Raw genomic sequence first — 54,941 nt, forward strand, 5'->3', positions numbered from 1 at the left:
CCGTGGTGCGGGTCACGCCGGTGATGGTGCCCTCGGGGTAGGTGACGCTGGTGTTGTGCTGGCTGATCGTGCCGCAGTGGTAGCCCGTCGTCGAGCCGGAACGGCAGATGGACGAGCCGACGGCGCGCTGGGTGGAGCCGCGGACCGGCAGGATGCCGGAGTTGTAGGCGTTGACGACGCCGGTGGGCGTCCACTGGCTGTTGACCTCGACCCAGGCGTAGTCGTTGCCGGGGAAGGACGATCCGCGGAAGGTGCCCTGGGCCACCCGGTTGTAGCCCTGCGTGGCGGTGCCGACCCGGCCGCAGTGCCCGGCGGTGACGAAGCCGCCCTGGCTGCCGGCCTTGGTCACCGAGAAGCCGACCGAGCAGCGCCCGCCCATGTAGTAGGCGTCGCCGCCGCGCACGTCGTAGAACGGCTTGGGGTCCTCGGTGGAGGCCTCGACCCGCAGGAGCGAGGCGTCGAGGCCGCTGCCGTTCACGAACTCCTGGGCCTCGGCGGTGTCGCGGGCCAGCACGACGACGCTGTTGTTCTGCACGTCCACGTACCAGGACGGGATGGATTTCGGCGCGCTGCCGGCGAGTTCGTCGAGCCTGGCCTTGGCGGCGTCGAGCGCGGCCAGCGAGTGCTTGACGAGCTTGGCCTGCGCGCCGGCCTTGAGGATGTCGGCGACCCGGGTGGAGTCGCTGGTGGCGACGATCAGGTCGGCGGTGGGACCGGCCAGCCAGAGCCCGGCGAAGTCGTCGGCGAGCTGCCGGGTGAACACCGACTCGACCTTGGCCGCGGCGGCCTCGTTGACCAGGCGGGCCTTGGCCTGCTCGCCGGTGATGCCGAGGTCGCGGCTGAGGGCGTCGATCATTCCGGGGTCGGTCTGGGTGGTGGCCGCGGCCTGAGCCTTGGCCTGGGCGTACAGGGACTCGGGGGCGGATGAGCCTCCGGGGCCCGTGTGGGCGATGGCGGGGGTGGCCACCAGCGTGAGGGTGAGCGCGAAGCCCGCCGTCACGGCACTTCTGCGGAGCATGTGATCTCTCCTCTGTTGGGGGGTGCGCCGTCAACGTAGCCGCGCCAACGAGGAAAGCGGGTCTACCACTTCGCTCCTATCGCCGCGTTATGGTCCCTTCTGTCGTGGTCACTTCCGCAGTCTCTACGCGGACCCGGGCTGGGAGAGCCGCGGCCCTCCCAGCCCGGAGCGCGGAGCCGGGTCAGCGGATGCCGTGCCGGAGTCCCCGGGGGATCAGACGCGCTGCCACAGGGCGGGCACGTTCGGCGGCTCCCAGCCCGGCAGGGAGGTGTGCGCCTGCAGGCACCGGTAGGTCGCGCCGCCGTAGGTGACCTGGGCGCCCGCCGCGTAGGCGGTGTTCGGGGCCCAGGTGCCGCCCGGCTGCGTCACGGTCGGCGTCGGGCTGGGCTGGCCGCCGGCCACCGCCAGCGTCAGGCCGTACGCCGAGAGGATCTCGTTGACCGGCTGGTGGTAGGTGGTCCCGCCGGAGGAGCAGGTGCCCGAGCCGCCGGAGGTGACGCCCTGGGCCTGGTCGCCGGAGATGTAGGAGCCGCCGGAGTCGCCGGGCTCGGCGCAGACCGTGGTCCTGGTGACCCCGGTGATGGTGCCCTCGGGGTAGGTGACGCTGGTGTTGTGCTGGCTGATCGTGCCGCAGTGGTACTGGGTGGTGGAGCCGGAGCGGCAGATGGAGGCGCCGACGGCGCGCTGGGTGGAGCCGCGGACCGGCAGGATGCCGGCGTTGTATCCGTTCACCACGCCCGTCGGCGTCCACTGGCTGTTGACCTCGACCCAGGCGTAGTCGTTGCCGGGGAAGGACGAGCCGCGGAACGTTCCCTGGGCCACCCGGTTGTAGCCGCTGGTCGCGGTGCCGGCCCGGCCGCAGTGCCCGGCGGTGACGAAGCCGCCCTGGCTGCCCGCCTTGGTCACCGAGAAGCCGACCGAGCAGCGCCCGCCGGAGCCCATGTAGTAGGCGTCGCCGCCGCGCACGTCGTAGAGCGCCCGGGGCTGCTCGTCCGACTGCTGCACGCGCACGAGCGAGGCGGCCAGGCCGCTGCCGCCCACGGCGTCCCGGGCCTCGGCGGTGTCGCGGGCCAGCACGACGACGCTGTTGCTCTGCACGTCGACGTACCAGAGCGAGGCCGCCCGGGAGATCTCCTCCGCGCGCCGGTCGAGCTCGGCCTTGGCCGTCTCCAGCGCGGTCAGCGAGTGCTTGACGACCTTGGCCTGCGCGCCGGTCTTGAGGATGGCGGCGACCTGGCTGGAGTCGCTGGTGGCGACCACCAGGTCGGCGGTGGGACCGGCCAGCCAGAGCCCGGCGAAGCCGCCGCCGAGCTGCCGGCGCAGGACGGGCTCGACCTTGGCCGCGGCGGCCTCGTTGACCAGGCGGGCCTTGGCCTGCTCGCCGGTGATGCCGAGGTCGCGGCTGAGGGCGTCGATCATTCCGGGCTCGGGCCGGACGGCCGCCGCGGCCTCCGACCGGGCCTGGACGTATATCGGCTCGGGGGCGGACGAGCCGCCGGAGACGGCGTGGGCGATGGCGGGGACGCCCACCAGCGTGAGGGCGAGCGCGAGGCCCGCCGTCACGGTGTTGCTGCGGAGCATGTGATCTCTCCTCGTGTTCAGGGGGTGCGCCGTCACGGTAATGGCGCCGACACGAGGAGCGGCTCTCCCAATTTATCCCTATCTTTGAGTTATAGCCCTCTTATAGAGCAATGGGACTCCTTGTTGGCCTTTCGGGGATAATGCGAAGTTATACCGTTTCCATCGGGCGGCGTTATGGAACGGTGCCGAATTGCGGGTTGTCCGAGAGCCAGGCGGCATAGCGGACGCTCCGCCGTACGGCATCGGCGTGCGCGGCCTTGGCGTGCTCGGCGATCGCCGGGACCAGCCGCGCGGTGGGCGCCTCCGGATGCCAGCCGAGCAGCTGCCGCCAGCGCAGCGGGGCCCCCGCGATCGGGACGAGCCGCAGGCCCGCGGAGGGCTGGAAGGTGGCCTGGCACAGCACCGCGGCCCGGCCGACTTTGGCCAGGTGCATGCACGTGGCCACGTCGGTCTCGTAGATGGTCCGGGGGGTGAAGCCCTCCCGGGCGCAGGCCGCGGCGAAGCAGTCCCCGAAGCAGCCGTCGCCCGGGGTCACCGCCCACTGCTCCCCGGCCAGCTCGCCCAGGGCCACCTCCTGTCTGCCGACCAGCGGATGGTCATCGTTGAGCAGGACGAAGACGGGGTCCGTGCCCACGGTCAGCCACGCCACCGGTCCTTCCACCGGCGGCGGACTCTCCCCGCAGGCGCCGATGAGCGCGAAGTCGAGCCGGCCCATCATGACCATCGTGGTGAGTTCCTTGGCCGACCAGGAGGTGCAGGTGGTCACCGGCGTCGACGGCCAGGCCGTCGCGAGCCGGTCCACCAGCCCTCCCAGGATCGGGCCGTTGGTGGCGCCCAGCCGGTAGCGGGGGATCTCCCCGCCGGCGTTGGCGAGCCGTACCGCCTCCTCCTGGAGCTCCTGGGCGGCGGGCAGCAGCACCCGTGCCCTGGACAGCACCAGTTCCCCGAGGGGGGTGGGCCTCGCGCCGTTGTGGTCGCGGTCGAAAAGAGTTCCCCCGAGCACCCGCTCGATCCGCTTGAGCTGCGCGGTCAGCGCAGGCTGGGCCAGCCCGAGATGGGTGGCCGCCTTGGTGACGCTCCCGGCCTCGGCGACCGCGCGCACGATCCTGAGGTGTCGGAGCTCGAGATCCATACCGGGAAGGTAAGGCCCTGACGGTATGCCCGCAATCTAAATCAGTCATGAAATCTGACTCAATTTCGTGGAACGATGCCAAATGCCGGATGCAATGGAGAGGTGAGCACGTCGCGGGACGGGGTAGGCGGATCCCATGACGACGATGGGAATCGATCCGAAGGACCTGACGGAGGACGACCTCCTCCGTGAACTGCGGCACCTGCACGCCACCCGGACCGACGCCTTCCTGCACGGTTCCAGCGACGCCCTCGCCCGCCACACGTCGCGGACCGAGGAGCTGGAAGAGGAGTACCTGCGCCGCCATCCCGAGCGCCAGGTCGATCCCGAGCGGCTGCGCGAGGGAGCCAGGCAGCGCTGACCGGTGGCGGACGCAAGACCACCGGGCCCGATCCGAGGAGGTACGGCCATGCACACCCAGCACGACGTTCAGGCCATGTCCACTGACGACACCACCGTCTACGAGGCGGTGGCCGCGCTCGCCACGGACGGCCACGCCGCCCACACGGCGGACGTGGTCCACATGACGGGCCTGCCGGAGGAGACGGTACGGCGCAGCCTCGCCTTCCTGACCGAGAACGGCTGGCTCAAGTCCCGCGGCGGCATCTACGTGCTCGGCCCCCACGACTGGGAGGTCGACTACCGCTGACCGCCCGGCGGCCCGCTGACGACCCGCAGCGGGGCGGTCACGACCAGGTTTTGGCCACGGTCTCGGCGACCGCCGGGGCCTGGGCGAGACCGGCGTCGAAGGCCGGGCGCCAGAGCGCGGGGTCGAGGACGTTCGCGCCGAAGACGGCGATGGACGCCTCGTCGGGGACGATGTGGGCGACCACGGCGTCGCCGAGCTCGGCGATCTCGGCCTGGAAGCGCGTCCGCGGCGAGAGGTGGGCCATCGGCTCCAGCAGCACCACGGCGGACGAGCCCGCCGCCAGGTCGGCGTTCGTCGCCGAGCGCACGCCCCCGTCCATGTAGCGGCGGCCGCCGATCTCCACCGGGGGGAAGACGCACGGCACGGCGCAGCTGGAGGCGACCGCCGAGACCAGGGACGCTCCGGCCTCGCGGTCCCAGACGACGAACTCGCCGGTCGCCGTGTCGACCGCGGTGATCAGCAGCCGGCGCTCCGGCCACTCCTTTATCGGCAGTCGTTCCCCGATCGTCTCGATCCTGGCCCCGGTGTCCGGTACGGCCAGCGCCATCTCGCCCACCCGCCGGCGGGCCTCCCGCGGCTCCAGGGAGGGGTCGAACAGGATCCCGAAGGTCGCCATGACCGCCTCCATGTCGACGGCGGGGACGGTGGCCTCGGTCTCCGACTCGGCCTGCGCCGCGACCGCGCTCTCCAGGTCCGCCCCGGTGGCGACGAGGGTCCCCACCACCGATCCCGCCGAGGTGCCGACGATCAGATCGGCCACCCCCAGATCCAGGCCCGCGCGGCGCAGGCCGGTGAGGACCCCCGCCTCCCACGCGATTCCCGCCACGCCTCCGCCGCCCAGCACCAGTGCTCTCGTCATGCGCCCCATTCTCACCTGATCCGCCCGGAAGACGCACGGGCGGATCCCGGGATCAGACGTCGCGCCCCCGCATGCCGTCCTGCGCCGGATCGACGCCCCACGAGATGATCCGCTCCGGGCGGATGCGGATCACCTCCCTGCTGAGGTACGGCGAGGGCGGCTCGTGATCCTCGACGGCCTCGGCCCTGCCCCGGATCTCCACGCCCCGCACCCGCCAGGGGTCGGTCGAGGCCAGGTCGTCCACGACGAACGCCGCCCGCCCGGTCGCCCGGACGTTGCGGAACTTCTTCGTCGCGCCCATGGCGCGGCCGTAGATGTCGATCGTGCCGGTCTCGGGGTTGTAGGAGAAGCCGGTGGGGCTGTTCTGGACGGCGCCGTCGGCGCTCACCGTGGCCAGGCGGCCGAGCCGCTGGGAGGCGAGATAGTCGAGCTCCGCCTGCGTGAAGACCTGGACGGGCCGTTGTGTCGTCGTCATGGCTCCACGGTGCAACCTCAATCCTGGTTGAGGTCAACTAGGGTGGAACGTGTCCCAGAACTCTGAGCTCACGGTCGGGCAGGTCGCCGCCCGCAGCGGGGTCGCCGTCTCGGCCCTGCACTTCTACGAGGCCAAGGGCCTGATCCGCAGCCGCCGCACGGCGGGCAACCAGCGCCGCTACACCCGTGACACGCTGCGCAGGATCGCCTTCATCCGGGTCTCCCAGCGGGTCGGCATCCCGCTGAAGACGATCCAGCGCGCGCTGTCCGCACTGCCGGACGAGCGCACCCCGAACCGGGAGGACTGGACCCGGCTCTCGGAGATGTGGCGCTCGGAGCTGGACGACCGGATCCGGCAGCTCCAGCGGCTGCGGGACGGCCTCACCGACTGCATCGGCTGCGGCTGCCTGTCGCTGGACCGGTGCGCCCTGGCCAACCCCGAGGACGTGCTGGCCGCCCGGGGGCCGGGGTCGCGGCTGATGGTCGTCCCGCGCGCGGCCGAGGACTGCTCACCGTGCCCGGACCCCGAGCTGCTGCACTAGTGCACAGCGCGGTGTTTCCCTTGCGGAGCAAGAGTTAGGCGCTCTTCTGCGTACGGTCCTCACGTGGAGTATCCGGAAGGGCTCTTCGCGTCCGGCGCCGAGCTGGACACGGGGATGACCGGCAAGCAGAGGGTCAGGACCCGGCTCGCCGTCGACGGGCCGCTGATCGCCCAGATCACCGAGCCGGACGCGGAGGTCGATCTGGAGTCGCTGTTCGCCTTCGGCCTGGCACGCCTGCTGGACGGCCTGACCACCGTGATCACACCCCGGGAGGCCCGCCGGTGACGTGCGCGCCAACCGCGCCCGGCTCCGCGCCGGGCGGATCCCGTGCGCGGAGAGCCAGGCGCGGCCGGCTCAGACCCCGTGCGCGGAGAGCCAGGCGCGGCCGGCTCAGACCCCGTGCGCGCGGAGCCAGGCGCGGTTGGCGCGCTGGTCGTCGAGGACGCGTTCGAGGTCCTGCCCGTAGGCCGGGGCGTCCTGCTCCACCACCAGCCAGCCCTCGTAGCCGTCGAGCTCCCGCAGGACGGCGCGCAGGTTGACCTCCCCGGCGCCGAGGGGGGTGAACGCGCCGCCCGCGACGACCGCCTCCAGATCGCCGCCCTCGCCCCGGATCCGGTCGTGGATCTCCCGGCTGGCGTCCTTGAGGTGGACCTGCCGGATCCGGTCGCGCCACCGCCGCGCCGCGGTCACCGGGTCGCCCCCGGCCAGCCAGAGGTGGCCGGTGTCCAGGCAGAGCGAGACGTCGGTGAGGTCGAGCAGCCGCTCGACCTCCTCGGGGGTCTCCACGAGCGTGCCGAGGTGGGGGTGGAAGACGGGTTCGAGGCCGCGGTCCCGGCAGCGGTCGGCGGCCTCCTGGACCCGGCCGGCGAAGCCGGCCCACTCCTCGCCCGGCAGGCCGGGGGCGACCCCGTCGGCGAAGCGGGCGGGATGGTCGGGGCAGGCCAGGGTGGGCCGGGGCGCGAACCGCGGGTCGTCCACCGGGACGCTCGCGAACACCGTCAGCGCCGCGTCGAGCCCGCCCAGTCCGGCGGCGAACTCGTCGGCGTCCTCGTAGCGCAGGTCGATCCAGCCGCCGGCCAGGACCATCCCCGTTCTGGCCAGCCGCTCCACGAGCGTCCCGCCGGTGCCGAGATAGCCGATCGGGCCGGAGTCGACGCCGTCGTACCCGGCGTCGGCCAGGGCGTACAGCAGCGCGTCGGGCCCCAGGGGGGCGCCGTTCACCCGGTAGATCCCGAAGTTGACGGGGGCGTTCGCGACCTTGATCGCCATGGCTCACTCCATGCAGGCCAGCCAGCGGAGGGGGTTGTCGTGGGTGATGAGGCGGACGGTCTCCTCGGCGACCCCGGCCTCGCGCAGCCGGGGCAGGAGGGTGCGGAACAGGTGGTTGTAGCCGGGCCCGCCGTACCGCTCGATCTCGGCGACCCGGGAGACGCCGCTGCTGAGCAGGAGCCGGTGGGCGTGGCCGGCCTCGATGAGGTCCAGGGTATCCCTGAGGCGGTCGCCGCTCAGAGAGGTGAGGCAGATGTAACCGCCCGCCTCGGCGACCTTGCGGGGGAGGGCGGGGTCGCTCCCGGCGTCGGAGACGCTGATCCGGTGGGCGGGCAGCCCTTCGGACAGCAGGATCTCCAGCAGGGCCAGGCCGCCCCGGTGGTGGACGGCGACGGGCAGGCCGGAGGAGAGGGAGGCGCGGGCGGCGGCGGCCGCGCAGCGCTCCTCGAGCTTCGTCGGCTCCCCGCTCCAGGCGCCGATCTCACCGATCACGCCGGGCCGGGCGCTGGTGCCGTCCATGCCCTCGCCGATCTCGGCGAGGAGGTGCTGGGTGAGGACGTCCACGCCGGCGTCGAGCGCCCAGGAGGGGATGAACGGGGCGGCGAAGAAACCGGTCCCGGCGACCACGGAGACCCGGCTCCCCGCGGTGATCCTGGCCAGCGCCGAGGCGTCGCGGCCGGTGCCGATGGAGCTGAGCTCGACGATCAGGCTGAGGGCGTCGGACTGGCGCAGCCCGCGCAGCTCCGTGCTGACGGCCTGCTCCTCGTCGAGCCAGCGGTGCGGGTCGGACTCGATGCCGACCGCCCAGCGCAGGTCGTTGCGGAGATGCTCGCCGGGGAGGACGGCTCCCTCGATCGCGTCGAGCGCGACGGGGCCGGTAAGGGTTCGGACATGTGGAGCGTCGGGCATGAACGGACATTAACCCATATTTAGGGTAAATATCTCCGAACTCCTCAGGGTTTTACCTTCGGGTTGTTACTTGAGGTTTCAACTTATTACCTTCCGTGAACCCCGTCCCCCGCTCGGGGTGCGGGCGGAGTGATGAAACTTACATCCGCCCGCCTTCTCATGCTCGGCTTTTGTTCGTTGACTGTTCAAACTATTGACGGCATTTGAGGGCGCGTGTGACCCTCTGGGCGCTCATGCACGCGCGTCACGGGCGGTCCAGGGTCAGGCTCCCGCTTCCTGGCCGTGCATGGCGGTTGTCCATTGCCTTGCGGAGGGAAAGCCGTACATGCGAAGAAGACTGGTCAGCGCGCTCGCCGCCGCGGCGGTGACGTGCGCGGCGGTCGGCGCGGCCGTCACGGGACAGGCCGCGGCGGCCACCACCACGGCCGCCACGACCGCGGCCGCCGCCGAGACGAACGAGTGGAAGAACGTCAGGATCGACGGCGGCGGGTTCGTGCCGGGGATCGTTTTCAACCAGACCGAGAAGAACCTCGTCTACGCCCGCACCGACATCGGCGGCGCCTACAGGTGGGACCAGGCGACCAAGACCTGGATCCCGCTGCTCGACTGGGTGGGCTGGGACAAGTGGGGCTACAACGGCGTGGTCAGCCTGGCCACCGACCCGGTGGAGACCGGCCGGGTCTACGTCGCCGCCGGGATGTACACCAACGACTGGGACCCCAACAAGGGCGCGATCCTGCGCTCGGCCGACAAGGGCAAGACCTGGCAGGCCACCGAGCTGCCGTTCAAGCTCGGCGGCAACATGCCGGGCCGGGGCATGGGTGAGCGGCTGGTCGTCGACCCCAACGACAACAGGGTCCTCTACCTGGGCGCGCCCGACGGCAACGGCCTGTGGCGCAGCACCGACAAGGGCGTCACCTGGGCCAAGGTGGCGAGCTTCCCCAACCCGGGGAACTACGCCCAGGACCCGAACGACCCCAACGGCTACCTGAACCACCGGCCGGGCGTGGTCTGGGTGACCTTCGACCCGGCCTCGGCGACGGCGGGGCAGACGACGAAGAAGATCTACGTCGGCGTGGCCGACAAGGAGAACACGGTCTACAGCTCCTCCGACGGCGGCGCCACCTGGTCCCGGGTCCCCGGGCAGCCGACCGGGTACATCGCGCACAAGGGCGTGCTGGACCACAAGAGCGGCACCCTCTACATCGCCACCAGCGACACCGGCGGGCCGTACGACGGCGGCAAGGGCGACGTGTGGAAGCTGAACACCGCCACCGGGGCGTGGACGCAGATCAGCCCGGTCCCGTCCAGCTCGGCCGACGACTACTTCGGCTACAGCGGCCTGACGATCGACCGGCAGAACCCGAACACGATCATGGTCGCCACCCAGATCTCCTGGTGGCCGGACGCCGTCTTCTTCCGCTCCACCGACGCCGGCGCGACCTGGACGCGGATCTGGGACTGGAGCTCCTACCCCAACCGGACCAAGCGCTACACGATGGACATCTCCTCCGCGCCGTGGCTCACCTTCGGGACGAACCCGCAGCCGCCGGAGGAGACGCCCAAGCTCGGCTGGATGAACGAGTCGCTGGAGATCGACCCGTTCGACTCCAACCGGATGATGTACGGCACCGGCGCGACGATCTACGGCACCGAGGACCTGAAGAAGTGGGACACCGGCGGGACGTTCACCATCAAGCCGATGGTGCAGGGCCTGGAGGAGACCGCGGTCCTCGACCTGATCAGCCCGCCCGTCGGCGCGCCGCTGGTCAGCGCCCTCGGCGACCTCGGCGGCTTCCGCCACGACGACCTCACCAAGGTCCCGCCGAAGATCTTCACCACCCCGGCCTTCACCTCGGCCACCAGCCTCGACTACGCCGAGGCCAACCCCTCGGTGATCGTCCGCGCGGGCAACTTCACCGACGCCGACCGGCCGAACGACAGCCACGTCGCCTTCTCCACCGACGGCGGCGCGAACTGGTTCCAGGGCACCGAGCCCGCCGGGATCAACGAGGGCGGCACCGTCGCGGCGGCGGCCGACGCCTCCCGCTTCGTCTGGGCGCCCAAGGGCGTGGCCGTGCACCACTCGGTGGGCTACGGCAACAGCTGGACCGCCTCCACCGGCATCCCGGCCGGCGCCGTGGTGGAGTCCGACCGGGTGAACGCCAGGAAGTTCTACGGCTTCAGCGCCGGGAAGTTCTACGCCAGCACCGACGGCGGCGCCACCTTCACCGCCACCGCCGCCACCGGCCTGCCCGCCGAGGGCAACGTGAAGTTCAAGGCCGTGCCCGGCCACGAGGGCCACATCTGGCTCGCGGGCGGCGATCCCGCCCAGGGCGCGTCCGGCCTCTGGCGCTCCACCGACGGCGGCGCGTCCTTCACCAAGCTCTCCGGGATCACCCGCGGGGTGAACATCGGCTTCGGCAAGGCCGCCCCGGGCAAGAGCTACCACGCGCTGTACGCGGTCGCCACGATCGGCGGCGTGACCGGCGTCTTCCGCTCCGACGACACCGGCGCGACCTGGGTCCGGGTCAACGACGACCAGCACCAGTACGGCAACATGGGCGAGGCCCTGACCGGCGACCCCCGCGTCTACGGCCGCGTCTACCTCGGCACCAACGGCCGGGGCATCGTCTACGCCGACACCGGCGGCGACACCCCGCCGCCCCCGGACGACACCGTCCCGCCGTCCAAGCCCGGCAAGCCCGCCGCCTCGGCGATCACCTCGACCGGCGCCGCGCTGACCTGGACGGCCTCGACGGACAACGAGGGCGTGGAGGGCTACGACGTCTACCGCGAGGCCGGGGCGACGGACGTGAAGGCGGGATCCTCCGCCGCCGCGTCGTTCACCCTCACCGGCCTGTCGGCCGACACCTCCTACACCTACTACGTCGTGGCCCGCGACGCCGCCGGCAACACCTCGGCCGCCTCCGACCCGGTCACCTTCACCACCGCCTCCGGCCCCGGCGGGGGAGAAGGGGGCTGCACCGCGACCTACAAGGTCACCGGCTCCTGGCCCGGCGGCTTCCAGAGTGAGGTGACGGTGAAGAACACCGGCGCCGCGGCCGTCTCCGGATGGACCGTCGCCTGGTCGTTCCCCGACGGCCAGAAGATCACCCAGCTCTGGAGCGGCACGCACACCCAGACCGGCGCGGACGTCACGGTCAAGAACGCCGCCTGGAACGGCGCGCTGAAGGCGGGCGCCTCCACGGCGTTCGGCTTCACCGGGACCCTGACGGGCGCCAACGGCGTCCCGGCCGCCGTCACCTGCACCGCGAGCTGACGGCCCGCCCGTCATCCGCGGTCCGTCCGTACGGCGCGACGCCCGCCGTACGGACGGACCCCGCCCCTCCCCGGAAGGCCCCGGCTCCCCGGAAGGCCCCGGCCTCGCCCCTCCCGAGGTGCGAGGCCGGATCCGTCCAGGGGAGGAGCAGCATCCGCCCGCGCCGACCTATCCTGGAACGAAACCGACCAGCGGGGGAGCGCGTGGCGATCTCAGACAAGACCCAGCAGACCGGGGACGGCGCCGAGCCGGTCGCCCCGCCCGGCGACGCCGAGGCGATGAAGGAGCAGGCGGCCGAGCGCTCTCCCATCCGCTCCGGCCTGCACGGACGGCTGGACGCCATCAGGGCCACCCGCACCGGCCGGCTCACCCTGAAGATCGTCATCGGCGCCATCGGCGGCGTGCTGGTCGTCGCGGGACTCATCATGGTCCCCTTCCCCGGCCCCGGCTGGGCGGTGGTCTTCGCCGGGCTGGCGGTGCTGGCCCTGGAGTTCCACTGGGCCCACCGGCTGCTGGAGTTCGGCAAGCGGACCCTCTCCGCCTGGATGGTCTGGCTCGGCCGGCAGAACTGGTTCGTCAAGGCCTCGGTCATCCTCGTCGCCGCCGCGACCGCCACCGCCATCGTCTACTTCGGCATCAAGCTCAGCTTCGACATCGACCTCCTCGTCGAGGCCCAGAAGCTCCTGCGCCTGTAACGCACCCGTCCTCCCTCCCAGACCGGATGGCCGAGAGGCGTGACACGCCCCGGCCGCCGGCGAACGCGTACGGCTCGGCCTCGACGCCGTCGCACCCCTGACCGCATGGAGACCGTCTGTGCACGATGCCCCCCTGTTCGAAGCGCTGCTCATCGGAGGCCGTTCCGGGGTCGACATCGCACGCGACGTCATCGCCGCCACCGGCTGGTCAACCGAGAAGCCCCGGCCTTCGGACGACGACCTGGACGAGTAAGTCCTGAAGTGGAGATAGGTCAGGGTCGATGACTGGCTGAAGGCCGCCGGCCGCCCGGCCCGGTGGGCAAGCCATTCCAGGACCTCCGCTTCGGGCGGCATCAGCTGTAGGGCCCACCGGCTGCGGGGCCGGTCGTGATGGCTGCCCGAAGCACCGCGGCCGGGCCGACCGCAGGCCACGGTGCTCATCCTCTGCCCAGCCGTACCGTCCCGGGACCGGGGCGGGAACGACGGGGGAGGACCCCTCATCGCGCCGCTTCACGTCATCGGCCGGTGAGAGCGGTGAGACCGGTGGCCAGAGCATCGATCGCGGCGGCGACCTGCTCGGTCGGCAGGGCGCCGAAGCCGACGAGGAATCCCGCGACCGATCCGGGCACTTGGTAGGTGCGGCGCAGGGAACCGATCAGAACGCCATGCGGCAACAGGTTCTGGCACACGTCGGCCTGCGCCGCGCTGCGCGGACCGGTCACCGCCAGGTGCAGGCCGGCCTGGGCCGGCAACGGCCGATACCCGGCCGGGAGCCGGTCGAGCAGTTCGCGGTGGACGCAATGGAAGCGCGGGGTGTAGGCCGCGCGCATGCGCCGCAGGTGGCGGCCGAGATGGCCTTCGTTGATGAAGATGGTCAGGGCCTCCTGGGTGCCGAGCGGAGGGCACCAGTCGATGGCCTGGCGCACCGTGGCGAGGGCCGGTACCAGCGCCATCGGGGCGACCAGGAAGCCCATCCGTAACGCGGGACTCAGGATCTTGCTGAAGCTGCCGACGTAGATCACGCGCCCGTCGCGGTCGAGGCGGTGCAAAGGCTCCAGCGGGCGCGCGGTGTGCCGGAACTCGCTGTCGTAGTCGTCTTCCACGATGGCCGCGCCGTGCCGGCCGGCCCAGCGCAGCAGCTGCAGCCGGCGCTGTCCGGACAGCACCCCGCCCAGCGGGTACTGGTGGGAGGGGGTGACATACACCAGTCGCGCATCTGCTGGGATGGCGTCGACGACGATGCCGTGACCGTCGACCGGCACGCCTACCGCCTTGATGCCCTGGGAGCGCAGCAGTTCCCGCACCGGCGGGTATCCGGGCTCTTCCACACCGGCCACATCGCCGGGAGACAGCAGCACCCGGGCCACCAGGTCGATCGCATGCCCGGTGCCGGCGGTCACCACTATCTGCTCCGGTACCAGGGTGATGCCCCGCGAGCCGGTCAGCCAGCGCGCCAGCGCGGCGCGCAGGTCGGCGCTGCCGGCGGGCTCGCCGTATTGGGCCCAGGCCCGGCCCAGGCCGGCCAGTACGCACCGGCGCCAGATGGCGGCGGGGAACAGCTGCGCATCGATGCGGCCGGGCCGTAGGTCGAAGCGGGCCTGCCCCTGCGGGTCGTCGTCGTAGCGCCGCAGGGCCGCGCTGCACGGCGTCGGGGCGAGCGCACCGGGCGGCGGCGTCTGCGGGCAGGGCCCGTGTTCGTCGGAGACGACGGTACCGCCGCCGGCCCGGCCTTCGATGTAGCCCTCCGCGGCCAAAGATCCGTAGACGTCGGTGACCGTGGAGCGGGCGATGCCGAGCTCGGCCGCCACAGCCCGCGACGGCATCAGGCGATCGCCCGGGCCCAACTGCCCGCTCAGGATCGCCGCCCGGATCTGTTCGTACAGCTGCCGGGTCAGGCTGCGCTCATCGTCGGGATCGATGAACAGCTCCATCGCCCACTCCAACTTGGTCGGGTCGGAAGTGCCGTGTTTGGACCTGTTGAGAAGGCCGTGTCCACCGTAGCGTCGCACTCGAAGACGGCGCAGCCCCCGCTGAACGGCGGGCCGCGTATGCCGGAACGAGCTGACGGGCTGTTCGCTCGCACGATCAGTGATCGGACGCTGCGCGTCCCACCTGCCGGACAGCAACGTAGTTGCTTCCGCACAGGTGCAGGCGACCGCCAGAGCCCGTACCTGGCCTGCCGCCCGTGCCGGCACGCCTGATCTCCGGCTGCAGCCGAGGGATCGCCAACTACAGGACGAGTCCACAACGTTCACCGAGGACGGCCGTTATGGCTGTCGACTGGAGTGGGTCATGGACGTGGTCAGCACCGCCGAAGTCCCGGCACAGGAACGCTTCGCCTTCTGGCGCGAGGTGAGCTCCACGACCTGGGTACCCTACGACACGCGCTGCCCACCGCACCTGCGAGACCGCTTCCAGGCGCAGATCGGGTGCCGCCGGCTGGGTCCGGTACAGGCCACGCTGATGACCACCACGCCGTATGCGATCCACCGCACCCCCAAGCTCATCCGCCAGACCGACCCGGAGGTCTACAAGCTCTGCTGTACCGTGCACGGTCACGGTGTGGTGACCCGAGATGACCGGCAGGCCGTCTTCGGAGCCGGTGACCTGGTGTTGTATGACACCTCGCGCCCCTACCGGGCCGAGCTGGCAGTCGACATCCCGGCGATTCAGATGCTGGTCCTGCAGTTTCCGCGCTCGTTGCTGCCGTTGCCCTCGCGGGACCTGCGGCGCCTGGGCATGGCCCCCATTGCGGGCATCCAGGGGATCAGCGCGCTGACCTCGCAGTTCATGCTGCACCTCGCTAAGCACATGGATGAACTCACCCCCTCCGACACCGCCCGGCTGTCCACGCTGACGCTGGATGTGCTGACTGCGGCGCTGGCCGGTGCGCTGGACGCTCACGGCTCGGTATCGCCCGAGAGCAGGCGGCGCGCCCTGCTGGCCGAAATCCACGCCTTCATCCTGACCAACCTCGGCGATGCTCACCTGAACCCGGAGCTGATAGCCGCGGCCCACCACATCTCGCTGCGCTACCTGCACAAGCTGTTCCACGATGACGGGCACACCGTCGCCGGTTGGATCCGTCGGCGCCGCCTGCAGCGCTGCCGACGCGATCTGGCCGACCCCCGGCTGGCCGCCCATTCGATCACCGCGATCGCGGCTCGGTGGGGTTTCACCAGCCCGGCGCACTTCAGCCAGGCATTCCGCAGCGCCTACGGCCTCTCCCCGCGCCAATTCCGCCAGCAGTGCGCGACGGTGCACGCTGACTAAAACCCTGTGCGCGCAGGTGAAAGACGCATCCCGGCCATGGCATGCACCATTTAAAGGAAATCACAGCGAGGGTCACACGCGGGAAAGTCGCTGCAATGAAATGCGAGCTGAGAAATCGTTGCAGGCAAGATGCGCAGGCTCGGAACCGTGCTTGGGAGCGACAACCCGGATGCGATGACCCGTCTCTCGTTAGTCATCGGCGAACTCGGCAATAGGGACGGAGGAAGGAAGGTAAGCCCTGTCCGCTCATTATTCAATGCTACGGAGGTGGAATACCATGATTAAACGAATACTCGGCGCTGCGATCACGCTCACAGCGACCGCTGGCCTGCTTGCGGCGCCGACTGCGGCATCCGCGTCTAGCGAGGCGACGCGTCTGGGCACCTGCACATACTCGGCGCGCAAGCCGGTCCTCGCCGGAGGAACGATCTTCGCGTATGCGCCATGGAGATGCGGGATGGCGCCCGACGAAGTGACAGTCATGTACGTTGAGATTTTCCGGGACGGCCGCTCGGTAAAATTCGCCACATTCTCGCGCTATGGCGTTTTTAGCCAGACAAATGCCACAGGTGTACCGTGCATAGCGGGGGTGCACACCTATAAGGTGCGGACGTTCGGCTGGTCTGGAGACCAACCCACCAGCTGGCTGCCGAAAGATAGCCCAACCTACACGAACACATCCGGGAGATGTTCCTGAGAAACCTCCTGTGAATCTTCCTCTCAGAAGCTCGGCCTGCTCACCGATGGGGTAGGCCTGGCGCACCGAGGCCGGGCACTTGGAGGCCGGTGCCGCCCGCCCGCCGCGGGCCCAGGTGCGGCGCCGGCGGTTGGCCGACATCCGGCTGACCCGCATTGCTTTGGCCACCTGGGCATCGGTGTCGCCGCGGGCGAACAGCTCGGCCGCGCGCAGCCGGACGTGTTCACGTTTGGTTCGTTGTTGGGCGGTCAGCCCGCCGCCTTGCGTGTACCGCATGCTCTGGGCATGCCATCGCAACCCGAGACGGTCACATGATCGCTTAACGCCACGAATTGAAGGTCAGTTAGAGGGCGTTTTGTGAGGGGGCTCGCTTGGCGGCCGCACGGGAAGTGCGGGCCGGTGATGCTCCTGCTGCTGGGCGGGACTCTCGTCGCGGCGGCGCTGGGCCACCGGTTCTCGAGGAGCGCAGGCACCGCTCCGAGGTTGTGGCCATGTGCCTGCGGTGCGGGGAACCGCCGGATGCGGGTTTCTGACCGGGGAGGGGCGGCAGGCCGTACGGGATCATCAGGGATCACTGTCGCGCCGACGATGCGGTACCTGACCGGCCTCGATGTCGAGGTGCAGCAGGCGGTGCTGGGGACACCGGGGATCCGCCAGCGGTCGTCGAGCGATGACCGGAACGAGCCCTCATCACCAGCCGCCCGAGCCTCGGCGGCAGGTGGCGCAGCACCTCTACATCGAGGCGCCGACCTACTACCGGCCCCAGCAGGCCGATCCCCCGGCGGTGTTCCTGGTGGGGGGATCACCGGGGTCGAGCGGTGGCAGATCGAGGCCCTGCACCACATCCGCGACGTCAGCTACGGCGAAGACGCCTCCCAGATCCGCACCGACAGCGGACCCCGGGCCATGGCCACCCTGCGCAACCTGGCCATCGGCATCTTGAAAACGGCCGGGCACACCAGCATCGCCGCCGCCTGCCGCCACCACACCCGGGACGCCACCCGGATCCTCGAAATCCTGGGACTGCGCCCAGCATGAATAAAACGGACCTGACGCGACCACGCCGAGGCTCTGGAGGTTGCTGTACTCCTCGGCCGTACCTTCAGCGCCTGGCCCTCGGAGAGGGTGAAGTCGCCGGATGTGGCTGCGTTCGCTCAGGTGACCCGCGCGGTCACCAGGGTCTCGAAGGTATAGGGCCGCAGCCCATCGGTACGGCCGGCGAAGTACCGCTGCTGGAGGTCTGCACGTGCGGGATGGTCCACGACCTTTAGCCCGCACCGGCTGATCAGCCTCTCGATCTCGATTACCGGCCAGCCGGGCTGAAGAGGTTCGCCGACAGAAGCCGCGATCGGCGTGTAGATCCGGGCGAATTCCGTTCCCACGTCGTCCAGCACACAGTCCTCGGCCCGGTAGGAGAACACCACCTCAGACCCGGGAGCAGCCGCCGCGATCATACGCAACGTCGACTCGATCGCCTGTGCCGTCAGATAGGGAGCGACACCCGTCCAGCAGAACATCGCCGGCTGCGCCCAGTCGAACCCGGCCGCGCCCAGGACATCCCGAACCGGTTCGGCCTCGAAATCAACCGGCACGAACACCTGCGAGTCGCTGAGCGGCAGGCCGAGCTCCCTGACCCGCTCGAGCTTCCATGCCTGGGAAGCAGGATGATCAACCTCGAACACCGTCAGCGAGCCGAGCAGATCCGGCTGCCGCCACGCGAACGAGTCAAGCCCCGCGCCAAGAATCACGTACTGCGTGAAGGCGCCAGCAGCCAGCCGGTCCTCGGCGTACCGGCTGCGGGTGCAGACAGCCGTGCGGGACTCGCGACGGACCGGGCCGGGGAACAGCGGATCGAACCGGTCTCGCAGCTCCCGCCATACCGGGCCGACAAGCACCAGGGCCAGCACATCGTCCAGTACCCACGGCGACGCCGTCTCCAGGCGAAACAATCCACGTGACACGGCCGCAAACATCGCCGTCCTGCTCGGCGCGCTCTCCATGCATTCCTCCTCGCCGGCCAGAACCCACGCGCGCCCACTCTGCGCACTTCACAGGATGCGCCTGAATCACCCTGACGGCCACAGCCAGATCACCTGCCGCCATGATCTGCTCACCATCGGGATCCTCCGAAACGGCCGGGCGCACCACCATCACAGCCCCCTTGCAGGCACCACGCCCGGGACGCCACCAGACCCCTCGAGACCCTCCAACTCGACCCAGCATGAATAACACGGACATAAAGCGACTATGCCGGGGCCTTGGCTGGGCGAAGGCCGACCGGTCGTGGTGGGCGCGGATCCGGGGTTCCCCCGCGAGCCCGACGTGCGGAGGCTCTGCCAGCTGAACCGGCCGGGCGGTGCTGGGCTGCCCACCCCACTGCCCAGACCCCGAACGCAACCGCTACCTGATCCACCTGGCCCGCTACCACGGTGTGCCGGTCTACCGGACGCCGGCCGAGACCGTTGAGGCGGCACTCGCCATCGTCACCTTTTCGGATCCCGCCACTCATCTCCCGCCCGCCTATCAGAAGGCGGTCAAGCCGTTCCAGGACCTCCGCAAGCTGCTTCTGGTGGCCGTGGAGAACCCCGAGTGCGCGACAGAGCTGATCAAGGTGGTGGAGATCGCCTTGAATGAGCTCCGCGCAGAGAACCCCACATAGTTGATCTTGTCTTACGTGTAAGGAAAGATCAACAAGCGGACGGGTGGGGGCCGCACGGCTTCCGCCCGTCGCAGTCTCACCTGCCGTCGGCATCGCCCGGCTCACAGGTGAACGAGCTCCAGATGGTCGTATCCGGCCCAGCCTGCGGGGTCAGCCGTCAGCACCGGCCAGCCCCGGCTGACGGCCAGATGCGCGGTGTGGGCCAGATGCAGGGGCACATCGTGCGGCCGGGCGGCGAAGCGGGACTGCGCCGCGACCCGGAATGCCTCCCGGCCGGTGTGATCGGCGACCTCGCAGGCGCGAAAGCCATACAGCCACATCACCCGCTCGTCGGCGTCGAGCAGGTGCGGGACCGCGGTCAGGTCCGCCGCATACCCGCCGATCACGCGACGTGATTGCGCGCGGCCGCCTCCCAGGCGGCATGCATGCGCGCTACGAGATCGGCGCGGCGCTGGTCATAGCCTTCGGGGTCGGCAGAGCGCACGGCGGCGAGCTCGGCCTTGAGCTGTTCGCGTGACCAGCGGTCGGCATCCAGGGCCGCGCGGGCCGGCTCGGCGAAGAAGCCGGAGACGTTACCGCTCTCGCCGAGCAGGGCCCGGATCTCCTCGTGGAGATCGTTGGATTCAAGCGCCAGCGCCTGACCGCCCTGGACTGCTGCCCGCCGCCCCGTCCTTCCTCTCCCCATCGTCCTCCTGCGCGGCCTCCGGCACGCTCGGCCGACGCCGGCGCCGGCTGTCCCGGGTGCTGTCGTAGCGCACCGGGCGGGTGGTGTCAGCGGCCGTGTCAGCACGACAACGGTCCGGTGTCAGCGCGGTCGGCGATGGTGGATGCCAGGAGCGGTTCCGCGGCCGCGGCCTCGGCTGCGGAAGGCGCACACAGGCAAGATCGTGTGCCTGACGCCGTGAGGTGAACCCGGCGACGAGAGGATGACCATGGAACACACCGTCACGACACTGCCGACGGCGCGTCAGTCCGGCTGCCCCTTCGACCCGCCCAAGGAGCTGGTCCAGGCCCGCGAGCACAGCCCGATCAGCCGCTTTCCCTTCCCCGACGGGCACCAGGGCTGGCTGATCACCGGATACGACCTGGCCAGGTCCGTTCTGGCCGACTCGCGGTTCAGCTCGCGCAAGGAGTTCATGCGCCACCACCCGCTGATCGACTACGGCGACATCGAGATCCCCCCGGCGCCGCCCGGCGAGTTCCTCCTCATGGACGATCCGCAGCACAGCCGCTACCGCAAGCCGCTGGTGGGCAAGTTCACCGCGCGGCGGATGCGGCTGCTCACCGAGCGCATCGAGCAGATCACCACCGAACACCTGGACGCCATGGAGAAGGCCGGACCGCCGGCGGACCTGGTGACCGCCTTCGCCAGGCCCGTCCCCGCCATCGTGATCTGCGAGCTGCTCGGGGTGCCGTACGAGGACCGGAACTCCTTCCAGGAGCACATCGACAAGTTCCTCGGCGGAGAGGCCGGTGACGAGGAACTGTTCGCGGCCTACACCGCGACCCAGAGCTATCTCGCCGGGCTGGTCGCCGCCAAGCGCGCCAACCCCACCGACGACGTGCTCAGCGACCTGCTCGACAGCGATCTGACCGACGAGGAGCTGCAGGGGATCGCCCTGATCCTGCTGTCGGCGGGCTTCGACACCACCGCGAACACGCTGGCGCTGGGCACCTTCGCACTGCTGCAGAACCCGGGCCAGCTGGCTGCGCTACGCGCCGACCCCACGCTCACCGACCGGGCCGTGGAGGAATTGCTGCGATACCTGAGCGTCGCCAAGATGTTCATGAGAACGGCACTGGAGGACATCGAGCTGGGCGGCCGGACCATCGAGGCCGGTACGACGGTCATCCTGTCGCTCAACACCGCCAACCGTGACCCCGAGCGCTTCACCGATCCCCACGTGCTCGACCTCGGCAGGCAAGACGGCGGGCACCTGGCCTTCGGCCACGGCGTCCACCAGTGCCTGGGCCAGCAGCTGGCCCGCGTCGAGCTGCGGGTGGCCCTCCCCGCGCTCCTCAACCGCTTCCCCACCCTGCGCCTGGCCGTACCGGCCGAAGAGGTCGCCCTGCGCCCGGAGATCGCCGACATCTACGGGGTGAAGAGCCTCCCGGTCACCTGGGACGTGTGACCGCAGGCCGGAGAAGGCACCGCCGCCCGACCCGCACCGGGTCGGGCGGCGTCCCGACCTGCGGTCAGCCGACGTGGACCGGCGGGCGGCGGGCGACATCCGGTTCGGGCCTGGCCCAGCGCCTCGCGGGTCAGCGGCGGGATGTCGCCGCCGCGCTGCCCAGCACGAGAGTCTGGAACCGATGATCGCATTGTTCGGCCATCAGCCAGGTATCCCGGGATGGACAGCGGCACCCGCTGCGGCTTGGATACAGAGCGTGGTCAACATGCGTAGATCCCTCACGGCCCTGGCTGCTGTCGGCGTCACCGTTGGCCTGGCCAGTGCCACCTACCAGGGGTGGGGCTCGGCTCGGGACCGTCGCCCTGGCCGGGCACTCCATCGGCGGCTACCTGGTGCGCCTGTATGCCGCCGCCCACCCCGAGCAGGTGGCGGGCGTGGTGCTCATCGACTCCAGCCACCACGAGCAGTTCCAGCGCTTCGCCCACTACCGGGCCGAAATCCTGTGGCGGGTGGTTATCGAGCGCCTGCGGCCCTACGGCCTGCGGCGCCTGGCCATCGACCTGGGGCTGGTCGATGAGATCGGCCAGCAGGCCGGCCGCCGTTATCCGGCGGAGTTCGCCGGGACCGGGGTGGCACTGTCCCTCAGCGACCGGCGACACCGCGCCGACCTGTGGGAGATGCTGGCGTGGTCACGCCTGGCCGCCCAGACCGGCCGGAGCGCCGCCTCACTGGGGCAGATTCCGCTGACGGTGGTGACCTCCAGCGAGCTGACTCCCGATTGCACCACCGCCCGGCAGGACGCCGATCGCCGCTCCTGGTACCCGCTCTGGTCCGAACTCCAGCGGGACCTGGTCCGCTTGTCCACCGACAACTTTCACCTGGTAGCCGAGAACGCCGGGCACTTCGTCCACCGCCACGACCCCGACCTGGTGGTGAAGGCCCTGGTAGAGCATGTCCACCGCGGACGCCACGCTCGTTAGCTCAGGGCATTGTCGAGATATCCCTGGACGGGTGTGTGCGGAGACCGGCACCTGCTCATCACGCTCGGTATCGCCGAAGACCTGGAAGCCCGTGTAGTGCAGCGCGGCCACCGAGATCCGGCCCGCGCGCAGGCTTGGCACCTTGACCACCGGCGTGGCCCCGCGCGGGGCCCGGGTCCGAGCCACTGGCGCTCTCAACGTCCGGCCGCACTCGTCTTCGAAGCAGACCCAGGCATCCAGGTCCGCCGCGGGCCCAGGTGCGGCGCCGGCGGTTGGCCGACATCCGGCTGACCCGCATTGCTTTGGCCACCTGGGCATCGGTGTCGCCGCGGGCGAACAGCTCGGCCGCGCGCAGCCGGACGTGTTCACGTTTGGTTCGTTGTTGGGCGGTCAGCCCGCCGCCTTGCGTGTACCGCATGCTCTGGGCATGCCATCGCAACCCGAGACGGTCACATGATCGCTTAACGCCACGAATTGAAGGTCAGTTAGAGGGCGTTTTGTGAGGGGGCTCGCTTGGCGGCCGCACGGGAAGTGCGGGCCGGTGATGCTCCTGCTGCTGGGCGGGACTCTCGTCGCGGCGGCGCTGGGCCACCGGTTCTCGAGGAGCGCAGGCACCGCTCCGAGGTTGTGGCCATGTGCCTGCGGTGCGGGGAGCCGCCGGATGCGGGTTTCTGACCGGGGAGGGGCGGCAGGCCGTACGGGATCATCAGGGATCACTGTCGCGCCGGGGGTGGATGGGGCCGGAGGGGAGCCCGGTAAGCGGGATGTAAGGGAGCCGCAGGCGGGTGGATCTACGGTCGTCGCATGCTCGACATGGAGTACTCCAAAGCCTTCCGCATGTTCCTGTTCATCCCCGGCGCGCAGACCGTATGGCTGGTGGTCGGCATTGTCTTCGTGGCCTCAGAGGTCGCCGGCGACCCGATTCCGATGAAGAACGGGTCCGCGCTGGCGATGGGCCTCGTCGGCTGCGGGATCGGCGGGATCGCCGTCGTCGCCACGGTCGTGCTGGCCCTGTCCTTCCGGAGGAAGGACCGCCGCCGCCGGTTCCTGCTCGCGCACGGGCTGCGGGCCCGGGGGGTGGTCACCGCGGTCTCCGCCACGTCGAGCAGGATCAACGGGCGGCGGCTGATGCGGATGCACGTCTCGGTGCCCGAGGTGCCTGGCCTGACGTTCCGGCAGGTCACCTTCAACCCGGTGCCCGAGGGAACCGCGGTGACCGTGGCCTATGACCCGGGGAGCCCGGACGAGGGCGTCGTCACCGACGACCTGCGCGCGCTCCTGCGGGCGGGGGCGAAGCGGTGAGACTGCCGGTGCGGGAGCCTGGGAGCCCGGGAGCGCGTCAGGGGTAGAGGCGTCAGAGGTAGAGGCCGGTGCCGTTGTCGGTCTGCGGGGTGGCGATGGCGTGCAGGTCGCGCTCGCGCATGACGAGGTAGGCCTGGCCGTGGACCTCGACCTCGTACTGGTCCTCGGGGTTGAACAGGACCTTGTCCCCGACCTTCACGGCGCGGGCGTTCGCGCCGACGCCGCAGACCTCGCCCCAGACGAGCCGGTTGGCCATCTTCACGGTCGCCGGGATCACGATGCCCGCCGTGCTGCGCCGTTCCTCGCTGTCCTGCTCGACCTTGACCATGACGCGGTCGTGGAGCATCTGGATCTCGAACTTCGGATCAGCCACGACACGAGTTTATGGGACGGGCGGGGTCCGCCGGCCGACTCGGCCCCCGCCCTTTACGGGAGCGCTCCCGAAAGGGGAATCGGAAACCCTGGCCAAGAGAGCGCTCTCCTGTAATGATCACGCCATGGGATTCGAGGAGAACCGCTGGATCGACGAGCCTGCCACGTGGTCGGCGACGGACGGGGAACTGCGGTTCGTCTGCGGGGCGGGCACCGACCTGTGGCGGACCACCCACTACGGCTACGTCCGCGACCGCGCCCCCATGTTCGGCCGGGAGGCGGCGGGTGACGTCCGCCTGACGGTGACCTTCGGCGGTGACTACGGCGCGCAGTACGACCAGGCGGGCGTGATCCTCCGCGCCGACGAGGAGAACTGGGTCAAGGCCGGGACCGAGTTCGTCGACGGCGGGCTCCAGCTCAGCGTGGTGGTCACCCGGGGAGCCTCCGACTGGTCGGTGACCGCCCTGCCGGGCCGCGCCGACCTGGTCACGGTCGAGCTGACCCGCTCCGGCGACGCCGTGGTCGTCCGGTACGGCCTCGACGGCGCGGAGCCCGTGACGATGCTCCGCCTGGCCTACTTCCCGCCGGGGGTCCCCGCGTTCGCCGGTGCGATGGCCGCCGCCCCCGACGGCAAGGGCTTCGAGGCGTGGTTCACCCGCATCGACATCGCGGAGGACGACGTCGCCTTGGACGGCCTGGGACTCTGACCGTCTGTGGACTTCGACCGTCCGTGGACTCCGACCGTCCGTGGACTCCGACCGTCCGCCGGGACCGGAAGGGAGGCCCGTTCCGGCGCTTTCCCGTAGTTCCGGATGCCGGGGCGGGGAAGTAGGGTGATCCGGCATGACGGACCTCTCTCCTGACCCGGTCGCCGGCTTCGTCGACTGGTACCTGAGCGCCAATCCCATCTTCGCCTCCCTCTCGGGCGCGCCGGGCTACGACCGGACCCTCGGCGACTTCACCGAGGCGGGCATCCTCGCCCGCGAGAGCGAGTCGCGGCGCTGGCTGGAGCGGCTCGAGACGGCCAGGGGCGAGGGGTTCGAGAGCGAGGTCGACCGCGAGCTGGTCGTGTCCACCCTGCGGGGCGCGCTCGTCTACGAGTCCTGGCCCGCCTGGCGGCGTGACCCGTCCGTCTACGTGGGGCCGGTCTTCTCCTCCTTCTTCGGTCCCTTCCTGAACCGGCTGTCGGACGAGCCCGACCTGGTCGACGCCGCCGTCGCCCGGCTGGCGGAGGTGCCGGGCGTGCTGGCCGCCTGCAAGGCCAACCTGGACCCGGAGCTGGCCGCTCCGCTGCTGGTCGAGCGGGGGCTCGGACAGGCGAGGACCGGCCGTCGCTTCCTCACCGGGACCGTCCCCGGCCTGGTCGCCGACGAACGGCTCCGCGCCCGGCTGGCCGAGGCGGCCGAGCCCGCGGCGGCGGCCTTCGACGAGCTGGCGGAGTTCCTCGCCGGCTTCGAGGCCGCCGGCACCTGGCGGATGGGGGAGGAGCTCTACTCCAGGCTGCTGCGCGAGCGGGAGGTGCTCGGCTACGGGGCGGGCGAGCTGCGCGAGCGCGGCCAGGCGGCCTACGACGAGCTCGACGCCGAGATGCGGGAGGTCGCCCGGCGGCTGCCCGGCGGCTCGGACGACTGGCACGCGGCCATCGCGGCGCTCCAGGACGACCACGCGCCGACGCTGGAGGACATGCGCGCCGAGTACGAGGCCGAGACCGAGCGGGCCAGGGCGTTCGTCCGCGAGCGCGGCCTGGTGACCTTCGCCGAGGGCGAGGAGTGCCGGGTGGTGCCGTCCCCCGAGTTCCAGCGGCCGATCCTGTCCGTCGCCTCCTACCTGTCGCCGCCGCCGCTGTCGACCTCCCGCGTCGGGCACTTCTTCGTGCCGTTCACCCCGGACTCCTTCACCGAGGATCAGGTCCGCCAGCGGCTGCGCACCAACGCCCGCGCCCAGATGCCCTCGATCGCGGTGCACGAGGCCTACCCGGGCCACCACTGGCACCTGTCGTGGGTGGCCGACAGCCCGCGCCGGGCGCGCAAGCTCTTCCGCACGCCGTACTTCACCGAGGGCTGGGCCCTGTACGTGGAGAAGGTCATGCGGGAGGAGGGTTACTTCGCCACCCCCGCGCAGGAGCTCGCGCACCTGGAGTTCCGCATCTTCCGGGCCGCCCGCATCATCGTGGACACCTCGCTGCACTGCGGCGACATGAGCATCGAGGAGGCGGAGCACTTCATGACCACCAAGTCCTCGCTCACGCCGGAGACCGCCAAGGGCGAGGTCAGCCGCTACTGCGCCTGGCCCACGCAGGCGCCGTCCTACCTGACCGGGGCCCTGGAGATCGACCGGATCCGCGCCGACTACATGGCGGCCGGCCGCGGTGATCTGCGCGCCTTCCACGACACCCTGGCGGGCTCGGGCGGCCTGCCGCTGGGCCTGGCCCGGCGGGTGGCGCTGGAGGGATAGCGGAAAACCGGCATCCGCGTGGACCCGCCGATCGGCCCGCCTACCCGATCGGCGCGTCCTCCGCGCCTGCGGTACGGCGGCTGCGGTAGGAGCGCATCGCGACCTGCGCCCCGCAGCGCCTCGGACTGCAATACGCCGCCGAGCAGTTCCGGGTGCGGTCGTAGAAGCCCAGGTGGCAGGGGGGGTTCCGGCAGGCCTTCACCCGTGTCCAGGTGCCCTTCCGGGCGAGGTCGGCCACGGCCGCCAGGAGGGCGCCGAACGCGCCGGCCACACCCACCTGGGCCGGGAGGAGCCGCACGTCATCCGCGGTGATGACAGGCGACAGCGGGTACATCGCACCGCTTCGCCGCAGATAGGCCTCGGCCGCCTCCAGCGTCGCGCCGTCGCCGTCCGGCTCGCCGGCATGCGCGAGCAGCACGGTGACCAGGGCCTGCCTGAGTTCCCGGGCGGCCGCGGCGTCCGCCTCGGTGATCAGGGTTTCCGTGTGGACCAGTCCGGTCGCGCGCAGCCACCGGCCGGTCGCCGAAGCGTCGGCCAGCCGTTCCGCGCGTCCGTCGATCGGACGCGTGTTGACGAAGTCGAGCACGAGATCCGCCGCATCCGGCGGGCTGAGCGGACTGTGCCGCCCCTGATCGCTGACCACGTCGGTCATGATAGCCGGAGACAGAGTAAACGGACCTAGCTAATAACTCAAGACGAACTTATCGCTTGCTGGTTATGTTCTAAAGCTGTACGTTCATAACCATGTCGATCAAAGCTGCAACGACCACAACAGAGACCGCGCCGACCGGGGCCGCAACCTCCGGCCGCTCCTGGTTCGTCACCGGGGCCTCCTCGGGAATCGGCCGCGAGCTGACGCTCGCCGCCCTCGGGCGGGGTGACCGCGTGGCCGCCGCGGCACGGCGCGTCGGCGGCATCGCGGACCTCGCCGAGCGCTTCCCCGGCAGGTTCCTCGCCCTGGAGCTCGACGTCCGGGACGAGGGGGCGGTGCGCGACGGCGTCGACCGGGCCGTCGCCGAATTCGGCCGGCTCGACGTGGTGGCGAACAACGCGGGATACGGGCTCTTCGGAGCCGTCGAGGAGGTGAGCGACGCGCAGGCCAGGGCCGTCTTCGACACCAACGTCTTCGGCGTCCTGAACGTGCTGCGTGCCGCCTTGCCGGTGCTCCGGGCCCAGCGCTCGGGCCATGTCCTCCAGGGGTCCTCGGTCTACGGGCAGACGGCTCATCCGGGGGTGGGGCTGCTGTCCGCGACCAAATACGCGGTGGAGGGACTGTCGGACGCCCTGGTCGCCGAGCTGGCGCCGCTCGGCGTCAAGGTGACGCTGATCGAACCCGGCTACGCGGCCACCTCGTTCCTGTCGAACCTCGCCTTCGCCGAACCGGTGGCCGACTACGACGTGACGGTGCGGGCCGTGCAGGGCTCCCTGGGCGAGCTGCCGCCGGAGGCGTTCATCGACCCGGCCGCGGTGGCCCGGGCCGTGCTGGACGTCGTGGACGCCGACCGTCCTCCCCTCCGCCTGACGCTCGGCGGTCAGGCGGAGGGCGACGTGCGGGCCTCCCTCGCCGCACGGCTGCGCGACCTGGACGAGTGGGGGCGGTGACCCGCGAGGTCGACCGCACGCCGGTCCCTTCCTGATCTCCGGTCTCGCGAGTCAGCGGCCGGAGGCGATGGCCTGCCCGGCGCCGGTCTCGACGGGCAGGCCCGCCTCCACCCAGTCCTGGATGCCCTCGCGATACTTGCGCACGTCGGTGTAGCCCAGGGCCGTCAGGCGCCGGGCGACCGCCTCGCTGTTGCCGCAGGCGGGGTTGGAGCAGTAGGTGACGACGGTGGCGTCCTTGGCCGGGAGCAGTTCGGCCGCGCGGTCGGCGACCTCGCTCTCCACGAGGGCGATCGCCCCCGGCAGGTGCTGCTGGGCGTAGTAGTCGCCGCCGAGGGTGTCCACGACGACGACGGTCCCGGTCTCGATCGCGGACCTGAGTTCGTCGCGGCTGATCAGCGTGGTCATGCTGGCCTCCGAGGATTAAGTGGACTATAGTCCGTTTGTGTGAGTGACTCGGAAATTACCGGACTGCAGTCCGTTTCGTCAAGCGAGCCGTTGCGGGTGCTGATGGGGGAGCCGCCCGCGGAACGGGCCGACGCCGCGCGCAACCGGGTGAAGGTGCTGGCCGCGGCGGCCAGGCTCTTCCGTGAGAAGGGCGTGGACAACGTCTCGATGGACGCCGTCGCCGCCGAGGCGGGGGTGGGCAAGGGCACGCTGTTCCGCCGGTTCGGCGACAAGTCGGGGCTGGCGGTCGCCCTCCTCGACGAACGAGAGCGGGAGCTGCAGGGGGCGATCCTGTCCGGGCCTCCCCCGCTCGGCCCCGGCGCGCCGGCCGGTGAGCGGCTGACGGCGTTCGTGGACGCCTACCTCGACTATGTCCTCGGCCACCTCGACCTGGTCCGGATGTCGGAGACCTCCAGCCCCGGCGCCCGGTACCGGATCGGCGCCTACCGGTTCTGGCGTCTGCACGTGGCGATCCTGCTGGCCGAGGCCCGTCCGGGGTGCGACGCCGACCCGCTCGCGCACGCCCTGCTCGCCCCGCTGGCCGCCGACCATCTGACGGCCCTGGCCGGGGAGTACGGCGAGGCGCGGGCCAGGGCGGCGGTCCGGGCCCTCCTGTCCTGCTGAGCCGGCCGGACGCGGGGTGCGTGTCGAGTCCGAAAAGCTACCGCCAGGTAACCCAAGTCACATGAGTGTGTCTCATACTTACTGTTGCGTAACTTATGCGATGAAAGGTCATCTCTGTGCGGATTGCTCCATTTGCCGGTCTATCGCGGCCGATCCGGTGGCTTGCCCGGATCCTCACCGTCCTCCTCGTCCTGACCGTAGCCCTGGCCGGGACCGTGACCTGGACGGTCCGCCAGTCCTTCCCGCAGGTGTCCGGCGAGGTGAAACTCCCCGGGCTGGCCGCCGCCGTCACCGTCCACCGCGACGCCCGGGGCATCCCGCACATCTACGCCGACAGCGCCGCCGACCTGCTCAAGGCCCAGGGATACGTGCACGCCCAGGACCGCTTCTGGGAGATGGACTTCCGCCGCAAGACCACCGCGGGCCGCCTGTCGGAGGTCTTCGGCGCCTCGACCCTCGACGTCGACAAGGTCGTGCGCACCCTCGGCTGGCGGCGCACCGCCGAGGCCGAGATCCCGCTGCTCAAGCCGGAGACCCGGCAGGCCCTCGATGACTACGCGGCCGGAGTCAACGCCTGGATGGCCCAGCACGACGGGTTCGCCGAGAAGAGCCTCGAGTACGGCGTGCTCAAGCTGACCAACTCCGGCTACGAGCCCGAGCCCTGGACCCCGGCCGACTCCCTGGCCTGGCTCAAGGCCATGGCCTGGGACCTGCGCTCCAACATGGAGTCGGAGATCGACCGGGCGCTGGTGGCGGCCCGTCTCCCCGCCGAGCGGGCCGCGCAGCTCTACCCGGGCTACCCCTTCGACCGGCACCAGCCGATCGTGACCGGGACCGGGAACGGCGCGGAGCCGGAGCCCGAGGGCGGGCGGCCGGTCGGCGCGGCGGACGCGCTGAGCGAGGCCGCCGCGCTGGTGGACGCCGCGCCCGCCCTCCTCGGGACCGCCGGGGGCGACTTCGGCGGGATCGGCTCCAACTCCTGGGTGGTGAGCGGCGCGCACACCTCCACCGGCAAGCCGCTGCTGGCCAACGACCCGCACCTGGGGCCCCGGATCCCGTCCATCTGGTACCAGGCCGGACTGCACTGCCGTACCAAGAACGCCGCCTGCCCCTACGACGTGACCGGCTACACCTTCGCGGGCCTGCCCGGCGTGGTGATCGGCCACAACGACAAGATCGCCTGGGGCTTCACCAATCTCGGCCCCGACGTCAGCGACCTGTACCTGGAGCGCGTCAAGGGCGACACCGTCGAGGTCGCGGGCGAGTGGCAGCCGATGCGGGTGCGCACCGAGCAGATCAAGGTGGCCGGGGCCGAGCCGGTCGAGCTGAAGGTCCGCAGCACCGGGCACGGCCCGATCATCTCCGGCGTGTTCGGCGACGCCCGCGAGGCCGTGCCCGGGGCCGCCGCGCGCCTGGGCGAGAAGAGCGAGGGGCTGGAGGTGGCCCTGCGCTGGACCGCGCTCGACCCCGGCCGCACCGCCGACGCCATCCTGCTGATGAACCGCGCCGAGGACTTCGAGCAGTTCCGCGAGGGCGCGGCCGCCTTCGAGGCCCCGGCGCAGAACCTGATCTACGCCGACGTCGAGGGCAACATCGGCTACCAGGCCCCCGGCAAGATCCCGGTCCGGTCCGAGGGCGACGGCACCATGCCCGTGGCCGGCTGGGACGGCAAGCACGAGTGGACCGGCTTCGTCCCGTTCGAGAAGCTGCCGCACGTCTACAACCCGCCCGAGGGCTACATCGTCACCGCCAACAACGCGGTCATGCGCCCCAGCAAGGAACTGTTCCTGACCTCCGACTGGTCGCACGGCTACCGCTCCCAGCGGATCGTGGAGCGGGTGAAGGAGACGATCGCCGAGGGCGGGATGACCGTCGAGGCCATGGGTGAGATCCAGATGGACGACCACCACGGCCTGGCCCCGCTCCTCGTCCCGCACCTGCTCCGGGCCGGCGTCCCGAACGACACGCTCAAGGACTGGGACTTCGGCCAGGGCCGCGAGTCGGCCGGGGCCGCCTACTTCAACGCCGTCTGGCTGAACCTGCTGGAGCGGGTCTTCACCGACGAGCTGTCCGGCGCCGTCGCCCCCGGCGGAAACGACCGCTGGTACGAGGTGATCCGCCTGCTGCTGGACAAGCCGGAGGACCCGTTCTGGGACGACGTCCGCACCACGGGCACGACCGAGCGCCGCGACGACATGCTCAAGGCGGCGATGGCCGACGCCGACGCCGAACTGCGCGAGCGGCTGGGCGACGACCCGGCGGAGTGGGCCTGGGGCGACCTGCACACCCTGGACCTCACCCACGAGACCTTCGGCACCAGCGGCATCGCCCCGATCGAGTGGCTGTTCAACCGGGGTCCGCTGCGCACCGGCGGCGGCAAGGACACCGTGAACGCCACCGGCTGGGACGCCACCGAGGGGTACCAGGTCGACTGGGTGCCGTCGATGCGCATGGTCGTGGACCTGGCCGACCCGGACCGCTCGGAGTGGATCAACCTGACCGGCGCGTCCGGCCACGCCTTCCACGGCAACTACGACGACCAGGCCGAGCTGTGGGCCGACGGCGGCTTCACCCCGATGCACTCCACCGAGGAGGCCGTACGGAAGGCCGCCGAGAACACCCTCACCCTCACCCCGTGACGCCGGAGCCGGAGGGAGCGCCGGCGGCGGGTGGAAGTGTCGGGGCGGGGTGGAAGGATGCCGGGCATGACTGAACCGGGGCCGAAGGCCGATCTCCACCGTTACCTGAAGTCCGTCCGCGAGGCCGTGGTGTGGAAGCTCGACGGGCTCTCGGAGTACGACGTCCGCCGCCCCCTGACCCCCACCGGGACCAACCTGCTGGGGCTGGTCAAGCACCTGGCCAGCGTCGAGGCGGGATACTTCGGCGAGACCTTCGGGCGGCCGTTCCCCGAGCCGATGCCCTGGTACGCCGAGGACGCCGAGCCCAACGCGGACATGTGGGCGACGGCCGACGAGTCGCGCGAGGACATCGTCGGCCTGTACCGCCGGGTGTGGGCGCACGCGGACGCGACGATCGACGAGCTGTCCCCGGAGGCGACCGGCCGGGTGCCGTGGTGGCCGGATGAGCACGCCACGACGACGCTGCACCGGATCCTGGTGCACGTCATCGCCGAGACCAACCGGCACGCCGGGCACGCCGACATCGTCCGCGAGCTCGTCGACGGGGCCGCCGGGCTGCGGGAGGGCAACGACAACCTGGCCCCGGCCGACGGGGGATGGGAGGAGCACCGGGCCCGGCTGGAGCGCGTGGCGCGGGAGGCGGGCCGGAGCTGACGCCCCGGAGGGCGCCGGCGCGCGGCGTGCGCCGGCGCCCGGCGAGGGCCCGCGGGCGTCAGGCCGTGGCGCGGGTGCGGCGGCGGGCCTCGGGAACGATCATCGGGGTGCCGCTCTGCGGGTCCTCGATGATCTCGCAGCGCAGGTCGAAGACCTCCTGGACGAGCTCGGCGGTGACGATCTCCGTCGGGTCGCCCTCGGCCACGATCCGGCCCTCGCGCATCACGATCAGGTGGGTGGCGTAGCGGCAGGCCTGGTTGAGGTCGTGCAGCACCGCCACCAGCGTCCGCCCCCGCTCGTGCAGGTCGGCGCAGAGGTCGAGGACCTCGATCTGGTGGGCGATGTCGAGGAAGGTCGTCGGCTCGTCCAGCAGCAGGATCGGCGTCTCCTGGGCCAGCGCCATGGCCAGCCATACGCGCTGGCGCTGGCCGCCGGAGAGCTCGTCCACGCAGCGTTCGGCCAGCTCGGTGACGCCGGTGGCCTCCATGGCGGAGGCCACCGCGACCTCGTCCTGCTTCGACCACTGGCGCATCAGCCGCTGGTGCGGGTAGCGGCCCCGGCCGACCAGGTCGGCCACGGTGATGCCGTCGGGCACGATCGAGCTCTGCGGGAGCAGGCCGAGGCGGCGCGCCACCTCCTTGGACGGCAGCGAGGTGATCACGGAGCCGTCGAGGTGGACCGCTCCGGCGCGGGGCTTGAGCATGCGGGCCAGCGCCCGCAGCGTCGTGGACTTGCCGCACGCGTTCGGCCCGATGATCACTGTGAAGGAGCCGTCCGGGATCGTCACGTCCAGCCCGGTGGCGACCACGCGCTGGTCGTAGGAGAGCGTCAGGCCGCTGCCGTACAGTCTCAACGTCGTTCCTTCCGGAGCGTGAACACCAGATACGTGCCGCCGATCCCGGCGGTCATGATTCCCACGGGGAGCTGGACCGGCGCGAACAGGCGCTGCGCGGCCAGGTCGGCCGCCACCAGCAGGACCGCGCCCATCAGGGCGGAGGCGGCCATGGTGACGCCGGGGGAGCGGGAGAGCCTCCGGGCGAGCTGGGGGGCCGCCATCGCGACGAAGATCACCGGCCCGGCGGCCGCGGTGGCGACGCCGCACAGCAGCACGCCCGCGGCGATGGCCGCCGCGCGCACCGGCTCGACCCTGATGCCCGCGGCCCTGGCGGAGTCGTCGCCCATCTCCATCATCCGCAGCGGCCGGGAGACCAGCGCGCAGACCGGCAGGAGCAGCAGCAGCGCGCAGGCCACCGGGATCGCGTGCTCCCAGCCGCGCCCGCTCAGGCTGCCGGTGATCCAGGCCCCCGCGGAGGCGGCGTCGTGGATGTTGGCCCGGGTCAGCAGGTACCAGTCGACGGAGACCAGCACCGCGCCGACGCCGATCCCGACGAGGACCAGCCGGTAGCTCTGCACGCCGCCCCGGAACGACAGCCCGTAGACCAGCGCCGCGCTCGCCACGCAGCCCAGCAGCGAGCCGGCCGCGATCTGCCAGGCGGAGCCGCCCATGACGACCGCGACGATGCCGCCGGTCGAGGCGCCCGCGGTGAAGCCGAGGAAGTCGGGGCTGCCGAGCGGGTTGCGGGTCAGGCTCTGCAGGATCGCCCCGCTCAGCCCGAACGCCGCCCCGACCAGCAGGCCCGTCACGACCCGGGGCGCGCGCAGCTTGCCGACGATGAGCTCGGCGGCCGGGGTGCCCCGGCCGAACACCGAGGTCACGATGTCGGGGATGGGGACGGTGTACTCCCCGGTGGACAGGGCGACCAGGCTGACCGCGACGCCCACGACGGTCATCGCGGCCGCGGCGGCGACCCCGCGCGGGGACAGCCGCACCGACCACGGGCCCAGGCGGAGGACGGTCATGGGGTCAGGCTCCTTGTCACTGGCGGGCGGGCCCCGTCGGGGCGAGGACGCCGGGCGGGGAACGGGCCCCGGCGCGGGAGGAGGCGGTCGGTCACAGCGCGGCGAGCCTTCTGCGGCGGGCCAGCAGGATGAACACCGGGGCGCCGACGACGGCGCACATGATGCCGACCTGCACCTCCCCGGGGGCCGCGATCACCCGGCCGAGGATGTCGGAGCCGAGCAGCAGCACGGGGGAGAGCATGACGGTGTACGGCAGCAGCCAGCGCTGGTCCGGGCCGGTGAAGGTGCGCACCGCGTGCGGCACGGCCAGGCCGACGAACCAGAGCGGCCCGGCGGCGGCGGTGGCGGACCCGCACAACAGGGTGACGGCGACCGCGGTCAGCGCCCGGGTCCGGCCCACGCCCACGCCCAGGGAGCGTCCCGCGTCGTCGCCCAGGGCGAGCGCGTTGAGCGGCCCGGCCAGCATCAGCCCGAGCACCACCCCCGCGACCAGGAACGGCGCGAGCCGTACGGCGATCTCGGGGGTCGGCCCGGCCAGCGAGCCGGTCAGCCAGAACCGCATGCGGTCGAAGGTGGCGGTGTCCATGCGCAGGATCGCCGAGGAGGCGGCGTGGAAGACCATGCCGAGGGCGACGCCCGCCAGTGCCAGCCGTACCGGGCTCGCGCCGGACCGTCCCGCCGAGCCCAGTGCGTAGACCAGGACGGCCGACAGGGCCGCGCCGGCGAAGGCGAACCAGACGTAGACCGCCGGGTCGGACAGGTCCAGCAGGCCGAGGGCGACGGTCACGCCGAGCGCGGCGCCGTAGTTGACGCCGAGCAGGCCCGGGTCGGCGAGCGGGTTGCGGGTCAGGCTCTGCATGAGCGCCCCGGCCAGACCGAGCGCCGCGCCCACCCCGAGGCCGAGCAGGGTGCGCGGCACGCGCAGTTCCCTGATCACGGTGTGGTCGGTGGATCCGTCGGGTGCGGTCAGCGCGTCCAGCACGGTGGAGAGCGGGACCGAGCGGGAGCCCACCGCGATGCTGAGCAGCACCAGCAGCACCAGCGCGCCCACACCGGCCAGCAGTCCCGCAGCCAGCGCGGCCGAGCGTCCCGCCCGCCGTGCCGGCGTCTTCCCGGGCGCCTGTTCAGGCACTGCCTCGACCACACCGCCCGGACTCACCCGACCCCCTTTCGTCTTCATAGTTAGGTAAGGCTAATCTAAAGATTTAGTAATTAGGTAAGCCTATCCTTTGGAGAGGGAAATGTCGCTACCCGACCTGTCTCGGCGGGGGTTCCTGGCCGCCGGCCTCGGCGCCACCCTGCTCACCCTCGCCGCATGCGGGGAGGGGGAGCAGAAGGCCGCCACCGGGAGCGCCGCGTCCCCCTCCGCGCCGGCCGCGGGCCCGTGGAGCTTCACCGACGACCGGGGCAAGAAGCTCGACCTGCCCAAGCGCCCCGAGCGGATCGTGGCGCAGATCGGCGCGGCCGCCGTGCTGTGGGACTTCGGCGTCCGGCCGATCGCGGTCTTCGGCCCGCACAAGCTGCAGGACGGAGCCAAGGATCCCCAGATCGGCGCCGTCGACCTCACCAAGGTCGAGACGCTCGGCAATGTCTGGGACGAGTTCAACGTCGAGAAGTACATCTCGCTCCAGCCCGAGCTGCTCGTCAGCGGCATGTACAACGGCGACACCCTCTGGTACGTCCCGGAGAAGTCCACCGAGACCATCGAGCAGGCCGCGCCCACCCTCGGCGTCAAGCTGTACGGCAGGTCGATCCCCGAGCTGATCGCCAGGTACGGCGAGGTGGCCGCGTCCCTCGGCGCCGACCTGAACGCCCCCGCGGTGACCGAGGCGAAGGCCGAGTTCGAGGCGGCCTCCAAGGCGCTGCCCACCCCCGAGGCCAAGCAGCTGAAGATCCTGGTCATGGCGGGCGGCCCGGAGGCGCTGTGGATCGCCCACTTCAAGGACCACATCGACGTGGGGTACATGAAGGAGCTGGGCCTGGACGTCGTCGTCCCCGGCAATGTCGAGAAGACCGGCTACTGGGAGACCCTGAGCTGGGAGAACGCCGACAAGTACGACGCGGACGTGATCCTCGTCGACGCCCGCGCCCAGTCGATGAAGGTCGAGGAGATGATGAAGAAGCCGACCTTCGCCAAGCTCCCCGCGGTCAAGGCCGGGCAGGTCTACCCCTGGCGGGCCGAGCAGCGCTACAGCTACCAGGGCTACGTCGAGATGCTGGAGGAGCTCTCCACCAATCTCGCCAAGGCGAAGAAGCTGTAGGGGCGGCCGGGCCGTCGCGGCCGGATCGTCGAGGTCAGGCGAAGGCGCCGCGGACCTCGACGATGTCGGCCAGCGGGAACTCCAGATAGTCGCCCGCCTCCTCGCACCACGCGTCGAGCACGCCGCTGCGCAGCTCGCCGTGGCTGACGGTGGCGGTCACGCCGTCGGCCAGCGTGATCGCCGCCCGGACGCCGCGGTCGACCACGAAGCCGAGCAGGGACTGCTGGGCGGTGGGCAGGCGGGAGGCCATCCGGCCGATGACCGCCCAGGTGCGCGCGACGGGCTGGGCGGTCCCGCCCTCGGCGACGAGCAGCCGCCGGGCGTGCTCGTGCGGGTCCGGCGGGGGTTCCACCAGCACGTGCGCCGGCGGGTCCAGTTCGGCCACCTGGCCGCCGGGCAGCAGGATCAGCCGTCCGCCCTGCGGCTCCTCGATGCGGGTGCGGCGGACGGTGATCTCCCCGGTGTCCTCTATCGGGACCGGGGCGTAGCCGCTCTCCCGCAGCGCGGCGAGGGTCTTGTCCGCGGGCATCGCGCTGGCCAGCACGGTCGGCGCGAGCAGCCGCAGGCCCAGCCGGCCCAGCCTGCGATGGCCGGCGATCTCGGCCAGCAGCACCGGGTCGGAGGCCTGCACGATGCAGGCGACTGTGGTCACCGTGACCTCGCCGTGCCGCCTGGCCACGTCGCGCACGAGGTATTCCAGGGGCTGGGGGACCGTGCCCACCTCGGCGAGGTCGGCGAGCAGGCCGTCGGCGGTATAGCCGGAGTCCAGGGCGGCGCGCACGCTGGCCGGGCCGAAGCGCCACACCGAGGCCGCGCCGCGCGACTCCCGTTCGGCGGCGCGGTCCAGCAGTTCGGCGAGCTCCGCCGAGGGCGGTCCGGTCACCACGGCGGTCAGGTCGGCGCCGAACAGGGCGCTGCGCCGCACGCTGGCCATGGCCCGGGTCGAGCACTCCACCAGGGCGGGGTCGTGCTCCACGACCGGCGAGGAGTCGTCGCTCTCCTCCCCGGCGTCGGCGTGCAGGGCGGCCAGCGTGCGGCCCAGATCGGTGATCGCGTCATGGGCGACCAGACCGAGCAGGCGGGCCTCCTCCAGGACCGCCGGGACGCACTCGGCCAGCAGCGCCCGGTCCAGGAGCGGGGCGTGCCAGTGGGTGAGGCGGACCAGCCCGGCCCGGTCGGCGCAGGCCGTGCTGGCCGGGAGCCGGGCCAGCACGCCGAGCACCGCCCGGCGGGCCTGGGCCACCGAGGCCCCGGCGGGGTCGTCGCCGAGCACCGTGCCGTACTTCCCGCCGGTACGGCGCAGCGACGAGCGCTCCATCCGCCACCACGCCGCCAGCAGCACCCGGAGCCTGGCCGGCGCGTCGTCCAGCCGCCAGCGGTCGAACCGGTCGGTGGGCACCAGCCCGCCGGCGGACTCGTCCCAGGCCAGCAGCCGGGCCACCGCGCAGACCTCCAGCAGCAGCCGGGTCTCGTCCTCGTCGCAGCCGGTCTCCTTGGCCACCCGCCGGACCTCGCGGACCCCGATCCCGCCCGCCTTGAGCAGGGGCAGGGGGGTCTTGGCCGTGTTCTCCAGCATCGCGGCGCAGCGCTCGACCACGTGCGGGGCGGCCAGGGTCATCAGGTGGTCCACGCCCTCGGGGTCCACCGGGAGCGTCGCGAGGTCGGGGGCGACGGGGGTGAACGGGGGGTGGTAGCCGGGACCGCGGAGCGCGAGCGTCACCTCCCGCGGCATCTCGCCCACGTTCCAGCTGGGCCGGAAGATCAGCCCGTGGTCGGCGGCCCACTTCTCCGGCGTGCCCGGGACGACGAAACGGCCGCCGTCCACGTCGCGGACGGGGCCGTCCCAGGCGAAGTCCTCCAGCAGCCGCTCGGCGCCGGCCGGAGCCCGTTCGGCCAGCGCCGCCACCCGGGCCGGGTCGGCCAGGACCTCCGAGATCGCATTGATCATGCGCCGTTTGTGCCCCTGCGGCAGGCCGAGCGACCTCGCCAGGGCGCGCAGGGAGTCGACGCTGGTCGTCCAGGAGTTCAGGTAGTGGGTGAGCGGCTCGCCGAGCCCGCAGGGGGCCGTCCACCAGCGGCCGAGCGCGCCGGTGAAGCGGATCCGCCCATCGCCGTCCGGCCAGGCCAGGGCGTGCTCGGACAGCAGGTCGAGCCAGGGCGTCACCTCGTCCTCGGACACGTCGAGAAAGCCGGCCAGGTCCTCCACGCCGACGCGGTCGCCCAGGGCCAGCGCGGCCTCGGCGACCTCCAGGGCGGGCAGCGGCAGGGCGCGCAGCACCTCCAGCACGGCGAAGCCGCTCCCCAGCCGCTGCGCCAGCGTGTCGAGGCGGCGCGGCCACGGCGGGGTGATGGCGTCCAACCGGTTGGCCAGGACGCGGGCGAGCCGTTCCTCGTCGAGGGTTTTCAACCAGCCGAGCAGGTGATCGTCCATCTCGCAGCTCTCTTAGGAATCTCGCGCGGGGGACTTTCCGTGAGCCATGGACCTCAACGGTAATGCAGAGGGGATGCCCCAGGGCATGCACCGCGCGGAATGCAACGTGTTCCATGGGGGGCTGTGGCAGGGTTCGTCGGTTTTGGTGCGGTCCCGGGGCCGGGCCGGGGGGGCGGCGCGGCCCCGGGACCGGCCGGCGCCAGAAGAGGGGAAGAGGCGGCGCCTTCTCGGGGAGGGCTCGGGTTCTCGGGCGGGGAAGGGCCCGGGCCCGCGGGGGTGCGGCGCCGGGGCTCCGGTGTGACGGGGATGTCGGCGGGGGGGTGAGGGGGTGTCCGGCCGGTGTGCCGGCCGGGCGTTCGGAGAGCGGTTCAGGGCCGCAGGACGGCCCAGACGATTTTGCCGTACGGGGCGAGCGGTGCCCAGCCCCAGCGGACGCTGAGCGACTCGACGATGTGCAGTCCCAGGCCGCCGACGTCCAGGGGGGAGGGGTCGCGGAGCGCGGGTGACCCGGCGCCCGGGTCGTTGAGCGCGCACACGACCATGTCGCCCCTGCGGATCAGCGAGAGCCGGACCGGCTCCCTGCTGTGCGTCGCGGCCAGCCGGAGGCCGTGCCTGATCGCGTTGGTGGCCAGCTCCGAGACGACCAGCTCCATGTTCTCGCGCAGGTCGTCGAGCTTCCAGCCGGTGAGGGTCCCCAGGGTGAAGCTGCGCGCCGAGTGGACGGACTCGGTGCTCGGCGGCAGGACGAAGGTGGCGCTGGCGGCCGCGCATCCGGGAGGGGGGCTCGCGGGCGACCCGGAAAGGAGATCACGGGCCGGGTCGGGCCACCAGCCGACGGGTGGCCACCAGTCGAGCGCCGTCCAGGCGGGGCGGGGCGGCGCGGTTCGGGTGGACTGCACGCAGATCATCATGAGGCATACTCATGTGCAGGTGCAAGAGCAACTGCAAGAGCGGATGCACGTGCAGACGGCTTGTGCAGGCGCTACGGTACCCCTGGTTCGGTAAAGCCGACGGAAAGGGGATCTTGTTCGTAGCCGGGAAATTCCCGGTTCCGAGATGACACACTGTGATCAGGAAGCGAGCAAGGAGAACCACGTGTCCATCGACCCTCCGGGTACCGGTTCCACTGTCCGGCGGATCATGCTCGGCGCGAGTCTGCGCCGCCTGCGTGAAGACAAGGGGCTCACCCGCGAGGCGGCCGGATTCCACATCCGCGCCTCCGAGTCCAAAATCAGCCGGATGGAACTGGGCCGGGTCGGGTTCAAGACACGGGACGTGGAAGACCTGCTCACCTTGTACGGCGTGCTCGACGACGCGGAACGGCGCGGCCTGCTGGAGATGGTCCGCGAGGCGAACACCCCCGGATGGTGGCACAAGTACGGCGACCTCCTGCCGTCCTGGTTCACCACCTACGTGGGGCTGGAGGAGGCGGCGAACGTGATCCGCACCTATGAGGTGCAGTTCGTTCCCGGCCTGCTGCAGACGGCCTCCTATGCGCGGACTGTGATCCGGTTGGGCTACCCGGACGTGCCCGAGGCGGAGATCGAGCGCCGGGTGCATATGCGCATGCAGCGGCAGGAACGTCTGGCCAAGCCCGACGGTCCCCGCCTGTGGGCCGTCATCGACGAGGCGGCCCTGAAACGTCCGATCGGGGGCGGGGAGATCATGCGTGAGCAGCTCCAGCACCTGCTGGAGGCGGCGACGCTGCCCAACATCACCCTCCAGGTGATGCCCTTCAAGTTCGGCATGCATGCGGCCGAGGGTGGTGCGTTCAGCATCCTCAGATTTCCCGAGTCCGATCTGTCGGACGTCGTTTACGTCGAGCAGCTCTGGGGGGCCCTCTACCTGGACAAGCGTGAGGAAGTCGATCCTTACCTCACGGCCATGGAGCAGCTGTGCGTGGAGAGCACGACGCCCGGGGGCACCACCGAGATTCTCGGCGCCCTTCTCAGAGAGATGTAAATGGAGCAGACCTATAACGGCATGCCCGCCACGGAGCTGGCCGGGGCCGAGTGGCGCAAGAGCCGCTACAGCAACTCGCAGGGCAATTGCGTCGAACTCGCCGAGCTGCCGGACGGCAGCGTGGCGGTCCGCAACTCCCGCTTCCCGGAGGGGCCGGCCCTCATCTACACCCGAGACGAGATCCGCGCGCTGGTGCTCGGAGTGAAGGATGGAGAGTTCGACAGCCTGACGGCGTAACACTGTTTTTACGTCCGGCGCGCGCGGTTAACCCGGGCGCGCCGGAGGCGTAACGGGGCGGGAGCGCCGGCCGGGCAGAGTTCGGAGCCACCGGAGAAAGAGGGGGAACCGAACGTGCAGGACCAGATGACCTTGTATCCCGTGGCCGACGACGTGCTGTTCGCACCGGGCGGCCGCGTCGTGATCCGCACCTACGGCGTCGGCGGGGCGGCGGGGGGCGGCGGGGCGGCGGTCTCCTATCGCACGTGGGTCACGGGGGTGCGCGACCAGCCGCGCTACTGGCGCTGGGGGCACTTCGAGGACGCCCGCCACGGGCACCGCATGGTCATCGAGTGGCTGACCGGCCGCGGCCCGCGGCCCGCCGCGGCGGCCGCCTGACGATCTCCTCCCCGGCGGGGCGCGCCGGCCTCCCGGCCTGTACGGCGGGCGGCTCCTCGGCTAGATTGCCAACCAAGCATCTGCTTGGGACAGGAGGCTCGCCGTGCGGCGTGGGATCTACCTGGTCGAAGAGGTCGACTTCCGGCCGATGAGTTCGCGCAGGCCGCTGGAGTACCTGACCTGGCTCACCCGCTACAAGAAAGAGGACGAGGGACTCGACGCCCCCGAGCTGACGAAGGGGCTGTCGATCCGGTCACGGGAGATCGACCTGGTCGGGGCCTTCTACGCCGTCGGCATCACCGGCCACCCCCAGTTCAGAGCCGTCACCCTCTGGGACTGCCACGGCGGCTGGGACGGCGGCTGGCGGCAGATGATGGACATCTACGACGGCGTCGACGACCGGCTCTTCCTGTCCGACATCGACGACCTGCGCTTCTCCGCCTTCTCGCGCCCGCTCGGCGCGGTGCGGGGCAGCCCCGCGCTGGCCGACATCACCGCCGAGGGCTACGCCGCGCCGTTCTACCTCTACGAGAGCGCCAGGGTCCGTCCCGGGGCGGCCCTGGACTACCTCGACGCCGTCCGGGAGGAGCGGGCGCCCGTCCTCGCCGACCACGGTCACCGGCCGGTCGGCCTGTACGAGGTCCTGTTCTGCGACACCGAGGTGGTCACGATCTGGGGGGTGTCCCTCGACGCGCACCTGGCCACGCAGCGCGCCAGGGACGCGGCCCTCGGGCTGGACGACGAGGCCGAGCCCGACGAGCGGCTGCTGGCCTGGGGCAAGCGCGCCAGGGACTTCCTCGACGGCCCGTGGCGCGAGACCCTTCTCGCGCCCTTCCCCGGCTCCCGCCTCTCCCCGGTCCGGGACCCGTCCCCGGCCTGACGACATCCGCCCCCGGCTCTCCCCGGTCCGGGACCCGTCCCCGGCCTGACGACATCCGCCCCCGGCTCTCCCCGATCCGGGGCCCCGGCTTGACGACATCCGGCGTCCGATGGCCGATGGCCGCGCCCGCCGTGCGGGACGCGGCCATCGGTTCCCGGGATCCCGGCTCTCCCGGTTCCCCGCTCAGACGGTGAACTGGGCGACGACGCCGTTCAGCTCGGTGGCGAGCCGGCCGAGCTCGTCGGCGGTACGGCGGGACTCGGCCGCCCCGGACGTGGTGGTCTGGGAGTCGGCGGCGACCTCGCCGATTCCGGTCGCGATGTCACCCGCGCCGATGGCGGCCTCGGAGATGTTGCGGCTCATCTCCCCGGAGGTGGCGCTCTGCTCCTCGACCGCGGCGGCGATGGTGGTGGAGTGCTCGCTGACGGTCGTGATGACCTCGCTGATGCCGGCGATGGCGGCGATGGCCGCGTCGGTGTCGGCCTGGATGGCCTCCACCCGGCGCGCGATGTCCTCGGTGGCCCGGGCGGTCTCCTGGGCCAGGTCCTTGACCTCGCCGGCGACGACCGCGAAGCCCTTGCCCTGCTCGCCGGCGCGGGCGGCCTCGATGGTGGCGTTGAGCGCCAGCAGGTTGGTCTGCTCGGCGATGCTCGTGATGGTCTTGATGACCGAGCCGATCTCCGCGCTGGAGGCGCCCAGCTTGGCCACGGTCTCACCGGCGCCGCGCACGGCCTCGACGCCGGCGTCGGCCACCCGGGCGGCCTGGCTGACGCTGCTGGAGATCTCCGAGATGGAGGCGCTCATCTCCTCGCTCGCCGCGGCGATCGTCTGCACGTTGGACGAGACCTGCCCGGCGGTGGCGGCGACCTGGCCGGAGCGCGCGGAGGTGCGGGTGGCGGCGGTGTCCATCTGCCCGGAGACGGCGGTCAGTTCGTGGGACGCCTCGGCCAGGGTGGTGCTCTGCCGGCCGATCGCGGAGAAGGAGTCGCGCAGCACCCGCAGGGTCTCGTCCAGGGCGCGGGCCATGTCGCCCAGCTCGTCGCGGCGGGAGGCGTCGACGCGCACGGTCAGGTCCTTGCCGGCGATCTTGCGCAGGACCTGCACGGTCGCGTTCAGCGGCCGGGTGATGGTCCGGGTGACGAGCACGGCCAGGATCGCGGCCAGCAGCAGGCACAGCACGCCGGCGCCGAGCATCACGCGCATGGAGGCGTCGCTGGAGGAACGGGCCTCGGCGGCCGCCGCGGTGAGGTTGGCGACGGCCTCGGCGGCCAGCTCGTCGACGGCGCCGGCCGCCTTGGCGAAGTGCTCCAGCGCCACGCCCGAGACGAGATCGCCCGCCTTCTCGACCTGGGCGGGGCCGCCGTCGCGATAGGCCGCGATGATCTCCTCGTCGACGCGCATGAACGCCTCGAACTCCTCCTCGGCCGTCCGCAGGTCCTCCCGCTGCGAGGAGGTCAGCTCCATGCCCTCCAGATTCTTCAGGTCCTCCCGGAAGGCCGCGGTGGAGGCCAGGAAGTTCTTGCGCTGGCCCACGTTGTCGTCGGTGGCGCCCGGCACGCCGCGCTCGGCGTCGAAGGCGTAGCCGGTCTGCCAGCCGTTGAAGTCCGCGGTGCGGAACTTGGCGGTCAGCGCCGCGCCGCGCACCGCGGCGTCGGCGTCGACCTCCGCGACCGCGTCGCGCGCCGAGGAGATGCCCGCCACGCCCACGCCGACCGCCCCGCACAGCAGGACGCCCACCACGGCGAACGCGCCGCCCAGGCGCACGCCGACCTTCAGATCGCTCATCTTCTTCATGTCCGGTCAGGCTCTCTCTCGGATTCCGCCGCGGGGCCGTCCCGCATCGCCGACCGACCTATCGACAGGGCCGGACCCGAGCTGAGGACCTGGGCCCGAGGTCAGACCGGGACGTTCCAGGAGAGGATGACCGGCTCGCCGTGCTCGAAGCCGAGACGGGAGTAGGTGCCGGTGTTCAGCCGGTAGAAACGGCCGGCCTCGGGCTCCTGGCCGAGCCAGCGGGCCGCCAGGACCCGCAGGAAGTGACCGTGGGCGACCAGGGCGACGTCGCCCGCGGCGGCCCTGGCCCGGTCGAGGACCCGGTCGGCGCGGGCCCCGACCTGCGCGGCGCTCTCCCCGGGGTGCTCGGCGTCGCCCGGGATCACCCCGTCGCGCCACAGGTACCAGCCGGCGCGGGTCTCGCGGATCGTCGCGGTGGTGATCCCCTCGTAGCCGCCGTAGTCCCACTCCCACATGTCCGGATCGGTCGTGCGGCCGTCCAGCCCGGCGAGCTCGGCCGTCCTGCGGGCCCGCAGCGCGGGGCTGACCAGGACGAGGTCGAAGGCCCTGTCCTTGACGAGCGGGGCGAGCGCCCGCGCCTCGTCCTCGCCCTTGGCGGTGAGGGGCAGATCGGTGCGCCCCGTGTGCCGCCTGTCCCGGCTCCACTCGGTCTCGCCGTGCCGCAGCAGAATCATCTCGTTCATAGTGACCCCATCATGCCGGTACGGCCCCCGCCGCCCCGGCGCTGCCCCCTGGGCGCCCCGCCGGGGATCAGCGCCCCGCGAGCTCCTCCACGACCGGGATGAAGGCGTCGAGGTCCCGCTCGTGGTGGAGCACGAAGTACGACAGGTCGTGGGTGTCGCGCCAGTGCCGGAGCTTGTCCGCCACGTCCCGGCGGGTGCCGAGCAGGACCTGGGGGGTCTCGTCCTGCCGGGAGGAGTCTGCGGCGCTCCACGCCTCGCCCCGTCTGCGGACGCCGAGCTGCTGGACGCTGGTGCCGAGCTCGATCGCGCCGTAGCGGTCCGCCGCGGCCCGCCGTACCAGATCGATCTTGGCGAGGAACGCGGGCAGGCCGCCGTCGGCCCCGTCGGGGCCGGTGCCGTCCGCCCTGACCCGCATGCCGAGATTGATCACGTCGGCCTCGCGGGCGGCGAGCCGGAGCACGCGCGGCCCGCCCCCGCCGAGCAGCAGCCGGGGGTGGGGGCGCTGGACCGGCTTGGGCTGCTGATCCAGCCCGTCGATCCGGTAGTGCTCGCCGTGGAAGGTGAACGGGCCCTCGCCCCAGAGCCCCTTCAGGACGGCGATCGCCTCGGCGAGCCGGTCCACCCGGGTCCCCGGAGGGTCGAGAGCCAGGCCCGCCGATGCGTAGTCGGCCGCCATCCAGCCGGTGCCCAGGCCGAGCTCCAGGCGGCCCGCCGAGAGCAGGTCGACGGTGGCCGCCTCCTTGGCGAGCACGGCCGGGTGCCGGAAGTCGTTGGCGAACACCAGGGTGCCGACCTTCAGCCGGCTGGTCGCGCAGGCCGCCGCGGTCATCGCCGCGACCGGCGCGAAGCGGGGGCCCACCAGGTGGTCGGGGACGAGCAGCACGTCGAACCCGGAGTCCTCCAGGCGGCGGGCCTTGTCCGCCCACTCTCCGGCGGAGGCGGCCTCCCTGACCACGGCGGCGAACCTGAACGGCCGGTCCATCCCGTCCTCCCGACCACGTTGCCAATCAAGCGCTTGGTAAGCATAGACGGGATGACCCCGGCCGCCCAGGGGGCCGCCGCTCCGCGCGGGCCGCGCTCACGGAGCGGGCGCCGTCACGGCCGAGGGCGCGGGCCGGCGGAGCAGGGAGAGGGCGACGCCGCCCATGCCCGCGGTCAGGATCAGCCACGGCACCGCCACGACGACGTTGCCCATGCCGGCGAGCCAGGGGATCGGCAGGAGGATCGGGGCGGCGATCAGCGCTGCCGCGGCCCAGGTCGCGGCCGACCTGCCGAGCAGGGCGGCCACTCCGAGGAGCAGGAGGCCGAGCAGGCCGAGGAAGAAGGCGGAGCCGAGGAGGGCGATGGGCAGGTCGTTGACGTAGGCGTCCATCAGCCTCGTGGTGACGGCGGTGTCGAGGCCGGCCCTGTTCGCGGCATAGAGGACGTCGTCGGAGTTGCCGCCGAAGGGGACCGCCAGGATGAAGGCGAGGATCATGCCCGCCAGCCCGAGTGTCGGGCGGCCCCGGCGGGCGACCTTGCTCACCGCGAAGAGCCCGGGGAGGAACAGGGCGGCGCTGAGGACGGCCAGCCAGGAGAACAGGGCGTAGCCGCCGATGTTCTCGGTGAAGTCCCGGACGTAGGCCTCGCCCTCGGCGGTGGCGTCGAAGGGGCTCAGCAGGATGGAGACGGTGACCAGCAGCGGCGCGAGGAACGCCGATGCGACCATGGCGTGGCGGGCGAAGGCGTCGGCGCCCGACCCGGGGGTGTCGAGGTTCGTCATGGCGTCAGGGTGCGCCGCGCCGGATCGGCCGGGCAACGGGGCTTTCCCTAGGAAGGGCGGGGGGTTTCCCCGGGGTCCGGAGCGCCTCTCCCCGGGGCGCGGCGCAGCCCTCCCAGGGCGCGGCGGAACCCCCGCTGGGCCGTGACGGGACCCGCTCTCCGGGGCGCGGCGGAACCCCCGCAGGGTGCGGCCGGTTCCCCGGGAAGACTTATACCAAGCGCTTGCTTTACGGGTGTGCGCGGTCCGACACTGAGCCCATGGCTGACGACACCCCCGTCCGCGACGTGACCGACGACGAGGTCGCCTTCTTCCGGGACAACGGCTGGGTACGGCTGCCGCGCCTGGTCGACTCCGGCCACGTGACCGTGCTCCGGGACCGCGCGCTGGACTATCTCGCCGCGCGCCCCCGCACCGTCACCTCCCAGGTGGACCAGGCGTTCGGGCAGTCCAGGGACATCGCCGAGACCGACGGGCGCTTCCGGGACCTGGCCCTGGCCCCTCCGCTCGGCCGGGCGGCCGTCCGGCTGCTGCACGGGGTCGCCGGGGTGCGGGTGCAGGTGACGAACCTGCTGATCAAGGAACCGGGCGGGCACGGGGCCACCGAGTTCCACCAGGACTTCCCGTGGATGCCCATGGACCGCTCGGCGATGCTCACACTCTGGCTCGCCCTGGTGGACGTGCCCGCGGACATGGGCTCCCTGCGGTTCTACACCGGCTCTCACCGGCACGGCGTGCTCGGCCGCTCCTTCGCCCGCGACGGCGACGACCAGCTCAGCCAGCATCCCTGGCTCAAGGAGCTGGAGCTGTCCCCGCCGCTGGACCTGGCCGCCGGGGACGCGACCGTGCACCACGCGCTCACCGTGCACGGCGCCCCCGCCAACCACCGCGACACCCCCCGCGTGTCGTTCACCGTCACCTACTTCGACGCCGACGCCCTCTACACCGGCACGCCGTACCGGCAGACCGACGACCTTGGCCTGACCGTCAACCGGCCGTTCGGGCACCCGAAGTTCCCGGTCGTCCCCCATGCCTGAGCGCGCCGCGGGCACCGGGAGCACCGGGAGCGTCGAGACCGTCGCGGGACCCGTGCGGGACCCGGGCGCGACGCTCATGCACGAGCACATCTTCGGGCTCAGCCCGGAGATCCTGTGGAACTGGCCGGACATCCCCGAGGGCTGGGACCTCGAACTGCGGGCTCGCGAGGCCGCCGACAAGCTGACCGAGCTGAAGGGCCACGGGATCGACACCATCGTGGACCTGACCGTCATCGGGCTCGGCCGCTACGTGCCCGCGGTGCAGCGGGTCGCCGAGCTGACCGAGGTCAACATCGTCGTCGCGACCGGGATCTACACCTACGACGCGCTCCCGCCCTACTTCGGCAACCGCGGCCCCGGCTCGCTGTTCGGCGGCCCCGACCGGCTGGCCGAGTTCTTCGTCCGGGACATCGCCGAGGGCATCGGCGACACCGGGGTGAAGGCGGGGATCCTCAAATGCGCCTCCGACCACCTGGGCATGACCGCCGGCTGCGAACGGGTCTTCCGCGCCGCCGCCCAGGCGCACCGGGCCACCGGCGTCCCGATCACGACCCACTCCCACAGCGCCTCGCGCGGCGGCCTGGAACAGCAGAAGCTGCTGGCCTCCGAGGGGGTGGACCTGAGCCGGGTGGTGATCGGCCACGCCGGCGACTCCACCGACCTGACCTACCTGGAAGAACTGATCGCGAACGGCTCCTATCTCGGCATGGACCGCTTCGGCATCAACACGATCAGCCCCTTCGAGGACCGGGTGGCGACGGTGGCGGCCCTGTGCGAGCGGGGCCACGCCGGGCGGATGGTCCTGTCCCACGACTCCTACTGCTTCAACGACCGCTTCGACCACGAGGTGGTACGGCGCCGCCACCCCGACTACCACCTGCTGCACATCTCCCGGGACGTGCTCCCCGAGCTGCGCAGGAGGGGCGTGACCGAGGAGCAGATCCACCGGATGCTCGTCGCCAACCCCCGCGACATCCTCACGCGGCGCGAGCCGTACTGAAGCCGTACCGAGCCCGAGAGGTCCATCCATGATCGACGCCGATGACTTCGACGTCAGCGCGGCCTGGCACGTCGCCGCGCCGTACGACTTCCTGCGCCGGCTCCGACACGAGCGGCCGGTCTTCCGCAGCGAGCACCTGGGCGCCCACGTCCTGACCCGGTACGCCGACGTGCGCGCCGCCTACGGCGACCCGAAGCGCTTCTCCTCGGCGGGGTCGCTGACGATCTCCCGGAGCCTGTCCGAGGAGACCCGCCTCAAGCTGGGCGAGCACGGCTCGTTCCTGTCGAGCTTCGTGGCCAACGTGGACCCGCCGGTGCACACCCGGCTGCGCCGCTCGGTCTCGCGGGCCTTCACCCCGCGCGCGGTCGCGGCGATGGAGCAGCGGTTCCGGGAGCTGAACGAGGACCTGCTCGACCGGGTGGCCCCGCGCGGCGGGGCGGACTTCGTCACCGAGATCGCACACGAGCCCTCGGCCAAGCTCACCGCCCGCTTCATCGGGGTTCCCGAGGAGGACGAGGAGTTCGTCAAGGAGCACGTGAAGGGCTGGTTCCAGCTGTTCCTGTCGCCGCAGCCGCCCGACCGGCAGCTCGCGCTGGCCGAGAGCTTCCTGGCCTACCTCGACTACGTCGACAGGCTCGTCGCCGCCCGCGCCCGCGACCCCCGCGACGACTTCACCTCGCTGATGACCTCCCTGATCGGCACGGAGCTCTCGCACCGCGAGGTCGTCGAGCTGATCTCCACGATCCTGCTCGGCGGCAACGACACCGTGCCCAACCAGCTCGGCAACAGCGTGCTGCGGCTGCTGCGCGAGGGCGCCTGGCCGGTGCCGCCGGAGCTGACCCGCAACGCGGTCGAGGAGTGCATGCGCATCGACGGCGCCAGCCTCGGCTCCTTCCGCTACGCCACCGCCGACATCGGGCTGCACGGGACGACGATCCCGGCCGGCGCCCTCTGCCTGCTGTCCACCGACTCCGCGGCCCACGACGAGACCGTCTTCGACGACCCCGAACGCTTCCGGATCGACCGCCCCAACGCCGACGCCCACATGACCCTCGGCTACGGCATCCACTTCTGCGTGGGCGCGGCGCTGGGCCGCCTCCAGCTCCGCACCGCCCTCGACGTCCTGGGCGAGCGCCTGCCCGGGCTGCGCCTGGTCTCCGGCGCGCCCGTCTCCTACCGCACCTCGATCGTCGGCCGCGGCCTGACCGCCCTGCCCGTGGAGTGGTGATGCGCTTCGACGGCAAGGTCGCGCTCGTCACCGGCGGGGGCTCGGGGATCGGCGCGGCCACCGCGCACCGGCTGGCCGCCGAGGGCGCCCGCGTCGGGGTCGCCGACCTGCGGGTCGCGGGCGCGAGGTCGGTCGCCTCGGCGATCAGATCCGCGGGCGGTACGGCGACCGCGCTCCACTGCGACGTGTCCGAGGAGGAGGCGGTGGCGGCGGCCGTCACCGAGCTGACGGCCTCCTTCGGGCGGCTGGACGTGCTGCACTCCAACGCCGCCTGCCTGGACCGCGAGGTCTACGGCAGGGACCAGGACCTGCTCGACATGGACGTGGAGGTCTGGGACCGGACGATGGCGGTCAACCTGCGCGGCGCGATGCTCACGGTCAAGCACGCGGTCCCGGCGATGGCCGACGGCGGCGCGATCGTGCTGACCTCCTCGGTCTCGGCCCTGGTCGGGGACAGCGACCACGCGGCCTACGGGGCCTCCAAGGCGGCGCTGGTGGGATTCGTCCGGTACGTGGCGACGATGTACGGCTCCCGCGGCGTCCGGTGCAACGCGGTGGCCCCCGGCCTGGTCCTGACCGACCTGGCCCGGGCCGTGATGACGCCGGAGCGGCTCGCCGAGAAGGCGGCCGAGCGCGTCCTTCCGTGGGCGGCCGAGCCGGGCGACGTGGCCGCCCTCGTCGCCTTCCTCGCCTCCGACGAGGCGCGCTGCGTCACCGGGCAGACGATCGTCGTCGACGGCGGCACCACCGCGCACCGCCCCGAACACGCGATCAGGGCGTGGTCCCGTGAGAAGCTGGACATGTGACGATATCTGTTGGCCTGGTGGGCGCCGGGCCCTGGGCGGAGAAGGTGCACGCGCCGGCGCTGACCGCCGGGCCCCACACGCGGCTGGCCGGAGTGTGGGCTCGCAGACCCGAGGCGGCGGCCCGGCTGGGCGCCCCGGTCTTCGAACGGATAGAGCAGCTCTTCGACGCCTGCGAGGCGGTGGTCTTCTCGGTGCCGCCCGCGGTCCAGGCGGAGCTGGGGGTCATGGCGGCCAAGGCGGGCAAGGCGCTGCTGCTGGAGAAGCCGCTCGCGGCCGACCTGGACGGCGCCCGGCGGCTCGCCGACGCGGCGGGGGAGGCCGGGGTGGTCTCGCAGATGTGCCTGACCTGGCGCTACTCGGCGGCCGTCCGGGCGTTCCTGGCGCGGGTCTCGGCCATCGAGCCGTTCGGCGGGCACGCCTCCAGCATCTCCGGCGCCATGCTCGGCGGTGACTTCGCCAGCCCGTGGCGGCTGGAGCGCGGCGCGATCCTCGACGTCGGCCCGCACATGATCGACATGCTGGACGCCGCGCTCGGCGCGGTCGTCGGGGTGCGCGCCCACGGCAACCCGACGGGCTGGGTCGGCCTCCTGCTGGAGCACGAGACCGGCGCGGTCAGCGAGGCCTCGCTGTGCCTGAGCGCGCCGGGGCGGACGCCTCCGTCCCGGGTGGACGTCTACGGCAGGCTCGGCGGAGAGTCCGTCGACAGGGACTCCCTGGGCCCCGACGTCTTCGCCACGATGCTCGCCGAGTTCGCCGAGGCCGTCCGCACCGGCGGCGGCCACCCCCTGGACGCCGCCCACGGCCTGCGCCTGCAGGGCATCATCGCCGCCGCCGAGGACCAGCTCGGTTAGTTCCTCCGGCTCCTCCGGCCTGTCGCGGGCTCCCCGCGCCAGCCTCTCGCGGGCTCCCCACGCTAGCCTCGCTAGCTTCTCGCGGGGCTCCCCGCGGGCTCGGCACGCCTGTCACGAGGCGATGACGCGTCCGGCGGCGCCGGGTCGGCGGCGGGCAGCAGGACCGTGAAGCGGGCACCGGGATCGGCGGGGGCGTAGGTGACGTCGCCGCCGTGGGCGCGGGCCAGCTCCCGGGTGATCCACAGCCCCAGACCGACCGACTGGGGGGCGGGGTCGGCGCTGCCGAACCGGGAGAACAGGATCCCGCGTCTGTCCTCGGGCACGCCGTGGCCGTGGTCGCGCACGTGGACGGCGACCATGCCGCCGGGGACGGCGGCGGTGCTGACGACGATCGGCGGCTCACCGTGCCGGACGGCGTTGGTGACCAGGTTGATCAGGATCTGCTGCAGCCGCGCGGGGTCGGCCCGCACCTTCACGTCGGTGTCCATCTCGACGGACACCGGGTCGTTCAGGTAGGTCAGGGCCTCGTCGATCGCGCCGCGCAGGGGGACGCGCCGGACGTCCAGGCGCAGCCGGCCCTCGGTGTCGATGCGCTCGGTGTCCAGCAGGTCCGCCGCCAGGTGCCGGATCCGCCCGGTCTGGCGCAGTGCCGCCTCGATGATGCCCCGCCGTTGCGCCGGGGGCAGGTCCTCGATGTCGTCGTGCAGGGTCTCCAGGGCGAACTGCACCGCGGTCAGCGGGGAGCGCACGTCGTGGGCCAGGGTCGAGGTCAGCGCCGCCCGCCACCGCTCCGTGCGGGAGATCTCGTCGCGGGCGCGCCGCAGGCTGGTCAGGGCGCGGCGGTGGTGTCCGAGCTGACGGGCGATCATGGTGGACACGCCGACCAGCATGGGGATGAACAGGACCGCGCCGATGAGCACGGCGGGGCCGCGCCCGGCGGCGATCAGCGGGATCACGTAGGCCAGCGCCGCCGCGGGGGCGACCGCCAGCGCGGCCGCGACGGAGAAGTGGATGCCGAGCCAGACGAACACCGGCACGAAGAACGGCGCGGCGCCCGCGGCGATCCCGCCGGCGGCCCAGATGAAGGCGGACAGGACCGCCAGGACGGGCAGGCACAGCGCCAACGGCGCCCAGAGGTGCAACCGCTGCCAGCCCGGCCACCAGCCCGCCACCGCCGCGACCAGCGCGAGCGTGAGGAGGCCGGCGAACAGAGGCCGCTGACCGGGCGGGACCGACAGCAGCTTCACCGCGGTCAGCGCCGTGCACAGGATCAGCAGCAGGGCCATCTGCCGCGCGGCGCAGCCGGGGCCCTCCCCGAACACGGACCGAGCCGGCCCTGGCCGTTTATCGCCATATATCGCCATAAACCACCCATACCACTATTTATTTGGATGAAACAGGCAAGGTGATGCGGTGGCGGCGCCGCCCGACGCCCCCGAGACCGGGGGCGATCAGGCGCTCCCCCTGTGCGGCCGAGGCGTCCGGCCGGAGAGCGGCGCTCCGCGGGCGCCGCGCCGCAGGGTCCGGATGTGACCCATTTCATAGCGTGGTGATCTGCAGGGCCAGCGAGCCGGCGGCCAGCAGGAGGAACAGGGCCGGGTAGGGCAGATGGGAGTACCAGTGGGCGCGCGCGACGGTGAAGACGGCGCCGGCGAAGTACAGGAGGAGGCCGGCCGCGGCCGCGATCCCGATCGCCGGGACGGCGAGGCCCGCCAGGAGACCGAGGGCGCCCGCCGCCTTCGCCGCACCCAGGGGGTAGATCCACGAGTGCGGTACCCCGTACTTGGACATGTTCCCGAGAACCCACCCGGCGCGGGCGAAGTCGACGATGGCCGCTGCGACATTGCCCGCGGCGGTCGTGACCGTCACTACGACGTAGGCGGTGAACACCGGACACCCTCCTTTCGGTTGAGGGATCAGCTGCCGGAACGATCCGTGACTCGAATCTGGCCGCCTGGCGGGCCGACGTCCAATACATGCGTCTATAACCTGATGGAATGGATGTGGACACACGGCTGGTGCGCTCCTTCCTCGCGGTCGCGGACGAGGGCAGTCTCACCCGGGCCGCCCAGCGCCTCTTCGTGTCCCAGCCGGCGCTGACCAAGCAGATCAAACGGCTTGAGGACCAACTCGGGATGCGCCTGTTCACGCGATCACGCGCGGGGATGTCGCTCACCGAAGCGGGGCGGACCCTGGCGGAACAGGCGCCCGCGCTGCTGGACGTCTGCGACCGGGTGCTGCGGGAGACGAAGAGCACGGCGAGCCGGGCGGCGCGGGTGCTGCGGATCGGGTTCCTCGCCAGCGCCGCCAACGAGGCGACCCAGGACATCATCGCCAGGTTCGGCCGCGTCCACCCGGGGTGGCGGGTGAACATGCGGCAGGCGACATGGTCGGAACCGTCCGCCGGACTGGCCGACGGGAAGGTCGACGCCGCGCTGCTGCGGTTGCCGTTCCCCGGTCAGGAGACCTTCCGGGTGGAGGTCCTGATCACTGAGCCCCGTTGGGTGGCGCTGCCCGCCGCCCACCCCCTCGCGGCGCGTGACCGCATCCCCTTCCGGGATCTGTGGGACGAGCCGTTCGTCGCCGCCCCGTCCGAGACGGGCTGGTGGCGTGACTACTGGCTGGCCCGCGATGAGCGCGACGGCCGTCCTCCGCGCGTCGGCGTGACCGTGGAACATCCCGACGACTGGCTCCAGGCCATCGCCAACGGCTACGGCGTCGCCCTCGCCCCCGAGTCCGCGGCGCGGTTCTATTCGCGTCCCGGTATCACCTACCGGCCGGTCGTCGGCGTCAGTCCCAGCCGGGTCGGTATCGCCTGGCCCCCGGCGGCCGACGCCGACCCGATCGTGCAGGACTTCGTCCGCTGCTGCCTGGAGGCGACGAGGACGACCGCCCCCGAACGCTGAGACTGGCGTCTCCGGGGCGGAGCAGTCGTCACGGTCCGGGCCGGCGCGCCCTCAGGCGGATTCGCGGACGACGAGGGAGGGTTCGAAGATGACGGAGGTCGGCTGGCGGTCCGGCTCTTCGATGTGGGCCAGCAGGAGGCGGGCCATCTCGGCGGCCATGTCCTCCACGGGGTGGCGGATGGTGGTGAGCGGCGGACGGCAGGCGAGGGCGGCGCTGCTGTCGTCGAAGCCGACCACGGCGATGTCCTCGGGCACCCGGCGGTCGTGGTGCCGCAGGACCATGAGGGCGGCCTGGGCCATCACGTCGTTGGCGACGAAGACGCCGTCGAGGTCGGGCTGTTCGGCCAGGAGGCGCTCCATGGCCGCCTCGCCGCTGGGATAGGTGAACCGTCCCTCGACGCACGGGATGTAGGGGTGGCCGTGCACCGCCATCGCGTCCCGGAAGCCGGCCAGGCGGTCCTGGCTGGCGGGGACGGCGAGGGGGCCGGAGATGGTGGCGATCCGCCTGCAGCCCCGGGCGACGAGGTGGTCGGCGGCGAGCTTGGCGCCGGCCCGGTGCTGGACGTCGACGTAGCTGATCGGGAGCGGCTCGGGGGGCCTGGCGAAGAGCACGGCCGGCAGCCCC

General features: G+C 71.8%; 57 protein-coding genes and 1 pseudogene (1 of these 58 running past the window's edge). 30 read left to right on the top strand and 28 right to left on the bottom strand.

The genetic code is table 11. From position 1 onward, the window contains the following. The 3 genes from Plo01_RS30095 to Plo01_RS30105 form a co-directional block, all read right to left on the bottom strand. A partial coding sequence (locus tag Plo01_RS30095; RefSeq protein ID WP_203894107.1) for a S1 family peptidase occupies window positions 1–1,018 on the bottom strand: 1,018 nt, incomplete at its 3' end. Window positions 1,019–1,231: 213 nt separating this feature from the next. Beyond that, window positions 1,232–2,599, bottom strand: coding sequence for a carbohydrate-binding protein (locus Plo01_RS30100; protein WP_203894108.1), 1,368 nt, complete (start codon window positions 2,597–2,599; stop codon window positions 1,232–1,234). 172 nt (window positions 2,600–2,771) lie between these two features. After that, window positions 2,772–3,731, bottom strand: coding sequence for a LysR family transcriptional regulator (locus Plo01_RS30105; protein WP_203894109.1), 960 nt, complete (start codon window positions 3,729–3,731; stop codon window positions 2,772–2,774). A 136-nt stretch (window positions 3,732–3,867) separates the two neighbouring features. Between Plo01_RS30105 and Plo01_RS30110 the strand changes: the two genes are divergently transcribed. Beyond that, entirely contained in the window at window positions 3,868–4,092 is a 225-nt protein-coding gene (locus Plo01_RS30110; protein ID WP_203894110.1) for a DUF6158 family protein, read from the top strand. A 48-nt stretch (window positions 4,093–4,140) separates the two neighbouring features. Continuing rightward, window positions 4,141–4,380, top strand: coding sequence for a helix-turn-helix domain-containing protein (locus tag Plo01_RS30115; protein ID WP_203894111.1), 240 nt, complete (start codon window positions 4,141–4,143; stop codon window positions 4,378–4,380). Between the two features lie 37 nt (window positions 4,381–4,417). Here the strand turns inward: Plo01_RS30115 and Plo01_RS30120 are convergent, their stop codons facing one another. Then, window positions 4,418–5,239, bottom strand: coding sequence for a patatin-like phospholipase family protein (locus Plo01_RS30120; protein ID WP_203894112.1), 822 nt, complete (start codon window positions 5,237–5,239; stop codon window positions 4,418–4,420). Window positions 5,240–5,291: 52 nt separating this feature from the next. After that, on the bottom strand, window positions 5,292–5,714 hold the full coding sequence (locus Plo01_RS30125) for a PPOX class F420-dependent oxidoreductase (RefSeq protein WP_203894113.1): 423 nt from the start codon (window positions 5,712–5,714) through the stop codon (window positions 5,292–5,294). A 49-nt stretch (window positions 5,715–5,763) separates the two neighbouring features. Here Plo01_RS30125 and soxR point away from each other — a divergent pair, with 49 nt between their 5' ends. Both soxR and Plo01_RS30135 read left to right on the top strand, forming a co-directional pair. Then, window positions 5,764–6,255 carry a redox-sensitive transcriptional activator SoxR gene (gene soxR / locus Plo01_RS30130; RefSeq protein WP_203894114.1) on the top strand — a complete coding sequence of 164 codons (492 nt, stop codon included), beginning with the start codon at window positions 5,764–5,766 and terminating at the stop codon, window positions 6,253–6,255. 63 nt (window positions 6,256–6,318) lie between these two features. Beyond that, window positions 6,319–6,540: a hypothetical protein gene (locus tag Plo01_RS30135; protein ID WP_239317352.1), complete on the top strand. Its 222-nt coding sequence runs from the start codon at window positions 6,319–6,321 to the stop codon at window positions 6,538–6,540. A 105-nt stretch (window positions 6,541–6,645) separates the two neighbouring features. On the opposite strand, the gene Plo01_RS30140 is transcribed toward Plo01_RS30135, so the two are convergent. Both Plo01_RS30140 and Plo01_RS30145 read right to left on the bottom strand, forming a co-directional pair. Further along, window positions 6,646–7,524: a sugar phosphate isomerase/epimerase family protein gene (locus Plo01_RS30140; RefSeq protein WP_203894115.1), complete on the bottom strand. Its 879-nt coding sequence runs from the start codon at window positions 7,522–7,524 to the stop codon at window positions 6,646–6,648. 3 nt (window positions 7,525–7,527) lie between these two features. Then, entirely contained in the window at window positions 7,528–8,433 is a 906-nt protein-coding gene (locus Plo01_RS30145; RefSeq protein ID WP_203894116.1) for a phosphotriesterase family protein, read from the bottom strand. A 325-nt stretch (window positions 8,434–8,758) separates the two neighbouring features. On the opposite strand from Plo01_RS30145, the gene Plo01_RS30150 reads away from it, so the two are divergent. The 3 genes from Plo01_RS30150 (at window position 8,759) to Plo01_RS41140 (ending at window position 12,664) form a co-directional block, all read left to right on the top strand. Beyond that, window positions 8,759–11,716 carry a cellulose binding domain-containing protein gene (locus tag Plo01_RS30150; RefSeq protein ID WP_203894117.1) on the top strand — a complete coding sequence of 986 codons (2,958 nt, stop codon included), beginning with the start codon at window positions 8,759–8,761 and terminating at the stop codon, window positions 11,714–11,716. A gap of 203 nt (window positions 11,717–11,919) precedes the next feature. Further along, complete coding sequence (locus Plo01_RS30155) at window positions 11,920–12,411, top strand: TIGR02611 family protein (RefSeq protein ID WP_239317354.1); 492 nt, start codon at window positions 11,920–11,922, stop codon at window positions 12,409–12,411. A gap of 118 nt (window positions 12,412–12,529) precedes the next feature. After that, complete coding sequence (locus tag Plo01_RS41140; protein WP_275415439.1) at window positions 12,530–12,664, top strand: hypothetical protein; 135 nt, start codon at window positions 12,530–12,532, stop codon at window positions 12,662–12,664. 262 nt (window positions 12,665–12,926) lie between these two features. Here Plo01_RS41140 and pdxR read toward each other — a convergent pair whose 3' ends face one another. Then, a complete protein-coding gene (gene pdxR / locus Plo01_RS30160) occupies window positions 12,927–14,342 on the bottom strand; it encodes a MocR-like pyridoxine biosynthesis transcription factor PdxR (RefSeq protein ID WP_203894118.1) in 1,416 nt (471 codons plus the stop codon). A 361-nt stretch (window positions 14,343–14,703) separates the two neighbouring features. On the opposite strand from pdxR, the gene Plo01_RS30165 reads away from it, so the two are divergent. After that, on the top strand, window positions 14,704–15,684 hold the full coding sequence (locus Plo01_RS30165; protein ID WP_203894119.1) for an AraC-like ligand-binding domain-containing protein: 981 nt from the start codon (window positions 14,704–14,706) through the stop codon (window positions 15,682–15,684). Window positions 15,685–15,943: 259 nt separating this feature from the next. Here Plo01_RS30165 and Plo01_RS41425 read toward each other — a convergent pair whose 3' ends face one another. Next, window positions 15,944–16,657 carry a helix-turn-helix domain-containing protein gene (locus tag Plo01_RS41425; RefSeq protein WP_203894120.1) on the bottom strand — a complete coding sequence of 238 codons (714 nt, stop codon included), beginning with the start codon at window positions 16,655–16,657 and terminating at the stop codon, window positions 15,944–15,946. 312 nt (window positions 16,658–16,969) lie between these two features. Here Plo01_RS41425 and Plo01_RS30175 point away from each other — a divergent pair, with 312 nt between their 5' ends. Further along, a complete protein-coding gene (locus tag Plo01_RS30175) occupies window positions 16,970–17,419 on the top strand; it encodes a hypothetical protein (protein WP_203894121.1) in 450 nt (149 codons plus the stop codon). 116 nt (window positions 17,420–17,535) lie between these two features. Here the strand turns inward: Plo01_RS30175 and Plo01_RS30180 are convergent, their stop codons facing one another. Continuing rightward, entirely contained in the window at window positions 17,536–18,381 is an 846-nt protein-coding gene (locus tag Plo01_RS30180) for a class I SAM-dependent methyltransferase (protein WP_203894122.1), read from the bottom strand. 356 nt (window positions 18,382–18,737) lie between these two features. Between Plo01_RS30180 and Plo01_RS30185 the strand changes: the two genes are divergently transcribed. Continuing rightward, entirely contained in the window at window positions 18,738–19,040 is a 303-nt protein-coding gene (locus Plo01_RS30185) for a hypothetical protein (protein ID WP_203894123.1), read from the top strand. Window positions 19,041–19,141: 101 nt separating this feature from the next. Here Plo01_RS30185 and Plo01_RS30190 read toward each other — a convergent pair whose 3' ends face one another. Both Plo01_RS30190 and Plo01_RS30195 read right to left on the bottom strand, forming a co-directional pair. Continuing rightward, complete coding sequence (locus tag Plo01_RS30190; RefSeq protein ID WP_203894124.1) at window positions 19,142–19,426, bottom strand: hypothetical protein; 285 nt, start codon at window positions 19,424–19,426, stop codon at window positions 19,142–19,144. After that, complete coding sequence (locus Plo01_RS30195) at window positions 19,423–19,725, bottom strand: hypothetical protein (RefSeq protein ID WP_203894125.1); 303 nt, start codon at window positions 19,723–19,725, stop codon at window positions 19,423–19,425. Before Plo01_RS30195 ends, Plo01_RS30190 begins: the two co-directional genes overlap by 4 nt. 247 nt (window positions 19,726–19,972) lie before the next feature. Between Plo01_RS30195 and Plo01_RS30200 the strand changes: the two genes are divergently transcribed. Further along, window positions 19,973–21,172 (top strand): cytochrome P450, encoded by a 1,200-nt coding sequence (locus tag Plo01_RS30200; protein ID WP_203894126.1) that lies wholly within the window; start codon window positions 19,973–19,975, stop codon window positions 21,170–21,172. A 320-nt stretch (window positions 21,173–21,492) separates the two neighbouring features. Then, the gene (locus tag Plo01_RS30205) at window positions 21,493–22,152 is read left to right on the top strand and encodes an alpha/beta fold hydrolase (protein ID WP_203894127.1); all 660 of its coding nucleotides are present in this window, start codon (window positions 21,493–21,495) and stop codon (window positions 22,150–22,152) included. Between the two features lie 99 nt (window positions 22,153–22,251). Here Plo01_RS30205 and Plo01_RS30210 read toward each other — a convergent pair. Then, a pseudogene (locus tag Plo01_RS30210) lies at window positions 22,252–22,570 on the bottom strand (helix-turn-helix domain-containing protein); the annotation flags it as partial. A gap of 386 nt (window positions 22,571–22,956) precedes the next feature. Between Plo01_RS30210 and Plo01_RS30215 the strand changes: the two are divergent. Then, complete coding sequence (locus Plo01_RS30215) at window positions 22,957–23,454, top strand: DUF3592 domain-containing protein (protein WP_203894129.1); 498 nt, start codon at window positions 22,957–22,959, stop codon at window positions 23,452–23,454. A 52-nt stretch (window positions 23,455–23,506) separates the two neighbouring features. On the opposite strand, the gene Plo01_RS30220 is transcribed toward Plo01_RS30215, so the two are convergent. After that, a complete protein-coding gene (locus tag Plo01_RS30220; protein ID WP_203894130.1) occupies window positions 23,507–23,827 on the bottom strand; it encodes a GroES family chaperonin in 321 nt (106 codons plus the stop codon). A gap of 124 nt (window positions 23,828–23,951) precedes the next feature. Between Plo01_RS30220 and Plo01_RS30225 the strand changes: the two genes are divergently transcribed. Together Plo01_RS30225 and Plo01_RS30230 are read left to right on the top strand one after the other, a co-directional pair. Continuing rightward, entirely contained in the window at window positions 23,952–24,533 is a 582-nt protein-coding gene (locus Plo01_RS30225; protein ID WP_203894131.1) for a DUF1349 domain-containing protein, read from the top strand. 136 nt (window positions 24,534–24,669) lie between these two features. Continuing rightward, window positions 24,670–26,280, top strand: a complete 1,611-nt coding sequence (locus Plo01_RS30230; RefSeq protein ID WP_203894132.1) for a DUF885 domain-containing protein — start codon at window positions 24,670–24,672, stop codon at window positions 26,278–26,280. A gap of 40 nt (window positions 26,281–26,320) precedes the next feature. On the opposite strand, the gene Plo01_RS30235 is transcribed toward Plo01_RS30230, so the two are convergent. Continuing rightward, window positions 26,321–26,923, bottom strand: coding sequence for a CGNR zinc finger domain-containing protein (locus tag Plo01_RS30235; RefSeq protein ID WP_203894133.1), 603 nt, complete (start codon window positions 26,921–26,923; stop codon window positions 26,321–26,323). A gap of 101 nt (window positions 26,924–27,024) precedes the next feature. Between Plo01_RS30235 and Plo01_RS30240 the strand changes: the two genes are divergently transcribed. Further along, window positions 27,025–27,882 (top strand): SDR family NAD(P)-dependent oxidoreductase, encoded by an 858-nt coding sequence (locus Plo01_RS30240; RefSeq protein WP_203894134.1) that lies wholly within the window; start codon window positions 27,025–27,027, stop codon window positions 27,880–27,882. 51 nt (window positions 27,883–27,933) lie between these two features. On the opposite strand, the gene Plo01_RS30245 is transcribed toward Plo01_RS30240, so the two are convergent. Next, window positions 27,934–28,287: a rhodanese-like domain-containing protein gene (locus tag Plo01_RS30245; RefSeq protein ID WP_203894135.1), complete on the bottom strand. Its 354-nt coding sequence runs from the start codon at window positions 28,285–28,287 to the stop codon at window positions 27,934–27,936. 39 nt (window positions 28,288–28,326) lie between these two features. Between Plo01_RS30245 and Plo01_RS30250 the strand changes: the two genes are divergently transcribed. The 3 genes from Plo01_RS30250 to Plo01_RS30260 all read left to right on the top strand — a co-directional run bounded on the left by Plo01_RS30250 (window position 28,327) and on the right by Plo01_RS30260 (window position 32,243). Then, on the top strand, window positions 28,327–28,950 hold the full coding sequence (locus Plo01_RS30250; protein ID WP_239317356.1) for a TetR/AcrR family transcriptional regulator: 624 nt from the start codon (window positions 28,327–28,329) through the stop codon (window positions 28,948–28,950). A gap of 215 nt (window positions 28,951–29,165) precedes the next feature. Next, window positions 29,166–31,589, top strand: a complete 2,424-nt coding sequence (locus tag Plo01_RS30255; RefSeq protein ID WP_239317358.1) for a penicillin acylase family protein — start codon at window positions 29,166–29,168, stop codon at window positions 31,587–31,589. Window positions 31,590–31,655: 66 nt separating this feature from the next. Next, the gene (locus Plo01_RS30260; RefSeq protein ID WP_203894137.1) at window positions 31,656–32,243 is read left to right on the top strand and encodes a DinB family protein; all 588 of its coding nucleotides are present in this window, start codon (window positions 31,656–31,658) and stop codon (window positions 32,241–32,243) included. 58 nt (window positions 32,244–32,301) lie between these two features. Here Plo01_RS30260 and Plo01_RS30265 read toward each other — a convergent pair whose 3' ends face one another. The 3 genes from Plo01_RS30265 to Plo01_RS30275 all read right to left on the bottom strand — a co-directional run bounded on the left by Plo01_RS30265 (window position 32,302) and on the right by Plo01_RS30275 (window position 35,283). Next, window positions 32,302–33,096 (bottom strand): ABC transporter ATP-binding protein, encoded by a 795-nt coding sequence (locus Plo01_RS30265; RefSeq protein ID WP_203894138.1) that lies wholly within the window; start codon window positions 33,094–33,096, stop codon window positions 32,302–32,304. Then, window positions 33,093–34,103: a FecCD family ABC transporter permease gene (locus tag Plo01_RS30270; protein ID WP_203894139.1), complete on the bottom strand. Its 1,011-nt coding sequence runs from the start codon at window positions 34,101–34,103 to the stop codon at window positions 33,093–33,095. The genes Plo01_RS30265 and Plo01_RS30270 overlap by 4 nt, the downstream gene beginning before the upstream one ends. 91 nt (window positions 34,104–34,194) lie before the next feature. Further along, on the bottom strand, window positions 34,195–35,283 hold the full coding sequence (locus Plo01_RS30275; RefSeq protein ID WP_203894140.1) for a FecCD family ABC transporter permease: 1,089 nt from the start codon (window positions 35,281–35,283) through the stop codon (window positions 34,195–34,197). A 61-nt stretch (window positions 35,284–35,344) separates the two neighbouring features. Here Plo01_RS30275 and Plo01_RS30280 point away from each other — a divergent pair, with 61 nt between their 5' ends. Continuing rightward, complete coding sequence (locus tag Plo01_RS30280) at window positions 35,345–36,364, top strand: ABC transporter substrate-binding protein (protein WP_203894141.1); 1,020 nt, start codon at window positions 35,345–35,347, stop codon at window positions 36,362–36,364. A gap of 34 nt (window positions 36,365–36,398) precedes the next feature. On the opposite strand, the gene Plo01_RS30285 is transcribed toward Plo01_RS30280, so the two are convergent. Next, window positions 36,399–38,795, bottom strand: a complete 2,397-nt coding sequence (locus tag Plo01_RS30285) for a helicase-associated domain-containing protein (protein WP_203894142.1) — start codon at window positions 38,793–38,795, stop codon at window positions 36,399–36,401. Window positions 38,796–39,163: 368 nt separating this feature from the next. Continuing rightward, window positions 39,164–39,703: an ATP-binding protein gene (locus Plo01_RS30290; protein ID WP_203894233.1), complete on the bottom strand. Its 540-nt coding sequence runs from the start codon at window positions 39,701–39,703 to the stop codon at window positions 39,164–39,166. A 187-nt stretch (window positions 39,704–39,890) separates the two neighbouring features. Here Plo01_RS30290 and Plo01_RS30295 point away from each other — a divergent pair, with 187 nt between their 5' ends. The 4 genes from Plo01_RS30295 (at window position 39,891) to Plo01_RS30310 (ending at window position 42,252) form a co-directional block, all read left to right on the top strand. Further along, window positions 39,891–40,757, top strand: coding sequence for a Sco1979 family transcriptional regulator (locus Plo01_RS30295; RefSeq protein ID WP_507763412.1), 867 nt, complete (start codon window positions 39,891–39,893; stop codon window positions 40,755–40,757). Further along, entirely contained in the window at window positions 40,758–40,994 is a 237-nt protein-coding gene (locus Plo01_RS30300) for a DUF397 domain-containing protein (protein WP_203894143.1), read from the top strand. A 114-nt stretch (window positions 40,995–41,108) separates the two neighbouring features. Next, window positions 41,109–41,372, top strand: a complete 264-nt coding sequence (locus Plo01_RS30305; protein ID WP_203894144.1) for a hypothetical protein — start codon at window positions 41,109–41,111, stop codon at window positions 41,370–41,372. 103 nt (window positions 41,373–41,475) lie between these two features. Continuing rightward, window positions 41,476–42,252, top strand: a complete 777-nt coding sequence (locus Plo01_RS30310; RefSeq protein WP_203894145.1) for a hypothetical protein — start codon at window positions 41,476–41,478, stop codon at window positions 42,250–42,252. A gap of 183 nt (window positions 42,253–42,435) precedes the next feature. Here Plo01_RS30310 and Plo01_RS30315 read toward each other — a convergent pair whose 3' ends face one another. The 4 genes from Plo01_RS30315 to Plo01_RS30330 form a co-directional block, all read right to left on the bottom strand. After that, window positions 42,436–44,046: a methyl-accepting chemotaxis protein gene (locus Plo01_RS30315; protein ID WP_203894146.1), complete on the bottom strand. Its 1,611-nt coding sequence runs from the start codon at window positions 44,044–44,046 to the stop codon at window positions 42,436–42,438. A gap of 101 nt (window positions 44,047–44,147) precedes the next feature. After that, window positions 44,148–44,729 carry a histidine phosphatase family protein gene (locus Plo01_RS30320; RefSeq protein WP_203894147.1) on the bottom strand — a complete coding sequence of 194 codons (582 nt, stop codon included), beginning with the start codon at window positions 44,727–44,729 and terminating at the stop codon, window positions 44,148–44,150. Between the two features lie 67 nt (window positions 44,730–44,796). Continuing rightward, entirely contained in the window at window positions 44,797–45,711 is a 915-nt protein-coding gene (locus Plo01_RS30325; protein WP_203894148.1) for a TIGR03621 family F420-dependent LLM class oxidoreductase, read from the bottom strand. 96 nt (window positions 45,712–45,807) lie between these two features. Continuing rightward, the gene (locus Plo01_RS30330; protein ID WP_203894149.1) at window positions 45,808–46,491 is read right to left on the bottom strand and encodes a hypothetical protein; all 684 of its coding nucleotides are present in this window, start codon (window positions 46,489–46,491) and stop codon (window positions 45,808–45,810) included. 257 nt (window positions 46,492–46,748) lie between these two features. Between Plo01_RS30330 and Plo01_RS30335 the strand changes: the two genes are divergently transcribed. Genes Plo01_RS30335 through Plo01_RS30355 form a run of 5 tightly spaced genes read left to right on the top strand, consistent with a single transcriptional unit; the run spans window position 46,749 to window position 51,410 of the window. Continuing rightward, on the top strand, window positions 46,749–47,525 hold the full coding sequence (locus Plo01_RS30335; protein WP_203894150.1) for a phytanoyl-CoA dioxygenase family protein: 777 nt from the start codon (window positions 46,749–46,751) through the stop codon (window positions 47,523–47,525). Beyond that, the gene (locus Plo01_RS30340) at window positions 47,518–48,525 is read left to right on the top strand and encodes a phosphotriesterase family protein (RefSeq protein ID WP_203894151.1); all 1,008 of its coding nucleotides are present in this window, start codon (window positions 47,518–47,520) and stop codon (window positions 48,523–48,525) included. Before Plo01_RS30335 ends, Plo01_RS30340 begins: the two co-directional genes overlap by 8 nt. A 28-nt stretch (window positions 48,526–48,553) precedes the next feature. Beyond that, on the top strand, window positions 48,554–49,753 hold the full coding sequence (locus Plo01_RS30345) for a cytochrome P450 (RefSeq protein WP_203894152.1): 1,200 nt from the start codon (window positions 48,554–48,556) through the stop codon (window positions 49,751–49,753). After that, a complete protein-coding gene (locus Plo01_RS30350) occupies window positions 49,753–50,559 on the top strand; it encodes an SDR family NAD(P)-dependent oxidoreductase (protein ID WP_203894153.1) in 807 nt (268 codons plus the stop codon). Before Plo01_RS30345 ends, Plo01_RS30350 begins: the two co-directional genes overlap by 1 nt. Further along, window positions 50,556–51,410 carry a Gfo/Idh/MocA family protein gene (locus Plo01_RS30355; RefSeq protein ID WP_203894154.1) on the top strand — a complete coding sequence of 285 codons (855 nt, stop codon included), beginning with the start codon at window positions 50,556–50,558 and terminating at the stop codon, window positions 51,408–51,410. Before Plo01_RS30350 ends, Plo01_RS30355 begins: the two co-directional genes overlap by 4 nt. Before the next feature lie 71 nt (window positions 51,411–51,481). Here the strand turns inward: Plo01_RS30355 and Plo01_RS30360 are convergent, their stop codons facing one another. Together Plo01_RS30360 and Plo01_RS30365 are read right to left on the bottom strand one after the other, a co-directional pair. Beyond that, entirely contained in the window at window positions 51,482–52,732 is a 1,251-nt protein-coding gene (locus tag Plo01_RS30360; RefSeq protein WP_203894155.1) for a sensor histidine kinase, read from the bottom strand. 217 nt (window positions 52,733–52,949) lie between these two features. Then, entirely contained in the window at window positions 52,950–53,300 is a 351-nt protein-coding gene (locus Plo01_RS30365; RefSeq protein WP_203894156.1) for a DoxX family protein, read from the bottom strand. 107 nt (window positions 53,301–53,407) lie between these two features. Between Plo01_RS30365 and Plo01_RS30370 the strand changes: the two genes are divergently transcribed. Continuing rightward, window positions 53,408–54,316: a LysR family transcriptional regulator gene (locus Plo01_RS30370; RefSeq protein ID WP_203894157.1), complete on the top strand. Its 909-nt coding sequence runs from the start codon at window positions 53,408–53,410 to the stop codon at window positions 54,314–54,316. Between the two features lie 51 nt (window positions 54,317–54,367). On the opposite strand, the gene Plo01_RS30375 is transcribed toward Plo01_RS30370, so the two are convergent. Further along, window positions 54,368–54,941: the 3' portion of a LacI family DNA-binding transcriptional regulator gene (locus Plo01_RS30375; RefSeq protein ID WP_203894158.1), read on the bottom strand. The gene runs 482 nt beyond the window's last position; only the last 574 of its 1,056 coding nucleotides appear in the window; its start codon lies off the right edge, out of view; its stop codon occupies window positions 54,368–54,370.

Origin of the sequence: Planobispora longispora, assembly GCF_016863135.1 — a bacterium.
Lineage (GTDB): Bacteria > Actinomycetota > Actinomycetes > Streptosporangiales > Streptosporangiaceae > Planobispora > Planobispora longispora.

What these genes read in the sequence shown, in the direction of transcription:
- Plo01_RS41425 (WP_203894120.1), bottom strand. Translation starts at nt 16,657, where the DNA reads ATGCGGTACACGCAAGGCGGCGGGCTGACCGCCCAACAACGAACCAAA.
- Plo01_RS30320 (WP_203894147.1), bottom strand. Translation starts at nt 44,729, where the DNA reads ATGAACGAGATGATTCTGCTGCGGCACGGCGAGACCGAGTGGAGCCGG.
- Plo01_RS30275 (WP_203894140.1), bottom strand. Translation starts at nt 35,283, where the DNA reads ATGAAGACGAAAGGGGGTCGGGTGAGTCCGGGCGGTGTGGTCGAGGCA.
- Plo01_RS30125 (WP_203894113.1), bottom strand. Translation starts at nt 5,714, where the DNA reads ATGACGACGACACAACGGCCCGTCCAGGTCTTCACGCAGGCGGAGCTC.
- Plo01_RS30330 (WP_203894149.1), bottom strand. Translation starts at nt 46,491, where the DNA reads ATGACGAACCTCGACACCCCCGGGTCGGGCGCCGACGCCTTCGCCCGC.
- Plo01_RS30280 (WP_203894141.1), top strand. Translation starts at nt 35,345, where the DNA reads ATGTCGCTACCCGACCTGTCTCGGCGGGGGTTCCTGGCCGCCGGCCTC.
- Plo01_RS30370 (WP_203894157.1), top strand. Translation starts at nt 53,408, where the DNA reads ATGGATGTGGACACACGGCTGGTGCGCTCCTTCCTCGCGGTCGCGGAC.
- Plo01_RS30150 (WP_203894117.1), top strand. Translation starts at nt 8,759, where the DNA reads ATGCGAAGAAGACTGGTCAGCGCGCTCGCCGCCGCGGCGGTGACGTGC.
- Plo01_RS30270 (WP_203894139.1), bottom strand. Translation starts at nt 34,103, where the DNA reads ATGACCGTCCTCCGCCTGGGCCCGTGGTCGGTGCGGCTGTCCCCGCGC.
- Plo01_RS30350 (WP_203894153.1), top strand. Translation starts at nt 49,753, where the DNA reads ATGCGCTTCGACGGCAAGGTCGCGCTCGTCACCGGCGGGGGCTCGGGG.
- Plo01_RS30140 (WP_203894115.1), bottom strand. Translation starts at nt 7,524, where the DNA reads ATGGCGATCAAGGTCGCGAACGCCCCCGTCAACTTCGGGATCTACCGG.
- Plo01_RS30245 (WP_203894135.1), bottom strand. Translation starts at nt 28,287, where the DNA reads ATGACCACGCTGATCAGCCGCGACGAACTCAGGTCCGCGATCGAGACC.
- Plo01_RS30105 (WP_203894109.1), bottom strand. Translation starts at nt 3,731, where the DNA reads ATGGATCTCGAGCTCCGACACCTCAGGATCGTGCGCGCGGTCGCCGAG.
- Plo01_RS30115 (WP_203894111.1), top strand. Translation starts at nt 4,141, where the DNA reads ATGCACACCCAGCACGACGTTCAGGCCATGTCCACTGACGACACCACC.
- Plo01_RS30165 (WP_203894119.1), top strand. Translation starts at nt 14,704, where the DNA reads ATGGACGTGGTCAGCACCGCCGAAGTCCCGGCACAGGAACGCTTCGCC.
- Plo01_RS30300 (WP_203894143.1), top strand. Translation starts at nt 40,758, where the DNA reads ATGGAGCAGACCTATAACGGCATGCCCGCCACGGAGCTGGCCGGGGCC.
- Plo01_RS30100 (WP_203894108.1), bottom strand. Translation starts at nt 2,599, where the DNA reads ATGCTCCGCAGCAACACCGTGACGGCGGGCCTCGCGCTCGCCCTCACG.
- Plo01_RS30260 (WP_203894137.1), top strand. Translation starts at nt 31,656, where the DNA reads ATGACTGAACCGGGGCCGAAGGCCGATCTCCACCGTTACCTGAAGTCC.
- Plo01_RS30285 (WP_203894142.1), bottom strand. Translation starts at nt 38,795, where the DNA reads ATGGACGATCACCTGCTCGGCTGGTTGAAAACCCTCGACGAGGAACGG.
- Plo01_RS30145 (WP_203894116.1), bottom strand. Translation starts at nt 8,433, where the DNA reads ATGCCCGACGCTCCACATGTCCGAACCCTTACCGGCCCCGTCGCGCTC.
- pdxR (WP_203894118.1), bottom strand. Translation starts at nt 14,342, where the DNA reads ATGGAGCTGTTCATCGATCCCGACGATGAGCGCAGCCTGACCCGGCAG.
- Plo01_RS30345 (WP_203894152.1), top strand. Translation starts at nt 48,554, where the DNA reads ATGATCGACGCCGATGACTTCGACGTCAGCGCGGCCTGGCACGTCGCC.
- Plo01_RS30325 (WP_203894148.1), bottom strand. Translation starts at nt 45,711, where the DNA reads ATGGACCGGCCGTTCAGGTTCGCCGCCGTGGTCAGGGAGGCCGCCTCC.
- Plo01_RS30225 (WP_203894131.1), top strand. Translation starts at nt 23,952, where the DNA reads ATGGGATTCGAGGAGAACCGCTGGATCGACGAGCCTGCCACGTGGTCG.
- Plo01_RS30230 (WP_203894132.1), top strand. Translation starts at nt 24,670, where the DNA reads ATGACGGACCTCTCTCCTGACCCGGTCGCCGGCTTCGTCGACTGGTAC.
- Plo01_RS30180 (WP_203894122.1), bottom strand. Translation starts at nt 18,381, where the DNA reads ATGGAGAGCGCGCCGAGCAGGACGGCGATGTTTGCGGCCGTGTCACGT.
- Plo01_RS30335 (WP_203894150.1), top strand. Translation starts at nt 46,749, where the DNA reads ATGGCTGACGACACCCCCGTCCGCGACGTGACCGACGACGAGGTCGCC.
- Plo01_RS30195 (WP_203894125.1), bottom strand. Translation starts at nt 19,725, where the DNA reads ATGGGGAGAGGAAGGACGGGGCGGCGGGCAGCAGTCCAGGGCGGTCAG.
- Plo01_RS30175 (WP_203894121.1), top strand. Translation starts at nt 16,970, where the DNA reads ATGCGGTACCTGACCGGCCTCGATGTCGAGGTGCAGCAGGCGGTGCTG.
- Plo01_RS30240 (WP_203894134.1), top strand. Translation starts at nt 27,025, where the DNA reads ATGTCGATCAAAGCTGCAACGACCACAACAGAGACCGCGCCGACCGGG.
- Plo01_RS30120 (WP_203894112.1), bottom strand. Translation starts at nt 5,239, where the DNA reads ATGACGAGAGCACTGGTGCTGGGCGGCGGAGGCGTGGCGGGAATCGCG.
- Plo01_RS30215 (WP_203894129.1), top strand. Translation starts at nt 22,957, where the DNA reads ATGCTCGACATGGAGTACTCCAAAGCCTTCCGCATGTTCCTGTTCATC.
- Plo01_RS30340 (WP_203894151.1), top strand. Translation starts at nt 47,518, where the DNA reads ATGCCTGAGCGCGCCGCGGGCACCGGGAGCACCGGGAGCGTCGAGACC.
- Plo01_RS30290 (WP_203894233.1), bottom strand. Translation starts at nt 39,703, where the DNA reads ATGATCTGCGTGCAGTCCACCCGAACCGCGCCGCCCCGCCCCGCCTGG.
- Plo01_RS30200 (WP_203894126.1), top strand. Translation starts at nt 19,973, where the DNA reads ATGGAACACACCGTCACGACACTGCCGACGGCGCGTCAGTCCGGCTGC.
- Plo01_RS30315 (WP_203894146.1), bottom strand. Translation starts at nt 44,046, where the DNA reads ATGAAGAAGATGAGCGATCTGAAGGTCGGCGTGCGCCTGGGCGGCGCG.
- Plo01_RS30110 (WP_203894110.1), top strand. Translation starts at nt 3,868, where the DNA reads ATGACGACGATGGGAATCGATCCGAAGGACCTGACGGAGGACGACCTC.